The 57,671-nt window shown below is 44.7% G+C and carries 47 protein-coding genes, 1 tRNA gene and 1 pseudogene (2 of these 49 cut by a window edge); 11 read left to right on the forward strand and 38 right to left on the reverse strand.

The window, feature by feature from the left end; all coding sequences use genetic code 11:
* Together recA and BCU12_RS16900 are read right to left on the reverse strand one after the other, a co-directional pair.
* Positions 1–115, reverse strand: the beginning of a protein-coding gene (gene recA / locus BCU12_RS16895; RefSeq protein WP_102405421.1) for a recombinase RecA. It extends 926 nt beyond the left edge of the window; 115 of the gene's 1,041 nt are visible here — the first part of the coding sequence; the start codon lies at positions 113–115; the stop codon falls past the left edge of the window.
* A 178-nt stretch (positions 116–293) separates the two neighbouring features.
* A complete protein-coding gene (locus BCU12_RS16900) occupies positions 294–788 on the reverse strand; it encodes a CinA family protein (RefSeq protein ID WP_102405476.1) in 495 nt (164 codons plus the stop codon).
* 106 nt (positions 789–894) lie between these two features.
* On the opposite strand from BCU12_RS16900, the gene mutS reads away from it, so the two are divergent.
* Positions 895–3,456 carry a DNA mismatch repair protein MutS gene (mutS, locus tag BCU12_RS16905; RefSeq protein WP_102405422.1) on the forward strand — a complete coding sequence of 854 codons (2,562 nt, stop codon included), beginning with the start codon at positions 895–897 and terminating at the stop codon, positions 3,454–3,456.
* A gap of 106 nt (positions 3,457–3,562) precedes the next feature.
* Here the strand turns inward: mutS and rpoS are convergent, their stop codons facing one another.
* The 11 genes from rpoS to folB form a co-directional block, all read right to left on the reverse strand.
* Positions 3,563–4,555, reverse strand: a complete 993-nt coding sequence (gene rpoS / locus BCU12_RS16910; protein WP_102405423.1) for an RNA polymerase sigma factor RpoS — start codon at positions 4,553–4,555, stop codon at positions 3,563–3,565.
* A 70-nt stretch (positions 4,556–4,625) separates the two neighbouring features.
* Positions 4,626–5,501 (reverse strand): peptidoglycan DD-metalloendopeptidase family protein, encoded by an 876-nt coding sequence (locus BCU12_RS16915; RefSeq protein ID WP_102405424.1) that lies wholly within the window; start codon positions 5,499–5,501, stop codon positions 4,626–4,628.
* Between the two features lie 2 nt (positions 5,502–5,503).
* Positions 5,504–6,130 carry a protein-L-isoaspartate(D-aspartate) O-methyltransferase gene (locus BCU12_RS16920; protein WP_102405425.1) on the reverse strand — a complete coding sequence of 209 codons (627 nt, stop codon included), beginning with the start codon at positions 6,128–6,130 and terminating at the stop codon, positions 5,504–5,506.
* Positions 6,127–6,888, reverse strand: coding sequence for a 5'/3'-nucleotidase SurE (gene surE / locus BCU12_RS16925; RefSeq protein ID WP_198599357.1), 762 nt, complete (start codon positions 6,886–6,888; stop codon positions 6,127–6,129). The genes BCU12_RS16920 and surE overlap by 4 nt, the downstream gene beginning before the upstream one ends.
* Positions 6,889–6,898: 10 nt before the next feature.
* The gene (gene truD, locus BCU12_RS16930; protein WP_102405426.1) at positions 6,899–7,939 is read right to left on the reverse strand and encodes a tRNA pseudouridine(13) synthase TruD; all 1,041 of its coding nucleotides are present in this window, start codon (positions 7,937–7,939) and stop codon (positions 6,899–6,901) included.
* Positions 7,940–8,081: 142 nt separating this feature from the next.
* The gene (ispF, locus tag BCU12_RS16935) at positions 8,082–8,555 is read right to left on the reverse strand and encodes a 2-C-methyl-D-erythritol 2,4-cyclodiphosphate synthase (RefSeq protein WP_102405427.1); all 474 of its coding nucleotides are present in this window, start codon (positions 8,553–8,555) and stop codon (positions 8,082–8,084) included.
* A 2-nt stretch (positions 8,556–8,557) separates the two neighbouring features.
* The gene (ispD, locus tag BCU12_RS16940; RefSeq protein ID WP_102405428.1) at positions 8,558–9,280 is read right to left on the reverse strand and encodes a 2-C-methyl-D-erythritol 4-phosphate cytidylyltransferase; all 723 of its coding nucleotides are present in this window, start codon (positions 9,278–9,280) and stop codon (positions 8,558–8,560) included.
* Between the two features lies 1 nt (position 9,281).
* A complete protein-coding gene (gene ftsB / locus BCU12_RS16945) occupies positions 9,282–9,563 on the reverse strand; it encodes a cell division protein FtsB (RefSeq protein WP_102405429.1) in 282 nt (93 codons plus the stop codon).
* A gap of 185 nt (positions 9,564–9,748) precedes the next feature.
* Positions 9,749–10,552, reverse strand: coding sequence for an undecaprenyl-diphosphate phosphatase (locus BCU12_RS16950; protein ID WP_102405430.1), 804 nt, complete (start codon positions 10,550–10,552; stop codon positions 9,749–9,751).
* Positions 10,553–10,568: 16 nt separating this feature from the next.
* Positions 10,569–11,057 carry a 2-amino-4-hydroxy-6-hydroxymethyldihydropteridine diphosphokinase gene (gene folK / locus BCU12_RS16955; RefSeq protein ID WP_102405431.1) on the reverse strand — a complete coding sequence of 163 codons (489 nt, stop codon included), beginning with the start codon at positions 11,055–11,057 and terminating at the stop codon, positions 10,569–10,571.
* Positions 11,054–11,407: a bifunctional dihydroneopterin aldolase/7,8-dihydroneopterin epimerase gene (gene folB, locus BCU12_RS16960; RefSeq protein WP_102405432.1), complete on the reverse strand. Its 354-nt coding sequence runs from the start codon at positions 11,405–11,407 to the stop codon at positions 11,054–11,056. Before folB ends, folK begins: the two co-directional genes overlap by 4 nt.
* A gap of 293 nt (positions 11,408–11,700) precedes the next feature.
* On the opposite strand from folB, the gene plsY reads away from it, so the two are divergent.
* Complete coding sequence (plsY, locus tag BCU12_RS16965) at positions 11,701–12,312, forward strand: glycerol-3-phosphate 1-O-acyltransferase PlsY (RefSeq protein WP_102405433.1); 612 nt, start codon at positions 11,701–11,703, stop codon at positions 12,310–12,312.
* Positions 12,313–12,371: 59 nt separating this feature from the next.
* Here plsY and tsaD read toward each other — a convergent pair whose 3' ends face one another.
* Positions 12,372–13,388, reverse strand: a complete 1,017-nt coding sequence (gene tsaD, locus BCU12_RS16970) for a tRNA (adenosine(37)-N6)-threonylcarbamoyltransferase complex transferase subunit TsaD (protein ID WP_102405434.1) — start codon at positions 13,386–13,388, stop codon at positions 12,372–12,374.
* A 257-nt stretch (positions 13,389–13,645) separates the two neighbouring features.
* Between tsaD and rpsU the strand changes: the two genes are divergently transcribed.
* From rpsU to BCU12_RS16995, 5 genes are all read left to right on the forward strand, one after another.
* Positions 13,646–13,861 carry a 30S ribosomal protein S21 gene (gene rpsU, locus BCU12_RS16975; RefSeq protein WP_004396009.1) on the forward strand — a complete coding sequence of 72 codons (216 nt, stop codon included), beginning with the start codon at positions 13,646–13,648 and terminating at the stop codon, positions 13,859–13,861.
* A gap of 25 nt (positions 13,862–13,886) precedes the next feature.
* On the forward strand, positions 13,887–14,330 hold the full coding sequence (locus tag BCU12_RS16980) for a GatB/YqeY domain-containing protein (protein ID WP_102405435.1): 444 nt from the start codon (positions 13,887–13,889) through the stop codon (positions 14,328–14,330).
* An 87-nt stretch (positions 14,331–14,417) separates the two neighbouring features.
* Positions 14,418–16,157, forward strand: a complete 1,740-nt coding sequence (dnaG, locus tag BCU12_RS16985) for a DNA primase (RefSeq protein WP_102405436.1) — start codon at positions 14,418–14,420, stop codon at positions 16,155–16,157.
* 97 nt (positions 16,158–16,254) lie between these two features.
* Positions 16,255–18,102 carry an RNA polymerase sigma factor RpoD gene (gene rpoD, locus BCU12_RS16990; protein WP_102405437.1) on the forward strand — a complete coding sequence of 616 codons (1,848 nt, stop codon included), beginning with the start codon at positions 16,255–16,257 and terminating at the stop codon, positions 18,100–18,102.
* Positions 18,103–18,245: 143 nt separating this feature from the next.
* Positions 18,246–18,321: transfer RNA gene (locus BCU12_RS16995), tRNA-Ile, on the forward strand.
* A 312-nt stretch (positions 18,322–18,633) separates the two neighbouring features.
* Here the strand turns inward: BCU12_RS16995 and BCU12_RS17000 are convergent.
* The 5 genes from BCU12_RS17000 to BCU12_RS17020 form a co-directional block, all read right to left on the reverse strand.
* Positions 18,634–19,326 carry a hypothetical protein gene (locus BCU12_RS17000; RefSeq protein WP_102405438.1) on the reverse strand — a complete coding sequence of 231 codons (693 nt, stop codon included), beginning with the start codon at positions 19,324–19,326 and terminating at the stop codon, positions 18,634–18,636.
* 33 nt (positions 19,327–19,359) lie between these two features.
* Positions 19,360–20,250: a hypothetical protein gene (locus tag BCU12_RS17005; RefSeq protein WP_102405439.1), complete on the reverse strand. Its 891-nt coding sequence runs from the start codon at positions 20,248–20,250 to the stop codon at positions 19,360–19,362.
* Positions 20,251–20,320: 70 nt separating this feature from the next.
* On the reverse strand, positions 20,321–21,067 hold the full coding sequence (locus BCU12_RS17010) for a hypothetical protein (protein ID WP_102405440.1): 747 nt from the start codon (positions 21,065–21,067) through the stop codon (positions 20,321–20,323).
* A 732-nt stretch (positions 21,068–21,799) separates the two neighbouring features.
* Complete coding sequence (glmS, locus tag BCU12_RS17015; protein ID WP_102405441.1) at positions 21,800–23,632, reverse strand: glutamine--fructose-6-phosphate transaminase (isomerizing); 1,833 nt, start codon at positions 23,630–23,632, stop codon at positions 21,800–21,802.
* 83 nt (positions 23,633–23,715) lie between these two features.
* Positions 23,716–24,480, reverse strand: coding sequence for a DeoR family transcriptional regulator (locus BCU12_RS17020; protein WP_102405442.1), 765 nt, complete (start codon positions 24,478–24,480; stop codon positions 23,716–23,718).
* Positions 24,481–24,898: 418 nt separating this feature from the next.
* On the opposite strand from BCU12_RS17020, the gene pykF reads away from it, so the two are divergent.
* The gene (gene pykF / locus BCU12_RS17025) at positions 24,899–26,311 is read left to right on the forward strand and encodes a pyruvate kinase PykF (RefSeq protein ID WP_102405443.1); all 1,413 of its coding nucleotides are present in this window, start codon (positions 24,899–24,901) and stop codon (positions 26,309–26,311) included.
* Between the two features lie 80 nt (positions 26,312–26,391).
* Here pykF and BCU12_RS17030 read toward each other — a convergent pair whose 3' ends face one another.
* From BCU12_RS17030 to epd, 6 genes are all read right to left on the reverse strand, one after another.
* Positions 26,392–28,269 carry a sensor domain-containing diguanylate cyclase gene (locus BCU12_RS17030; RefSeq protein WP_102405444.1) on the reverse strand — a complete coding sequence of 626 codons (1,878 nt, stop codon included), beginning with the start codon at positions 28,267–28,269 and terminating at the stop codon, positions 26,392–26,394.
* Positions 28,270–28,353: 84 nt separating this feature from the next.
* On the reverse strand, positions 28,354–29,049 hold the full coding sequence (locus BCU12_RS17035; RefSeq protein WP_102405445.1) for an oxidative stress defense protein: 696 nt from the start codon (positions 29,047–29,049) through the stop codon (positions 28,354–28,356).
* Between the two features lie 439 nt (positions 29,050–29,488).
* Complete coding sequence (gene mscS / locus BCU12_RS17040; protein ID WP_102405446.1) at positions 29,489–30,352, reverse strand: small-conductance mechanosensitive channel MscS; 864 nt, start codon at positions 30,350–30,352, stop codon at positions 29,489–29,491.
* A gap of 300 nt (positions 30,353–30,652) precedes the next feature.
* Positions 30,653–31,729, reverse strand: coding sequence for a class II fructose-bisphosphate aldolase (gene fbaA / locus BCU12_RS17045; RefSeq protein WP_102405447.1), 1,077 nt, complete (start codon positions 31,727–31,729; stop codon positions 30,653–30,655).
* Positions 31,730–31,870: 141 nt separating this feature from the next.
* Entirely contained in the window at positions 31,871–33,031 is a 1,161-nt protein-coding gene (locus tag BCU12_RS17050; RefSeq protein ID WP_102405448.1) for a phosphoglycerate kinase, read from the reverse strand.
* A gap of 151 nt (positions 33,032–33,182) precedes the next feature.
* Positions 33,183–34,217, reverse strand: a complete 1,035-nt coding sequence (epd, locus tag BCU12_RS17055; protein WP_102405449.1) for an erythrose-4-phosphate dehydrogenase — start codon at positions 34,215–34,217, stop codon at positions 33,183–33,185.
* Between the two features lie 30 nt (positions 34,218–34,247).
* Between epd and BCU12_RS23340 the strand changes: the two genes are divergently transcribed.
* The gene (locus BCU12_RS23340) at positions 34,248–34,409 is read left to right on the forward strand and encodes a hypothetical protein (RefSeq protein ID WP_157939886.1); all 162 of its coding nucleotides are present in this window, start codon (positions 34,248–34,250) and stop codon (positions 34,407–34,409) included.
* Here the strand turns inward: BCU12_RS23340 and BCU12_RS17060 are convergent.
* Positions 34,406–35,158 carry a lipid-binding SYLF domain-containing protein gene (locus BCU12_RS17060; RefSeq protein ID WP_102405450.1) on the reverse strand — a complete coding sequence of 251 codons (753 nt, stop codon included), beginning with the start codon at positions 35,156–35,158 and terminating at the stop codon, positions 34,406–34,408. The genes BCU12_RS23340 and BCU12_RS17060 overlap by 4 nt on opposite strands.
* Before the next feature lie 478 nt (positions 35,159–35,636).
* Here BCU12_RS17060 and BCU12_RS17065 point away from each other — a divergent pair, with 478 nt between their 5' ends.
* Entirely contained in the window at positions 35,637–35,870 is a 234-nt protein-coding gene (locus BCU12_RS17065) for a hypothetical protein (RefSeq protein WP_102405451.1), read from the forward strand.
* Between the two features lie 705 nt (positions 35,871–36,575).
* Here the strand turns inward: BCU12_RS17065 and BCU12_RS17070 are convergent.
* The 3 genes and pseudogenes from BCU12_RS17070 to rraB all read right to left on the reverse strand — a co-directional run bounded on the left by BCU12_RS17070 (position 36,576) and on the right by rraB (position 42,552).
* The gene (locus BCU12_RS17070; RefSeq protein ID WP_102405452.1) at positions 36,576–40,580 is read right to left on the reverse strand and encodes a thrombospondin type 3 repeat-containing protein; all 4,005 of its coding nucleotides are present in this window, start codon (positions 40,578–40,580) and stop codon (positions 36,576–36,578) included.
* Positions 40,581–41,002: 422 nt separating this feature from the next.
* Positions 41,003–41,161 (reverse strand): annotated as a pseudogene (locus BCU12_RS23640) (IS3 family transposase); the annotation flags it as partial.
* Positions 41,162–42,147: 986 nt separating this feature from the next.
* Complete coding sequence (gene rraB / locus BCU12_RS17075; RefSeq protein ID WP_102405453.1) at positions 42,148–42,552, reverse strand: ribonuclease E inhibitor RraB; 405 nt, start codon at positions 42,550–42,552, stop codon at positions 42,148–42,150.
* A gap of 559 nt (positions 42,553–43,111) precedes the next feature.
* Here rraB and arcA point away from each other — a divergent pair.
* Complete coding sequence (gene arcA / locus BCU12_RS17080; RefSeq protein WP_102405454.1) at positions 43,112–44,350, forward strand: arginine deiminase; 1,239 nt, start codon at positions 43,112–43,114, stop codon at positions 44,348–44,350.
* Between the two features lie 151 nt (positions 44,351–44,501).
* Here the strand turns inward: arcA and tldD are convergent, their stop codons facing one another.
* The 9 genes from tldD to BCU12_RS17125 form a co-directional block, all read right to left on the reverse strand.
* Positions 44,502–45,947, reverse strand: a complete 1,446-nt coding sequence (gene tldD / locus BCU12_RS17085) for a metalloprotease TldD (protein WP_102405455.1) — start codon at positions 45,945–45,947, stop codon at positions 44,502–44,504.
* A 9-nt stretch (positions 45,948–45,956) separates the two neighbouring features.
* Positions 45,957–46,781, reverse strand: coding sequence for a carbon-nitrogen hydrolase family protein (locus tag BCU12_RS17090; RefSeq protein ID WP_102405456.1), 825 nt, complete (start codon positions 46,779–46,781; stop codon positions 45,957–45,959).
* 4 nt (positions 46,782–46,785) lie between these two features.
* A complete protein-coding gene (locus BCU12_RS17095) occupies positions 46,786–50,661 on the reverse strand; it encodes a YhdP family protein (protein ID WP_102405457.1) in 3,876 nt (1,291 codons plus the stop codon).
* A 10-nt stretch (positions 50,662–50,671) separates the two neighbouring features.
* Positions 50,672–52,141, reverse strand: a complete 1,470-nt coding sequence (rng, locus tag BCU12_RS17100) for a ribonuclease G (protein WP_102405458.1) — start codon at positions 52,139–52,141, stop codon at positions 50,672–50,674.
* A gap of 21 nt (positions 52,142–52,162) precedes the next feature.
* Complete coding sequence (locus tag BCU12_RS17105; RefSeq protein WP_102405459.1) at positions 52,163–52,726, reverse strand: Maf family protein; 564 nt, start codon at positions 52,724–52,726, stop codon at positions 52,163–52,165.
* A complete protein-coding gene (mreD, locus tag BCU12_RS17110; RefSeq protein ID WP_102405460.1) occupies positions 52,726–53,214 on the reverse strand; it encodes a rod shape-determining protein MreD in 489 nt (162 codons plus the stop codon). Before mreD ends, BCU12_RS17105 begins: the two co-directional genes overlap by 1 nt.
* Complete coding sequence (gene mreC, locus BCU12_RS17115; RefSeq protein ID WP_102405461.1) at positions 53,204–54,091, reverse strand: rod shape-determining protein MreC; 888 nt, start codon at positions 54,089–54,091, stop codon at positions 53,204–53,206. The genes mreD and mreC overlap by 11 nt, the downstream gene beginning before the upstream one ends.
* A 78-nt stretch (positions 54,092–54,169) precedes the next feature.
* Positions 54,170–55,213 (reverse strand): rod shape-determining protein, encoded by a 1,044-nt coding sequence (locus BCU12_RS17120; RefSeq protein WP_102405462.1) that lies wholly within the window; start codon positions 55,211–55,213, stop codon positions 54,170–54,172.
* 150 nt (positions 55,214–55,363) lie between these two features.
* Positions 55,364–57,671, reverse strand: the 3' portion of a protein-coding gene (locus BCU12_RS17125; protein WP_133153891.1) for a DUF6701 domain-containing protein. Its footprint extends 2,021 nt past the window's final position; 2,308 of the gene's 4,329 nt are visible here — the last part of the coding sequence; its start codon lies beyond the right edge, outside the window; it ends in the stop codon at positions 55,364–55,366.

Consider the following 57,671-nt stretch of genomic DNA (forward strand, 5'->3'; position numbering starts at 1 on the left):
TGGTTTCAACATCCATAGTACGGTTATCACCAAGACGCATAATAGAACCTTTACCAAACTGCTTCTCAATTTGGCCAAGGGCTGCGGCTAGTGCTTTTTCTTTATTTGCGTCCATCTCTATCTCCATACGGTTCGTAACGTTGGATACGAACTTGACTATACTGATTACCCAAAAGGGTTTCTAATTGGTTTTTATTATACTGTTGATTCATACAGTGTCCATACCTGTATGAAAAAAATAATAGCGTAGTATTGTTTGTGCCACACGAAATGTTGTCAATTCTTTAGCACGATTATTGGATGCAATTACTCAAATGTTCACTAACAACTTGAAGTGCATGCTTTATTGCTTGTGAGCGGACTTCTGCTCGGTCACCTTTAAAACAGATAGTCTCTACCTTATGCCAATCCTTTAAATTAGCCCAAGCGAAGCAAACTGTGCCAACTGGCTTCCCTTCCGTTACACCACCAGGGCCTGCAATGCCACTGATCGATACCGCTATCGTTGCTCTAGAGTGAGCGAGTGCGCCGTTGACCATTTCGACTACCGTCGACTGACTCACTGCACCATGCAAAATCAGTGTCTGTTGAGAAACACCAAGCATTTCCATCTTAGCTTCATTGCTGTAAGTGACAAAAGCACGGTCAAACCAGGCTGAACTGCCCGCAATATCGGTTACGGCGGTTGCAACGCCGCCGCCAGTGCAAGACTCAGCCGTCGCCAAGATCTGATTGTTTTCGAATAGCTGCTGACCAACTTTTTGACTGAGTAACGTAAGTGCGTCCATGTCTGAAAAACCTCTCTGTAACTTCATCGCGTGAATTTGGATCTTTTCGCGTTGATCGTATTCACGTATCCTAAGCCGCAATAGTAAAAAACAAAAGAAATGAACTGTGAAAGCCGATCAAAAACACACCCCAATGATGAAACAATATCTCGGATTGAAAGCTGAGAATCCAGATATTCTCTTGTTCTATCGTATGGGGGACTTCTATGAACTGTTTTACGATGATGCCAAACGCGCTTCGCAGTTACTCGATATCTCGTTAACAAAACGCGGGGCTTCCGCAGGAGAGCCAATCCCAATGGCTGGCGTGCCTTATCACGCAGTCGAAGGCTATTTGGCTAAACTGGTTCAATTAGGAGAGTCTGTCGCCATCTGTGAACAGGTTGGCGATCCTGCCACATCTAAAGGCCCTGTCGAGCGAAAAGTCGTCCGTATTGTCACGCCTGGCACAGTGACCGACGAAGCACTGCTTTCTGAACGTGTCGATAACCTGATCGCCGCTATCTATCACCACGGTGATAAATTTGGTTACGCAACGCTAGATATGACGTCTGGTCGTTTTCAGTTAATTGAACCAGAAACAGAAGAAGCAATGGCGGCCGAACTTCAGAGAACCTCACCGAGAGAGTTGCTGTTCCCTGAGGACTTTGAGCCGGTTCATCTGATGACAAACCGAAATGGCAATCGTCGTCGTCCAGTGTGGGAGTTTGAACTCGATACTGCAAAGCAGCAATTGAACCAACAGTTTGGTACTCGTGATCTTGTGGGGTTTGGGGTTGAGCAGGCTGACTTAGGATTATGCGCTGCAGGTTGTTTGATTCAATACGTGAAAGACACCCAACGTACTACCCTGCCCCATATCCGTTCTTTGACTTATGATCGACAAGATCATTCCGTGATCTTAGATGCGGCAACCAGACGTAACCTAGAGATCACTCAAAACCTCTCTGGTGGTCTAGACAACACCTTGGCTGAAGTCCTTGATCATAGCTCAACAGCGATGGGTAGCCGGATGCTCAAACGCTGGCTTCATCAACCCATGCGTTGTATTGATACTTTGAATCAACGTCTTGATGCCATTGGTGAAATCAAAGAGCTCTCTTTATACAGCGACTTACAGCCGACTCTAAAACAAATCGGTGATATTGAACGAATCCTCGCGCGCTTAGCACTTCGGTCCGCGCGCCCAAGGGATTTGGCCCGTCTACGCCAAGCGTTAGCGCAACTGCCCGAGTTAGAAACGACGTTAGCCGAATTAAAGCAGCCTTATCTGACAAAACTCCGTCAATTCTCATCGCCATTCGAAGAAGTGCAACAGTTGCTTGAGCGCGCTATCAAAGAGAATCCGCCCGTTGTCATTCGTGATGGTGGCGTTATTGCCACAGGTTACAGTGCGGAATTAGACGAATGGCGAGATCTCGCTGACGGTGCCACTGAATTTTTGAATAAGCTTGAGGAAGAAGAGCGCGAGCGACACGGGATCGATACGCTAAAAGTGGGTTATAACGCTGTACATGGCTTCTTCATTCAGGTCAGTCGAGGTCAAAGTCACCTTGTTCCCGCTCACTACGTCAGACGCCAGACACTCAAAAATGCAGAACGCTATATCATTCCAGAGCTTAAAGAGCACGAAGATAAAGTGCTCAACTCAAAATCCAAGGCCCTAGCCATTGAAAAGAAACTTTGGGATGAACTCTTTGACCTTCTTTTACCGCATTTAGAAAGGCTGCAGAATATCGCTTCGGCCATCTCTCAAATCGATGTTCTACAAAATCTCGCCGAGCGTGCTGAAAGTTTAGATTATTGCCGACCGACATTGAGCAGCGATGTTGGTATTCATATACAAGCAGGTCGCCACCCAGTGGTGGAAACCGTCATGGATGCGCCGTTTATCGCGAACCCTATTGAGCTAAATGAACAACGTAAAATGCTCATTATCACCGGTCCTAACATGGGCGGTAAATCGACCTATATGCGTCAGGCAGCACTGATAGCATTGATGGCTCACATTGGCAGCTATGTTCCGGCAGAATCGGCACAAATAGGTACTATTGACCGTATATTCACTCGAATTGGCGCATCAGACGACCTAGCTTCGGGTCGCTCGACCTTCATGGTAGAGATGACGGAAACAGCAAATATTTTACACAACGCGACGGCTAAAAGCTTAGTGCTTATGGATGAAATCGGTCGAGGAACGAGCACGTATGATGGGCTATCTTTAGCATGGGCAAGTGCTGAGTGGTTAGCGAGTAATATTGGTTCAATGACGCTCTTTGCCACTCATTATTTTGAGCTTACTGAACTTCCAAATCTGCAGCCTAACTTGGCCAACGTACATCTTGATGCAGTGGAGCACGGTGACAGTATCGCTTTCATGCATGCCGTCCAAGAAGGTGCAGCGAGCAAATCTTATGGTTTAGCAGTTGCAGGCCTAGCGGGTGTACCGAAAAGTGTCATTAAAAATGCGCGCAATAAACTGACTCAGCTAGAACAACTAGGGAACACGACTGAGCAAGCTAAGTCTTCTGCGGTAGATATTGCAAATCAACTCAGTTTGATTCCAGAGCCAAGTGAAGTTGAATCGGCCTTGGCAGGAATTGATCCTGATGATCTAACACCGAGACAAGCATTAGAGGCGCTATATCGATTGAAGAAAATGATTTAGCCATTTTCCTAAGACTTGCTATGCGCTGATGCAAACCAATACAAAAAGCCCTGCTATTTTCACAAATAGCAGGGCTTTTTCATTGATACCTAAATTAGATAGTGAGTTACTCGTCTTCTACACAGAACAAGTTTTCCATGTTGAGACCTTGTTTAATAAGAACCTCACGAAGTCTACGTAATCCCTCAACTTGAATCTGACGAACTCTTTCACGCGTTAGATTAATTTCTCGTCCAACTTCTTCAAGGGTAGAAGGCTCATAGCCAAGTAACCCGAATCGACGTGCAAGCACCTCTTTTTGTTTAGGGTTTAGCTCATCAAGCCAATGAACCAATGAGGCCTTAATATCGTTATCTTGCGTTGATACTTCAGGATCTGAGTTGTTAATATCAGGGATGATATCGAGAAGTGCTTTTTCGCCGTCACCACCGATCGGTGTATCAACCGAGCTAACGCGCTCATTTAAGCGGAGCATTTTACTTACGTCTTCAACAGGTTTATCCAAAGTGGATGCGATCTCTTCTGCAGTAGGCTCGTGATCAAGCTTCTGAGAAAGTTCTCTCGCAGTGCGTAGGTAAATGTTTAACTCTTTTACGACATGAATAGGTAAGCGAATGGTACGAGTCTGGTTCATCAATGCACGTTCAATGGTTTGACGAATCCACCACGTTGCATAGGTCGAGAAACGGAACCCTCTTTCTGGATCAAACTTCTCTACGGCTCGAATCAAACCAAGGTTGCCCTCTTCAATCAAATCCAATAGAGCTAATCCGCGATTGCTGTAGCGACGAGAGATCTTCACGACAAGGCGCAAATTACTTTCAATCATTCGTTTACGTGCGGCTTCATCACCTCTAAGCGCTCGACGAGCAAAGAGAACTTCTTCTTCTGCAGTTAATAGTGGTGAGAAACCAATTTCGCCTAAATACAGTTGAGTGGCGTCTAAGCTTTTGCTTGAAACGTCAGTGTCTTCAGTGGCGACTGATTTTGCTTTAGCGGTTGTTTTTTTGGCTGGTTGTTTCTTAGGTTTAACGGCTTCCTTCGCGTTAGTGCCTAAATCAAACTCTTCAATTTTCGTTGCTGCATTGCTGATACCCATACTGCCTCCCCCTGGCGAGCTAGCAAGACATTACTACTTCTTAATGTCGCTAAATTACCCTTAAGTAAAATTACGGCAAGTAGCGGTTTGGATTCACTGACTTACCTTGATAGCGAATTTCAAAATGTAATCTTACGCTGCTGGTCCCTGAACTGCCCATTGTTGCTATTTTTTGACCTGCTTTTACATTCTGTCCTTCTTGTACAAGCAACCGATCATTATGAGCGTATGCACTGAGGTAATTATCGTTATGTTTTACAATCACTAGATTGCCGTAACCTCTTAACGCATTGCCCGAATAAACAACGGTTCCTCCTGCTGTAGAAACGATGGATTGACCTCGCTGTCCTGCAATATCAATGCCTTTATTTCCTTGTTCTCCAGCAGAAAACTTCTTAATTACCCTCCCTTTTGTTGGCCAAATCCAGCTGTTTACGTTGTTATTTTTAGGCTTTGCTGTGGCAGCTGGCTTGTTAACATTTTGTTTACTTGTTGATTTAACATACTCCTTTGATTTTGATTGATCAACCTTCTTAGGGGGATCTTTTTGTACGACTTTAGTTTTACTGGGAGAGTTGGTTGAATTAGAGTTTTTACTTGTTTTACTGGGAGTTGTAGCCGCAACTGCGCCAGCCCCCGTACCACCGAATGCGGGCGCAACATAGTTTCTACGCCATAAGTTTAGTTTCTGTCCTGGATGAATCGTATACGGGGGAGTGAGGCTGTTATACCGAATTATTTCTTTTACATCCTTGTCCGTTATATAGGAGATAAAGTACAGAGTATCGCCTTTTTTGACTTCATAGAAACTGCCTCGGTAGCTACCACGAGAAACATCATTGTAATTTTTGTTAAGCCCAGAAACCGGAGCAGGGGAACTTGCAGTACACCCCACGAGGATACTGACAACAACTATTGCAACTAGGGTTCTAGGTAGCTTGAACATGGCTAAGCAAGATCACCTGCAACTAACGGAACAAAACGAACCATTTCAATAGTCTCAGATTGGAACTCTCCATTTACACGAGTGATCTTAATGAGTGTTTGTTCTTCGTCACCCACCGGTATTATCATTCTTCCACCTTCCGCTAATTGATCCAGCAACGCCTGTGGAATACTCTCTGCCGCTGCGGTCACTATTATGGCGTCAAACGGGGCTTTGTTTAACCACCCCTTCCAACCGTCTCCATGTTTGGTTGAGACATTATATATGTCCAGTTGCTTCAAACGCCTCTTAGCATCCCATTGCAATGCCTTGATTCTTTCTATGGAGTTTACATGATCGACTAACTGGGCTAATACTGCGGTTTGGTAACCAGAACCTGTACCGACTTCCAATACATTCGACTGACGATCCAAGTTCAGCAGCTCTGTCATCTTTGCCACGATGTAAGGCTGAGAGATCGTTTGCCCCTGCCCTATTGGCAAAGCATTATTGTCGTAGGCTTGGTGCACCATCGCTTGGGACACAAAGCTTTCGCGAGGCAGGTTTCGAATAGCTTGTAAAACTTGTGGGTCTTGAATACCACTCGCGACAAGAAACTCTATCAGCTTGTCTGCATGTGGGTTGATCATAGTTTTTCTTCCTTAAACCAGTTTTCCATTGCTCGTAAAGATTCATGAGCCGTCAGATCCACTTGTAGTGGTGTGACAGACACATACCCTTTATCAATCGCATAAAAATCAGTGCCTTCACCAGCATCTTGCTCTTTTCCTGGAGGACCTAACCAAAAAATATCATGTCCACGAGGATCTTTCTGCTTGATCATATTCTCAGCGTGATGACGGGCACCTAAACGCGTAACTTTTACCGTTAACTCATCCAAATCATCTTTGTCTGGAATATTCACGTTAAGCAATCGATTCGTCGGGATTGGTTTCGCCATATGCTGCTCAACGACTTGTCTTGCCACTTGAGCCGCAACGTCAAAATTCACTTTTCCAACCAATGAAAAAGCGATCGACTGCACCCCAAGAAAGTGCCCCTCCATTGCCGCAGCAACAGTCCCAGAATAAAGAACATCATCGCCAAGGTTTGCGCCGTGATTGATGCCGGAGAGAACAAGGTCGGGAAAATCATCCTTCATCAATTCATTAAGTGCAAAGTGTACACAGTCAGTGGGCGTTCCCTGAACAGAGTAAACCGAAGGAGCAATTTCATTGACCCTTAGCGGCTGCTCTAGCGTTAACGAATTAGACGCGCCCGAGCGGTTTCTGTCTGGGGCAACAATAATGATCTCAGCGATCTCTTTTAAGGCATTAGCCAAGGCATGAATACCTTGGGCATGCACGCCGTCATCATTACTCAATAGTATTTTTAGCTTTGGGGTCATGTTCGATGCCTTAATATACGCGCTCAACGATTTCTTCTTCTATCAGCTCTCTAACAATTGAAGTCGCAAAGCTTCCCGCGTCTAAAGAAAACGTTAATGTCACTTGATCATCACTTTGTGACCATGAAAGATCTTTCGGTTTTAATAGAACCGCGCGGCGATCATGACGCATTCTGTTTCCACGAATAAGTGCCATTAAGTCAGGCTCATCATCAAGATGGGGTTGCTCTAATAAGAGTGCGTCAGCCTGAGTCGGTAACGCATTATCACCCGCCATTGCGGCTGTGATGCTAACCTCTTGATGGGCTAATGCTTCTCTCAATGAGTTAAGGTTTTCTTCATCAACAATCGTTGTCTCTCTTCCTTCAACAACGTCTCCAACTAACAGGCTGTCAAATACTCCCTGCTCTAATCGGGCAGACACGATCCGATTGAAGATCCAAGAGCGAGCAGAAGAAAGATACAAGCTGCGCTTATTCTGATTGCGAGTTCTCACGTTCTCTCGTCCCCATCGACGAGCTTCATCAAGGTTGTTTCCTTGGTTACCAAATCGCTGACTACCAAAATAGTTCGGTACGCCGTTAATGGCGAGCTTTTCAATGCGTGCAACAACGTCTTGAACATCAGTAACCTCTGACAGAGTTATCTCGAAATCATTTCCGGCAAGATCGCCTGGGCGAAGTTTTTTGTTATGACGAGTGATGTCAAGAATTTCAATGCTCGGATATTGCGCCAAAAACGGCCCAAAGTCTGGAGTTTCACCTTTTGGCAAATGGACGCTTAGCCATTGCTCTGTGACAGCGTGCCTGTCTTTCAACCCCGCCCAACTCACATCCTTAGTTTTCACCTTGCACGCTTTAGCCAGTTCATTGGCAACAAAGGAAGTGTTTTCACCGGTTTTACGAATTCGAATCATGAGGTGCTCACCTGCCCCAGCAAATTCATAGCCTAAATCTTCACTCACTTTGAAGTGTTCAGCCTTGGCCTTGAGTTTTGCTTTTGCGGTGGGTTTTCCGTAAAGGTAATGAAACTGAGATAAAACATCTGACATAATGGTATACCGTCACAAGGTGACTCTAAAATTGAATAGAAAAGGTTAAAATTTCACTTATCTCGACAATGTCGTTTTTAGTCTTTTTAACAGTCTAGTTAACGCTCTGATTTTTGATACGTTATCCTTCTTGTAAAGAACATTATTTTTTGAACAATAAAACGACCGCTTCACTGGCAATGCCTTCTTTACGCCCGGTAAAACCAAGACGTTCAGTCGTCGTTGCTTTTACATTGACATTACTAAGATCGGTTTCAAGATCCTCAGCAATCGCCGCGCACATAGCATCGATATACGGGGCCATTTTAGGAGCTTGAGCCATGATCGTGACGTCGGCATTTCCTAATACGTAGCCCTGCTCTTTCACTCGGCGATACACATCTTTTAGCAGTTCACGGCTGTCTGCCCCTTTCCATTTATCATCGGTATCAGGGAAATGACGACCGATATCTCCGGCAGCAATGGCGCCCAATAATGCATCGGTGAGAGCATGAAGTGCGACATCGCCATCTGAGTGCGCGACCAATCCTTGTTCATAAGGGATCGCCACGCCACCTATGATAACAGGCCCTTGACCGCCAAATTTATGAACATCAAAACCATGACCAATGCGCATGACTAACTTTCCTTATTTCGATTTAGGTAGAACTCAGCAAGTGCAAGATCTTCCGGCTGAGTTATTTTTATATTATCTGAGCGACCATTGACCAGCGCAGGCGATAAGCCCAATCGCTCCATCGCTGACGCTTCATCGGTAATGACCGCATTTTCTTCTAACGCTTGATTCAATGCATGATTTAGCGATTGAGTTGGAAACATTTGAGGCGTGAGAGCATGCCATAATGCCGTACGATCAACCGTCACGGAGATGTTTTGTTGTTCATCTGAACGCTTCATAGTATCGCGTACAGGGCACGCTAATATTGCCCCAACATCCTGCACCAATGCGGTATCAATTAGCTTATCGATATCGCTAAGCTGAACGCATGGCCTTGCTGCATCGTGAACCAATGCCCATGATGACAACGTATTCTCTTCTACGTATTGAAGAGCGGACAACACCGAATCAGCACGCTCTTTTCCCCCGGAGACACGAATGACATTCGCTTGTTTAGCGATAGACAGCGTTGGGAAATATGGATCACCTTCGCTAACAGCGATAACAACTTGGTCTATTTTGGGGTGAGATAATAGTAAAGCAACGGTGTGCTCTAGAATTGTCTTATCATTTATTGATAGATACTGCTTAGGACGATCGGCTTTCATTCTGCTACCCACACCAGCGGCAGGCACGATCGCGATGATCTCTTGTTGAGATTCTTTCGAATTTTTTATTGGCATTCTACTGTGATTCCTCTCCAACCAATCGGTAGAACGTTTCGCCATCTTTTACCATTCCAAGCTCGTGTCTTGCTCGTTCTTCAATTGCGTCTAGCCCTTGGCGTAAGTCATCAATCTCAGCAAACATTTCTGCATTTCGAGCTCGAAGATTGTCGTTGACTTGATGCTGAGCTTGAATATCACTATTGACCAAATTGAATTCAATTATGCCGTTTTTCCCGAACCACAATGTGTACTGCAGCCAGCCAAACAGAAGCGTTAATGTCAAAACAAAGATTCGCATAATCGTAACGTAATAATAAAGAGAAAGGCTAAAGAACTCATATATATCACAATGCGGCTTTTCAAGCGAGATAGAGGAAGTAAGGAAAGAGTAAGAAATGGCGCATGACTGCAGCGTCATTTTGATAAAAAGAAGGGCTAACTTTATCGTTAGCCCTTTATATCCATAATCACTAAAAAGGACTCTTAGTTAAGCAGCAAGAAAGCAAAGAGCCCACCACCAAGAATTAAGCGATAAATAACAAAGGGAGTCATACCCATTCTAGAAATAAGTTTTAAGAACAAGTAAATACAGATATACGCGCTAATGAATGACGTGATAACGCCCGTTGCTAACACGCCCAGTTGAACCGGTTCTCCACTCGCCACCAATTTCAATCCTAAGTAACCACCAGCGAGCAAAATGATAGGAATCGACATCAAAAACGAAAAGCGCGCTGCCGCTTCACGAGTAAAACCTAAATACAGTGCCGCGGTTATCGTAGCGCCAGAGCGAGATGTACCAGGGATCATGGCCATAGCTTGAGCCAAACCGATGAATACTGATTTTTTCCAATCCGCCTGATATTCATCATTCATCAATTCTGCATTCTTATCGACGTACCAAAGTAGCAGGCCGAAAACGATGGTCGTTGTTGCAATGACCCAAGCGCTGCGCAGGTAAATTTCGATAATATCTTTCATGAAAAGACCAAAAACACAGGCAGGAATCGTCGCCAATAGGATCATCCATGCAAGCTTTGATTCTTTGCTGCGTTCGCCTTTAAAAATGGAGCCAAAGAAGGAGCTTAAAAGAGTCACGACTTCTTTTCTAAAGTAGATGATAACAGCCGCTAACGTTCCCACGTGAACAGCGACATCAAACGCCAAGCCTTGATCTTCCCAGCCTAACACTGCAGAAGGTAAGATAAGGTGAGCAGAGCTCGAAATAGGTAAAAATTCCGTTAAACCCTGAATCAAGGCAAGGATGAATGCTTCTATATAACTCATTAAATTCTCGTTAATACTATAAATCAAACCAAGGTTCGATACGGGTTAAAGACCCTAATCCAGTCGACTGGCTCCACACTTGCTGGACCGTTCTTCCATCTGAAGGGATCACTAAATCAGGACAAAGCTCATAAAGCGGTTGAATCACAAAGGGATACTTGAAAATATCACTTCTTGGTAATTGAGGGTCACTTGAGCGAACTTCAGTACCAAACAAGATGACATCAAGATCTAACGTTCTATCTTGATACTTCTCAGCGAACTCTGAGCGCCCCCAGCGAACTTCTATACTACGCAGCAATTGTGAAAACTCGGTTAATGTTGAACTTGTTTTCATCTCGATGACAAGATTATAAAACGAGTCACTACTAAAACCGACGGGGTCGCACTCATAAATCGTCGATAGTTTTAGGTTTTCTCCTAAATGAGAGAGCTCTTTCACCGCCGCTTCAACGTGCTTCTGTTTTTCTACATTCGTTCCTACACCAATGTAAACGGTGATCATTGAGCGCCTCTTTCAATGATCACACCAACCCCTTTTGCTTGCGCCACAGCACCAGGCTTGGTTAAACGGATCTTGACCCAAGGCACACCAAATCGAGTCATAATGATCTCAGCAACTTCCTCAGCAACACGCTCAACCAGTAAGAATCGACCTTGCTCGATGTGTTTTAGAACCGCCTGACTGACTTCAAAGTAATCCAGAGCATCGGCTACATCATCACTTTTACCCGCAGGCTGATTGTTATGACCCATTTCAATATCTAGAACCAGCTTCTGTTTGATCTCTTGCTCCCAATCATAAACACCAATGGTTGTGATCACTTCGAGCTGTTCTATAAATACTTTATCCATGATGGAGATTGTCCTTTGTAGAGGTCGGATACCCAAACGGGTCAAAAAAAATTACTATCTAACGGTTCCATCTCACCAACTTAGCAAAGTGCCAGTAGTGTGATGAAATGAATCGCGATATGATAGCAAGTACTAGCTATTAGAGCATCTGTTTCATAACGTGCTCATTTCACACTATTTATCTTTACGTTCATGTGGCTAATTAAACCATTACCCATAACGGAGAGGTGAGTTATTTAGGCATAAAAACCACTAGCTTGAAGACGAAAAGACTTCTATACGAGTAACGCATCATGAGCCCACTTGTTCTCACATTGATCATATCAGCCTATTTACTTGGCTCGATCTCAAGTGCGGTACTGATCTGTCGTGTATTGCGTCTACCAGACCCCCGCAATATCGGTTCCCAAAACCCCGGTGCAACCAATGTGCTAAGAATTGGCGGCAAAAAAGCGGCGATTGCTGTTTTGCTGTGCGATATGCTGAAAGGGACAATTCCAGTGTGGGGTGGCTACTTTCTTAATATCGACTCTTTTCTTTTAGGTGTCGTTGCCATTGCGGCGTGTCTCGGTCATATGTACCCAATCTTTTTCCACTTTAAAGGCGGCAAAGGAGTCGCGACGGCATTAGGGGCTATAGCGCCCATTGGTCTAGGGCTAACAAGCATCATCGTCTTTACATGGCTTGTTGTCGCGATTGTATTTCGCTACTCATCTCTTGCTGCGCTCGTGAGTGTTCTTCTTGCTCCTTTTTATACGTGGCTGATCAAACCGCAATATACCCTGCCAGTTGCCATGCTTTGTTGCTTGATTGTCTTTCGTCATACCCAAAACATAAGACGCTTGCTTGAAGGAACGGAACCCAAAGTGGGTGAGAAAAAACGTGGATTAAAAAAGGCCTCATAACGAGACCTTTATTTCAATATTCCAGATTCAATAACAACGTTACTGATGAATTCTAAAAGCTAGTTGATCGGCTCAAGTTGATCGATCGGCCAGCGTGGCTTCGCTTGTACTGAAAGATCACTCGTCTCACCATTTTTAAGACGTTGCATTCCTGCATAAGCAATCATTGCACCGTTATCGGTACAAAATTCAGTGCGGGGATAATACACCTCGCCACCAACTTTCTTAGCCAGCTCACCTAGGGAAACGCGAAGCTGTGTATTCGCGCTCACACCACCGGCAATCACAATGCGCTTCATACCTGTTTGCGCCAATGCTCGCTTACATTTAATCACTAGCGTGTCACAAACGGCTTCTTGAAAAGCATAAGCAATATCAGCACGAGTCTGATCATCATTATCATTCGCGGCTATAGTATTGGCCGTAAATGTTTTCAAACCAGAAAAGCTCATATCTAGCCCAGGCCTATCCGTCATTGGGCGAGGAAATTTAAAACGTCCTGGCGTGCCATTTTCAGCCAGCTTAGCCAGCAATGGGCCACCTGGGTAATCCAGCCCCATCAACTTAGCCGTTTTATCAAACGCTTCACCGGCTGCGTCATCCACCGACTCACCAAGAATCTTGTACTCACCAACACCGTGAACTTCAACCATCATGCTGTGCCCACCTGAGACAAGTACAGCAACAAAAGGAAACGGTGGCGGGTTGTCTTCTAGCATAGGAGCAAGCAAGTGGCCTTCCATATGATGAACCGCAACGGCAGGAACGCCCCACGCGTAAGCAATACTGCGACCTATCGTCGCGCCAACCAAAAGAGCACCCACTAAACCCGGGCCAGCAGTATACGCAATGCCATCAATGTCCTTAGAGGTTAATTTAGCCTCTTTGAGCGCTGCTTTTATTAGTGGGATGGTTTTTTTTACATGATCACGAGAAGCGAGTTCAGGAACCACACCACCGTAATCAGCATGCAGCTTTACTTGACTGTATAGTTGATGGCTCAACAAGCCTTTTTCATCGTCATAAATCGCTATCCCCGTTTCATCACACGAGGTTTCAATACCAATAATGCGCATATTTTTCTCTGTATGCTTTTATCTATAGTAGGAATTTGCGGCAATCTTACCCTGCCTTGGCTTAGCAAACAAATTTTGTACAGACAATAATCGATAAAAGGCTTTACAAAGCCAAGGTGATCGGATTAAAATTCCGCACCATTTTTGATCAAGCTGGTTTAAGACCGAACGTTAATGAGAGTTAGCTCGATGGGTAACTTCTCTGATTCGGCTACGAGAAACCAGCGATAATGAATAACCCCTGAGGTGAAAGGCATATGCCAATAGTTAAAGTACGTGAAAACGAACCGTTCGACGTTGCACTACGTCGTTTCAAGCGCTCTTGTGAAAAAGCAGGTATCCTTTCTGAAGTGCGTCGTCGCGAGCACTATGAAAAACCAACTACAGTTCGCAAACGCGCTAAAGCAGCAGCTCAAAAGCGTCACGCTAAGAAGCTAGCTCGCGAAAACGCTCGTCGCGTTCGCCTGTACTAATAACTTAATCCATAAGGACTGAGTTATGGCTCTTATTGAACAACTCAAAGAAGAGCAGAAATTAGCGATGAAAGCCAAGGACAAACCGCGCCTTGGCACTATTCGTTTAGCCTTATCAGCAATTAAGCAACGTGAAGTCGACGAGCGGATTACTCTGAACGACGACGACATTACTGCGATTCTGGTAAAAATGGTTAAGCAACGTCGCGATTCTGTCGCTCAATTTGAAACAGCAGGTCGTCAAGATCTTGCTGATAATGAGAAAACTGAAATCACAGTGCTAGAGGAATTTATGCCTCAACCGCTTACTGAAGATGAAGTCGTTGCCTTGATTACAAGCGCAATTGAAGAATCTGGTGCTGCGGGCATGCAAGACATGGGCAAAGTGATGGGCGTTTTAAAACCTCAGATTCAAGGGCGTGCAGATATGGGTAAAGTCAGTGGTTTAGTTCGCTCTAAACTCGCTTAAATACTCAGATCAAATTGCAACAAGCCGTGCTATCCTTTGGACGCACGGCTTGTTTGTATCTAATATTTTCTTTTTTTCTTAGGTTTTATGGCTGGACACATCCCTAGAAGCTTTATCGATGACCTTCTCGCTCGACTAGATATAGTCGACATTGTCGACGCACGTGTGAAGCTTAAGAAAAAAGGAAAAAACTACGGCGCTTGCTGTCCGTTCCATAACGAGAAAACCCCCTCTTTTAGTGTTAGCCAAGAAAAACAGTTCTACCACTGTTTTGGGTGTGGCGCGCACGGCAATGCTATCGACTTCATGATGGAATACGAACGCCTAGAGTTCGTTGAAGCGATTGAAGAACTGGCCTCATTTCTCGGTTTAGACGTTCCACGTGAGCAGCGCGCTGGCGGTTCAAGTAATCAACCGACAGCCAATACGGAACAAAAACGCAACCTCTATGATTTGATGGGCAGTATCGCTCAGTTTTATCGTAATCAGCTCAAGCTCTCGAGCAGTAAAGTCGCCATCGATTACCTCAAAGAACGCGGGCTATCTGGTGAAATCGTTCAGAAATTTGGTATCGGCTTTGTTGCCGATGAGTGGGATTTAGTCCGTAAGAATTTTGGCCAGCAGCGTGCGACTCAAGACATGCTCGTGACTGGCGGCATGCTCATCGAAAATGACAAGGGCAACCGATACGATCGCTTCCGTGGCCGTGTCATGTTCCCAATACATGATCGACGTGGACGCGTCATTGGGTTTGGTGGGCGAGTCATCGGTGACGGTACACCGAAATACCTTAACTCGCCTGAAACTCCAATATTCCATAAAGGCAAAGAGCTTTATGGATTATACGAAGTACTCCAAGCTTATCGAGAGCCACCACAAATCTTAGTGGTTGAAGGCTATATGGATGTGGTCGCTCTGGCCCAGTATGGTGTTGATTATTCTGTTGCCTCACTAGGCACTTCAACAACTGGCGATCACCTACAAGTCTTGTTTCGTCAAACCAACACCGTCGTGTGTTGTTACGATGGTGATCGCGCTGGCCGCGAAGCCGCTTGGCGAGCACTAGAAAATGCACTGAGTTATTTAAAAAGCGGCAATATATTAAAATTCCTCTTTCTGCCTGATGGTGAAGACCCAGATAGCTTTATTCGCAAGCACGGTAAAGAAGCGTTTGAGCTAGAAGTTAAGCAGGCCGCACCGTTATCAAAATATCTGTTTGATCATTTGGTCTCTCAAGTTGACATGGGTAATAATGAAGGGAAAGCAGCCTTAGAATCGCTTGCGATTCCGTTGATCAATAAAGTACCCGATGCCTCTCTTCAGGCTCAGTTATTAAAGATCTTAGGTCAAAAAACAGGCATCTATAAGAAACCGCTACTACCAAAAGATTCAGAATCTCGACCTCAACCACATAAAGAGATCAAGCGCACGCCAATGCGAGAAGTTATCGCTTTGCTTATTCAGAATCCGAGCTATGCTGAAATGGTGCCCGATTTATCATCGGTGAGAGAATTATCACTACCGGGATTAACTTTATTAGTCGAAGTCCTTGAATATTGTCGGGCGAATCCCCATATCAACACGGGCCAATTGTTAGAACAATGGCGCAATAGCAAAAATGAGGCACTTCTGTCTCGTCTCGCCGGCTGGGAAATCCCTGCAAATGAAGACAATCAAGAAGAACTATTTTTAGACTCATTGGATAAAATTTTAGCCCAATGCGTTGAAAAACAAATTGAAAACCTGCAAGCCAAAGCAAGAAGTATCGGTTTATCAGCCGACGAAAAAAGGGAGCTACTAGCGCTAATGCTAGATTTAAAAGCGTAACCCTATTGATTTGGCCTCAAAGGAAAGATTTGTTATTACTCGTGGTTTGCAATTCGCATACTAAATCCGTCACCAGATACGAAGTTGGATACCGTCTATGGATCAAAATCCGCAGTCACAGCTAAAACTACTTGTTATTAAAGGCAAGGAGCAAGGCTATCTGACGTACGCCGAAGTAAATGATCACCTGCCTGCAGAAATCGTCGATTCTGAACAGGTAGAAGATATCATTCAGATGATTAACGACATGGGCATTAAAGTAGTTGAAACTGCTCCTGATGCCGATGATCTCGCTCTAAATGATGACAACACAGTAACAGATGAAGATGCAGCTGAAGCTGCAGCCGCTGCGCTATCAAGTGTAGAAAACGAAATTGGTCGTACAACCGATCCTGTCCGCATGTATATGCGAGAGATGGGTACCGTTGAACTTCTAACTCGTGAAGGTGAAATCGATATTGCGAAGCGCATTGAAGATGGTATTAACCAAGTTCAAAGTGCCGTTGCCGAATACCCAGGTACAATCCCATACGTACTTGAACAGTTTGATCGTGTACTTGCTGAAGAGCTTCGCTTAACTGACCTTATTAATGGGTTTGTCGATCCAAATGATGATGGAACGACAGCACCAACAGCAACACACATTGGTTCAGAACTAGCAACCAACGATCTTGCGGACGAAGACGGCGATAAAAACGAAGAAGACGATGAGGAAGAGGAAGAGGAAGATACAGGTATCGACCCTGAACTTGCTTTAGAAAAGTTCACCTCACTTCGTAATACTTATCAAAACCTTCAGCTTGCTATCAATGAGCATGGTGCCGGCAGTGAGAAAGCATCGAAAGCAACGTCACTTCTACAAGAAGTCTTTGCTGAATTCCGCTTAACGCCAAAACAGTTCGATTACCTAGTGAACGAACTGCGCACTTCAATGGATCGTGTACGTACTCAAGAGCGTTTGATCATTCGTCAAACGGTTGAATACGGAAAAATGCCTAAGAAATCGTTTGTTGCGGTATTCACTGGTAACGAATCAACTGAAGCATGGTTAGATGAAGCACTGGCTTCTGACAAACCTTACGCGGAAAAAATCAAGCGCAGTGAAGAAGACATTCGTCGCTCTATTCTCAAACTTTCTATTATTGAAAGAGAGACCAACTTAACTGTTCAAAGCATTAAAGACATCAGCCGACGCATGTCGATTGGTGAAGCGAAAGCTCGCCGTGCTAAGAAAGAGATGGTTGAAGCGAACTTACGTCTTGTTATCTCAATCGCTAAGAAATACACCAACCGTGGCCTTCAATTCTTGGACCTTATCCAAGAAGGTAACATCGGCCTGATGAAAGCGGTTGATAAGTTTGAATACCGTCGTGGTTATAAGTTCTCAACTTATGCTACATGGTGGATCCGTCAAGCAATCACTCGTTCAATTGCTGACCAAGCTCGTACGATCCGTATTCCGGTTCATATGATCGAAACGATCAACAAGCTAAACCGTATTTCTCGTCAGATGCTACAAGAGATGGGTCGCGAACCATTACCAGAAGAACTTGCTGAGCGCATGCAAATGCCTGAAGACAAGATCCGTAAGGTATTGAAGATTGCTAAAGAGCCAATCTCAATGGAAACGCCAATTGGTGATGATGAAGATTCTCACCTAGGTGACTTCATTGAAGATACGACACTTGAACTACCACTAGACTCAGCGACATCTACCAGTCTACGTGGCGCGACCAAAGACGTACTTGCGGGCTTAACACCTCGTGAAGCTAAAGTACTTCGTATGCGCTTTGGTATTGACATGAACACTGACCACACACTTGAAGAAGTGGGTAAGCAGTTTGATGTTACACGTGAACGTATCCGTCAGATTGAAGCGAAAGCACTGCGTAAACTTCGTCACCCTAGCCGCTCAGAAACCCTGCGTAGCTTCTTAGACGAGTAAAAATCAGTCAAATATTTAAAAGGTGAGCAAAAGCTCACCTTTTTTGTATCTGATTGGTTTAAGTGGATAAAAACTAAGCGCAATTGCCCCCTACGGTGGGTAGACATGCTTGTGTCCTTCCCCTATAATCGTTCACCTAATTCGGCCCCTTAGCTCAGTGGTTAGAGCGCACGACTCATAATCGTTCGGTCCCCAGTTCAAATCTGGGAGGGGCCACCAAATACAAAAAGGCCTGAGAGCATTTACGCTTCTCAGGCCTTTTGCTTTTCTGCTCGCTGCGTAGCAAATATGTAGTCACTCAAACACCTCAATCCTTTGCATTCCACCTCAATCATTGACTGAATTTCAATCGGCCTACTTTCTAATACCGACCCAGCCCTATCCATCTAGACGCGAAAGCTAGGTGGGCGACTCTAGATTCAGGAAGCGCACAAACCAGAAATAAAGATTAAGCGGTACATGAGAGTCAATGAGAGAGATAGAAGGCTAGGACTAGCTACTAGTTAAGCAACACGAAGCCACTACTAATTCTTACTTAGAAGGTGCTTTTTTAGCCTTACTGCGAATCGTTCGGTAGCTAATAGCCGCAAAGTAGTCTTCCCTAAATTTATCAGATTCCAACATGAGTTTGGGCACGACTAAGCGTACAACAGTCCCTGCACGAGCAATCGATTTTGAGGTAGTGCCAACTATATAAGAGATATCGCCTTTCTTGAGTATTACACCCTTACTAAGAATGGGAGTGAAGTTAACATTCAACCCTTTCACCAATTCAAACCCAAATAGTGTCAAGTCTCTACCTGGCTGAGATATGGTTTCTTTAAATTCAGCTTCTACGGTTACTGGTTCAGAGTGCACAATCTGACGTAAGTTCTCCACCTGATCATTCACCGAACTAGAAAACACCCACTCACTAATAATCGGTTCCCACTTTCCACCTAAACGCACACACTCTCGATACGTTTTCTGATTATGCCTGCCAGCATTGAGTGTACAAATCTCGATAGAACCTTGTTCAGAGAATGGCAACGTCATACGAAAAACACTGTCCCTACCAAAGTGTTTGTAGATATCGGTGATCTCTTCGACATGAAGCTTGTGACAGCCAAGTGGTAGCTCGTCACTATTTTCGTCAATCACAATACGGCAATGTTTGCCCTTAACACCGTCGATATAACAACGGAAGTAATGCTCAGCACGTTCTATAACTTCAAAATCTCGCATTACTTTTCACTTTGCTCCGAATAAACAATCACATCAATTACGCTTGCTAAGGGAAGTAGCTTCTTCTTCACCAATATCTTCGATCTCCACAGCAGCACTTTTTTCTTGTAGCATCTTTTGAATACGTTGCCCAAGTGTATGATCAAAGGCTTGTCCTTTCGCAATCAAATCATCTCGGCGCTTATCATTTTCGGTAGGATTATCTTCATTCAAGCTCGTGCTAATTTTCTGACTTTGCTCTTCAAGATAGATATCCATGTCATCCAAAATAACTTCACGAAACCATTGAGTGTATTTACGGTTAAACTCTGATTCAAAGTTACGTTCTGAAAAACTTCTCACCTCACGCATTTTGTACTTCTTAATGAATGCCTCTACTCGGTCAAGCTCAGCGTTCGGCACAGGGAAATGGAACAGACGTTGACGGGCTTTGTACATTGACTCTTTCGTTGGTGAGTTCGCTAATTGGCGAAGTCGAATAAGAGAAGGTGGCCACTCTCGATCCTCATCTAAACGTTCTAGCAGATTGGCCTCTAAACGTTTATACGATTCTGGAGTTAGCGTGGCGGCAAATTTCATAAAATGAATATCTGGCTCATCCCCAAAAAACTGCTTCATCTTGGAATCAAAAGCCTGCATCAGCATGAACCAGACTTTCAAAATCTGTTTGCTTTGGCCTTTTTCTTTGTACTCATCCAGTGCTTTTTGATCACGAGAGTTAGACATGCGATGTGATTCATGGGGCGTATTTTGTAGCCCTGACTGACGATGTTGATTTTGGGTTGGGTATCGATTTGATGCCACTGCCATTCCGCTTCCATCACTTCGAGACTGCTTAGACAGTTTCCCCAACTGGGCGAGGCGCTCTTCGAAAGAAACGCCTAGATCAGGAATGTTCTTAGGTCTGTTATGTTTATCGGTCATTCGCTAATCCATTTAAAATCAAAGAGGGTCACAAAGTCGTCATGGTCTTTATTTGTACTCACTAAATCGATCAAAACTCATCATCGTCGTGTAAATAATCTTGGAATTTCTCTTCAAAGGCACTGAGTGCTGATTGCCTTGTTGGGCGATTCTGAGCGGAGTCTTTCCTCAATCTACCGAAGGACTCATCTTTAGCACTGTCTATTTTCTGGTGAAGTCGATTAATCAATTGCGTCTGAGAAAAAATCTTTTCTCCGGTCTCGTGAACATCTGCGACAAAAGAGTCCCAAATGTCCTTTCTTCCATGTACGCCCTTCTTAAACATGACGCCTTCAGCCCAGTCATGGATTTTCTCAGTATAAATTTCTAATACGTTGTATTGCTTTTCATCTTTGGAAACATGAAGAGGTTTTATCTGCGAACGTTGGCTCCGGTTAAGCTTACCTTTATTGTTCTTTTTATTCTGTTGCAAACGTTCATTTTGTTCCAATGCCATTTCCATCAAATTCATTTCGACGACGGGAATAGTATTGGTCACTTGGTTATCTAGGCACAACTTACCGAGAAATGTTTCTGCATTTCTCTCTTGTTCACGAGGAGGTAACCTTGAAAAATGAATATGGCCACTGGAATAGAAGTGTCGTAAAACCGTCCTGAGGATTCCTCCTCCCATGCTCGTCATCTCGGACAATTCATCAATTGACGTTGAGAAATTGCCTTTGTTGTCTGCCATGTCAGCAAGAGCAAGAAGAACCAACTTATCTTCATGTTTGATGGCTTTAAAGCTCCACGCTAGGTGAGTAAATTGAGAAGACATCTTTAAAACCTTAATCACAACAATCCGTTATTACTGGCTTTAATTATATAACTAAACGCAAGAGTTGTAACGATAGAATCGGCCGCCTCGTAGATTTCAGCAGACCGCCGTATCTAACGATTCCTGAAGTTCGATTATCACCTCAAGAATATAAACCAGTGGAAAATGGACATTTGCGAATAGGCGCCCCCCATCAGGCTAACATTCAAATCCGTGAGTAAAGCAAACCATTCAATACAAGGGTAAATAAGATTGAAAGAAGAGGCACTCCGGCACAGAAATGATATAAAACTCTAGGTTTCAGACTACTTACGGGGATTGCTCGTTAAACATCGAAGTGGTGAGGTGATCCTCGCTCTCCAGATACAACGACGGGAGCCATAAAGCTCCCGTCTATTCCAGAACAGCAAAAACGAAGTGTGTGTCATTATTTTTATAGCGTTAGAACGCTATTCCAACCTAGCAACAAACAACATGAATTCATATTACAAACGATCACTTTGTGAGCGATACTTTATTTGTCAGCTCAAAATTTATCAATGTTGCATACTGCGCCATTGCATCGATGAATGACTTGTATCACCTTTTTATTAAGCTAACTATCAATACATAAGAAAGCGTCAAATAAAAAATGGCAGTGACCTCATAGGATCACTGCCATCTTCATCTAATGCTTTAATACTCTCTATTAGAGGGAGTTCTCTCTAATGAAAGTAGACAACAAGACTACGTTTACTCTACCGTCACCGCTTTGGCTAGGTTTCTTGGCTGATCAACGTCCGTTCCTTTTATTAACGCAACGTAGTAAGAAAGCAACTGCATTGGAATCGTGTAATAAATTGGAGCGGTAATTTCGCTCACGTGCGGCATAGTAATGATCTTCATCGTATCATCACCTTCAAAGCCGGCATCTTCATCGGCAAATACATACAGCAGTCCACCGCGAGCACGTACTTCTTCAATATTCGACTTCAGCTTTTCAAGTAATTCATTGCTAGGGGCAACGACGACCACTGGCATGTCAGCATCAATCAGTGCTAATGGGCCATGCTTAAGCTCTCCAGCCGCATACGCTTCCGCGTGAATGTATGAGATTTCTTTAAGCTTGAGCGACGCTTCCATAGCGATAGGGTAGAACTCGCCACGGCCAAGAAACAGAGTATGGTGCTTATCAGCAAAATCTTCCGCCAACACTTCAATCTCTTTTTCAAACGACAACGCCGCATTAATTTGTTGTGGCAGAGCATGCAACGCCTGAACGATCTCTTTCTCTTTCTCGCTCGACACGCGATTCTGCTGTTTGCCTAACGCCGTAACCAACATCAGTAATGCTGAAAGCTGCGTGGTAAAAGCTTTCGTCGACGCCACGCCAATCTCAACACCAGCGCGAGTCATGAAGGCAAAGTCAGACTCACGAACCAGAGAGGAGCCCGCTACATTACAGATTGTCATCGCCGCCATGTAGCCTTTTTCTTTCGCAAGGCGAAGTGCAGCAAGCGTATCTGCGGTTTCGCCAGACTGAGAAAGCGTGATGAGTAGGCTGTTTGGACGAGTCACAAACTTACGGTAACGAAATTCAGAAGCGATTTCTACGTCACAGCTGACGCCTGCGATATCTTCAAACCAATAGCGAGCAGTCATACCCGCATTGTAGGACGTACCACAAGCGATGATTTGAACATGTTCCACCTTACTTAAGATATCAACCGCGTTCACACCGATCGCTTCAGTCACGATCGTATCATCGTTGATGCGGCCTTCCATTGTGTTGATCAACGCCGTTGGTTGTTCATAAATCTCTTTTTGCATAAAGTGGCGGTACTGGCCTTTATCGCCAGCATCATGCTCTGCATTCGATTCAATGATCTCACGCTTAACGGCTTTACCAGTCACATCAACAACGTTCACTTCGCGGCGAGTGATCTCAGCAACATCACCTTCTTCTAGATACATGAAGCGGCGTGTTACATTGAGTAGTGCTAGCTGATCGGAAGCAAGAAAATTCTCTCCGACGCCAAAACCGATCACAATTGGGCTGCCTGATCGAGCAACCACTATACGACTTGGATCTTTACGATCGACAGCCACCGTTCCGTAAGCGCCGTCTAACTGTTTGGCCGTTTTTTGCAATGCCTCAAGAAGCGAGTCACTGGTGCGACGTTCCCACTCAACAAGATGCGCAATAACTTCGGTATCAGTTTGAGATTCGAATACATAACCACGTTCACGCAGCACTTCACGTAACTCTTCATGGTTTTCAATAATGCCATTGTGTACAACCGCAATATCACCTGACATATGTGGGTGCGCGTTTGCTTCAGAAGGTTCACCGTGGGTAGCCCAGCGCGTGTGAGCAATGCCTGTACCGCCAAGTACATTTTCTTCATCGACTGCATCAGACAATTCTTGTACTTTACCAAGTCGACGAACACGGGTTAGATTGTTTTGCGCATCAACAACCGCGACGCCAGCGGAATCATATCCACGGTACTCAAGGCGACGAAGGCCTTCGACTAATATTTCTGCTACATCACGCTGCGCGACTGCGCCTACGATTCCACACATAGTGTTTTACTCCAATATATTTTTATTTTTACGTTCCTACGGCAGCAAGCAAAGGCCAATAAATGTAAGAACGTTGATTTCTTTTATATAGCTTGAATCACTTTTACATTATTCGATTCAATCTCTGATACGTATTCTGGGGAAAGGTCGCTATCCGTGACCAAGACATCGATACTGCTCCAACTCAATTCGAGGTTTGGGATTTTTCGACCTATTTTTTCTGACTCAACCATCACGACCACTTCTCGTGATACTTCAGCCATGACCTTGCTCAATCCAACTAACTCATTAAATGTAGTCGTTCCGCGGCTAAGATCGATACCATCTGCGCCAATAAATAACTGATCGAAATCGTAAGATCGCAAAACAGACTCGGCGACTTGTCCTTGAAAAGACTCAGAATGAGTATCCCACGTGCCCCCTGTCATTAATAATGTGGGTTCACTTTCTAATTCGTTTAATGCGTTTGCGACATTCAAAGAGTTTGTCATCACAACCAAACCACTTTTGTTCTCTAATTGTTGAATGAGCGCTGCAGTCGTGCTGCCGCTGTCGATAACGATTCGGTTATGGTCTCGAATGAGGCCGGCCGCAGCCGCAGCCAGTGAAACCTTTCGAGGTGAAACTTTAGGGCCTAACTCTTCATTGACCACTTCTTTGGGTAGTGCAATTGCACCACCATAGCGTCTCAAAAGTTGCCCATTTTTCTCCAATTCAGCAAGATCCTTTCTAATCGTGACTTCTGATGTTGTAAACTTACAAGATAGCTCTTCAACACTGACCTCCCCTAACTCTAGAATTAAGTTTGATATTGCGTGCCTTCTGAGCTGTGTGTTTCGTTTCGACATCTAAAATCTCACATTAAGTTTCAAACCGAAAGAAAGTATAGTTGAATCGAAAGATAATAGTCCATTTATTTCGATCTAAAAAATAAATATTTCATAACAAAACCTTGTCCTAAGACAACTCTAGACCGTGATATTGAAGTAATTCGGTGGTAGAATTGCGCCCGAAAAGTAAATTAATTACAGAATTAGCCATTTATTTTTGTAAAATTACCTATGTAAAGTGGGTTAAGTCACAGAAAGACAAGACATATAGGCTTTTGCCAAGTCATAAAATGACTAAAAATGGTGAAAGACTTACAGGATTGATGTAGTCATAAAAACCGCAAGTTTTGGCTAATTAAGAAGCGCCAAACACAGGTTCTACATCAAAAAGCAAACCAATTCGAATTGAAACAATACTTACCGGAGAGTATCTTCCATGAAAAAGACCAAAATCGTATGTACGATCGGCCCTAAAACAGAATCTGTAGAAAAACTAACTGAGCTAGTAGACGCAGGCATGAACGTTATGCGCCTTAACTTCTCTCACGGTGACTTCGCAGAGCACGGCACTCGTATTGCGAACTTCCGTTCAGTTATGGAAGCTAAAGGCGAGCAACTAGCTATCCTTCTAGACACTAAAGGTCCAGAAATCCGCACAATCAAACTAGAAGACGGCAACGACGTTGATCTAGTAGCGGGTCAAGAATTCACTTTCACAACTGATGCTTCAGTTGTAGGTAATAAAGACATCGTTGCTGTTACTTACCTAGGTTTCGCAGCAGACCTTACAGCAGGTAACACAATCCTAGTCGATGACGGCCTAATTGAAATGGAAGTTATCTCTACTTCTGAAACTGAAGTTAAGTGTAAAGTTCTTAACAACGGTGCTCTAGGCGAAAACAAAGGTGTTAACCTTCCTGGCGTATCTGTTCAGCTTCCAGCTCTTTCTGAGAAAGACAAAGCTGACCTTAAGTTTGGTTGTGAGCAAGGCGTTGATTTCGTTGCTGCTTCTTTCATCCGTAAAGAAGAAGATGTAAAAGAAATCCGTGCGCTTCTAAACGCTAACGGCGGCGAAAGCATCCACATCATCTCAAAAATTGAAAACCAAGAAGGTGTTGATAACTTCGATTCAATTCTTGAAGCTTCTGACGGCATCATGGTTGCTCGTGGCGACCTAGGTGTTGAAATCCCAGCTGAAGAAGTCATCTTCGCTCAGAAAATGATGATCGAGAAATGTAACCGTGCACGTAAAATGGTTATCACAGCAACTCAAATGCTAGATTCAATGATCAGCAACCCACGTCCTACTCGTGCTGAAGCGGGTGACGTTGCGAACGCAATCATGGATGGTACTGATGCTGTTATGCTTTCTGGTGAGACTGCGAAAGGTAAGTACCCAGTTGAAGCGGTAACTATCATGGCTCAAATCTCTAACCGTACTGACAGCGCTCTTAAAGCTGAGCTAGGTTCTCGTTTAGACAGCCCACGTCTTCGCATTACTGAAGCAGTATGTAAAGGCGCAGTAGACACAGCTGAAAAACTTGCAGCTCCACTAATCGTTGTTGCAACTGAAGGCGGTAAATCTGCACGTTCAGTACGTAAGTACTTCCCAACTGCAAACATTCTTGCTCTTACTACAAACAAGAAAACAGCAGCTCAGCTAGTACTAACGAAAGGTGTTAAGCCAGTTCTTGTTGATTCAATTGAAAGCACTGATGCTTTCTACATCAACGGTAAGAACATTGCTCTAGAATCTGGTCTAGGTAAGAAAGGCGACATCGTACTAATGGTTTCTGGTGCACTTGTAGCTTCAGGTACAACTAACACAGCTTCTGTTCACGTTCTATAAGAACTGCTTAGAATCTAGTGTTAAAAAAGAGAGCTTCGGCTCTCTTTTTTTTATGACGACACAAAATAACGATTTCACTGTTAGCTATCGCGACTTGATACCGCCGCTATCTTATCCCTGCCTTGATCTTTCGCTTTATACAACGCAATGTCCGCACGCTTATATGAGTCGGTACTGTTTTCAGTTAGGTCTGTATACCCACCACTGACCGTTACTGGCACGAGTTCACTCTCACTCACGGCGACACGCAATCTTTCAAGCACAGGTTCGGCTTCATCTCGATTCGTATTTGGCAAAATAATCGCAAACTCTTCACCACCAATTCGCGCAATGATATCCGTTTGCCTTAAGTTATCTTCAAGAATGGTCGCGACATTTCGAATCACTCGGTCCCCTTCATCATGGCCCTTTTCATCATTAACCATTTTGAAGAAATCAATATCAAACAAAGCAATACACACGGGAGAGCGCTCTTGGTAACGCCCAACTATTTGGGCATGATTAGACAAAGCCTGTTCAAACTTCCTACGATTAAAAAGCCCGGTCAATTCATCTTTTTCACTCAATAGACGCAAACGATCTTCTAACTGCTTACGCTCACTGATATCAACAAACGTTGTAATGTAATAGTCCACCTCTGACCTTAAGGTGTGTATCGCTTGAATACGGGTAATCAAGGTTGAGACTCCGCCTTGGCGATTCTTGATCTCAAATTCTCCTTCCCACTGATCTTGTGTTTTCAACTGTTGAATGACCCATTTCATCTTTTCAATCGTCTTTTGGTCACTCAGCAAGTCAAACACGCTTTGCTTTAACACACGCCGAGAGGTAAGCCCCGTCATTCTATTGAACTCTTGATTTACCATCACTACACGATGCTGTTTGTCTGTGATGATCACGGCAGACATTCCATCGATCGCGGCTCTAGCCAGTTTGCTTTCAAGGTTACGACGGTTGAAATGTAAAAATACAAAGACGGCGGGTAATGAGAAGAGCAGTAAGACAAGAAAAACCAACGCCACTTCACGGTACAGTTCCTTGAGGTCAGCAGATAAGCGGGACGCCAATGTTTCCTTGCTCGCTTCAACAATGATATAGAACGATTGAGTGTCAGCAACATCAAATTTCTTGTACGCATACAATACGCCCTCATCAAACTCATAGCCTGATGATCTATTTTGTATGTTTGACCAAACCTTCGGCTTACTGTCGGCAAGACTCACTCCCGCTTCCAGTTCTTCGACATGACCTGGAAGGTTGGTTTTGTGCTTATCTATATACAGACCTTTATCTGAAACAAGTTCCGGACGAAATTCGCTCCCAATATTAAAGTTGAATCGTGAAGATAGGTAACCAATGTCAATGTCAAGGTTAAGGATGAGGTAGCCCACCGTCTTATCCATTGTGATGATTGGGCTAATGATATGAAAAACGGGGGTACTCTCTGAAGAGGTCGAGTCAATTTCAAACTCAAGGTCAACTCCCCAAGAACCAACCTGATTAGAGGCCAATGACTGAGCCAAACGAATGAAATCTTCGTGACTATGATTTCCCAAAGCATCTGTCGTCGAAGTTCCCTCATTTAACGAGTCATAGGTGACGCCTACAAGCTCTTTGCCTAAATCATCGACATATCGAATGTGAGGAAACCACCTCTGGTGGATCATGGTCGATGACCATACTTTTTCCAACTGAGTTTTATTAAACAACGTCGGGGAAAGCACATAGTCATTCATGGCTTGATTGTTAGTCAGCAACTCAGCGATGGAGATCACCTGAGTTCGAATAAATCGATATTCCCGATAAGTATGGTTGACCTGATCCATAGCCTCTTCAATGCCTCGATCAAGGCTCTCTTGTTTAATCGTTTGGTATCGTTGAAAACCAAAGCTTAGAGAAACATAAGACAACACGAAGGTAGTGATGAGAAAAGGTAAGGCGGCGTTTAAGTACTTCATTTAGAGGCGAGTGGCTCCAACAGAAAACGGGGTGCTGAAAATAAAAAATGGCGCATGAAGCGCCACTTTCTCAAAAGTTGGAGGTTAGTTCCTTAACCTGTAAATCACATCCACTCTGTCTCGAATCACCAATGTTGAATCCTGATAACCGAGATTTTCAGTTTTTGCATCCATTGCCATCGAACGCATAAGAACAGGCTGAGAGTTCGGGACATTGTAGTCAATACGCCAAACGCTGCCAAGCTCTTGCCCAAACCCTTCGGCGAACGATTTAGCTTTCGCGTTCGCATCTTTAATTGCGGCCATTCGAGCTTGCTCTTGATACTTCGCTTCGTCTTTCACTTTCAAACGAATGGTATCAACCTGGTTAATTCCTTCACTTAAAGCAATGTCTAGGTACTTATTCAAATTAGCGAGATCATCAACTTTTACCGTCATAGTACGCGAGGCTCGATATCCGACTAGCTCTGGTTTGCCTTTTTTCGGGTAGTGGTATTGAGGGGTGAGATAAAGGTTTGAGCTGTTTATGCTTGCAGCGCTAACCCCCTCTTCTTTCAATTGCGTGATAAAGCCATTAACAACATTATCTACCATCTGCTTGGCTTGCTCAGCATTCATGGTTGATTCAACCACCTTCACTGTAAATTCAGCCATGTCAGGCGTTGCAGTCACTTCACCATAGCCTGTGGTAACCAAGTGTGGGAAATTTGGTGTATTGGCCAATGCCGAGAGGCTTACTAAGCTACTCAAAACGAGTGTTAAAATAGGTAACTTCATCATTTTACTCTACTACCCTGATAGAATTATCATCTACATAATAGGCAATGGGCAAAAATTGGCTACCTCTCCTACGATAACCTGACACAACTTTTACCTAAGCTTCTCTCTCACCTCTCATCGATCACTTATCTAAGTCTAAGATGGCCAAGCTTCTTTATCCAAAAGAGGAGGTAAAAAATTGACCGCAAATACTGATTTCACGGTTGAAAGCACGAGCTTTCATTACTCAATAAACAGCTTTGCTTAATGACACGATTAACTCTGAGTAAGTACCATCTATGATGTTATGAGGTATTGATAGAGAACGAACATTCAATCGAAGCTGGGGGGATTACTTAAAATTTGTTTTTATAGACACAAAAACGAGGCCCCCACCTTTAGTTAATAAAACTAAGACAGAAACCTCGTTAAGTTAAGATGTGCCTACAGTTAGAGTCGATTAGTCGACTTTATTTAAATGCACATCCATTTGAGGGAATGGGATTTCAATGTTGTTCTCATCCAGTGCAATCTTGATTGCTTTTAGAGAGTCAAAGTATACATCCCAGTACTCTGATGTTTTACACCATGGGCGCACAACGAAGTTTACAGAGGAATCAGCCAATGCACTCACACCCACTTGAATACCTGGTTCTTTAAGAATACGAGAGTCGGCTTCTAGTGTTTCACGAATCACCTTCTCTGTTTCTCTAAGGTCTGCGTTGTAAGACACACCAATCACGAAATCAATTCGACGAGTATCATGACGAGAATAGTTGGTAATTGGGCTTCCAATCACCGCACCGTTAGGAACAACGACCATTTTATTGTCTGGTGTCGTTAAGATAGTTTGGAAGATTTGAATAGAATCTACAGAGCCAGCTACGCCACCGATCTCAACGTAATCGCCTGACTTGAAAGGACGAAACGCAACAATCAACACACCCGCAGCAAAGTTTGACAGCGAGCCTTGAAGCGCAAGACCAACGGCTAAACCAGCGGCACCAATAACCGCTACCACAGAGGCCGTTTGAACACCCAATCGACCTAAAGCAGCAATTAGAACAATCACAAACAATAAGTAGCGAACCAAACCGTGAATAAACTCCACCACGGCTTTGTCCATTTTTTTCTTCTTCAGTACATTCGCCACGCTATTCGCGACGGCTTTCACGATAATGTTACCAATGAATAGAATGAGAAGGGCAGACAAAATGTTTACCCCATATTGAACAAACAGATCAGAGTTATTCGTAATCCATGTTTCAGCGTGTGCTATTCCATCAACCAAAGGCGTTTCAATGCCTGTTGAACCATCTGCCATAACTTAATCCTCTAAATTTACATCTAAAAATGCATCACCAATCTCAGCCATGTATCCCGAGTTCTGCTCATGGATTCACTTTGTCTGTGACTAGATCGCTAACTTAATTTTCTACGTACCGCAGTAAATACGCACAATGTCGTACGCTACTTAGCCAGGAACGCTTTATTTGATAACAACCTGTTACAGGTTACTCATGTTTATGATGTTTATCTAGATGAATTAATGCTTAAGATATGAATTTAGATATAAAAAAACCCGCCTAGAGACGGGTTTCTAAAACGATTAACGAAGACTAAATTATAGTACGTCGATAGCGTTAAGGTCAGCGAACGCTTTTTCTAGGCGAGTAACCATTGAAGATTGACCTGCACGTAGCCATACGCGTGGATCGTAGAACTTCTTGTTTGGTTGATCTTCGCCTTTAGGGTTACCAATTTGGCCCTGTAGGTAATCAAAGTTTTCAGCTGAGTAAGTACGGATACCGTCCCAAGTTGCCCACTGTGTATCAGTATCGATGTTCATTTTGATAACACCGTAGCCGATAGACTCTTGGATTTCTGCTTCAGAAGAACCAGAACCACCGTGGAATACGAAGTTTAGAGCGTTAGGTGCAATACCGAACTTCTCTGCACAGTAAGCTTGAGAATCACGTAGGATAGTTGGAGTCAGTACAACGTTACCAGCTTGGTAAACACCGTGTACGTTACCGAAAGAAGCCGCGATAGTGAAACGAGGGCTAACTGCATTTAGAACTTCGTAAGCGTAAGCAACGTCTTCAGGAGAAGTGTAAAGCTCAGATGCGTCCATATCAGAGTTATCAACGCCGTCTTCTTCACCACCAGTACAACCTAGTTCGATTTCTAGAGTCATGTTCATTTTAGCCATGCGCTCTAGGTATTTAGCACATGTTTCGATGTTCTCTTCTAGAGACTCTTCAGAAAGGTCAATCATGTGAGAAGAGAATAGAGGCTTACCAGTTTGTGCGAAGAACTCTTCACCAGCGTCTAGTAGACCGTCGATCCATGGAAGAAGTTTCTTAGCAGCGTGGTCAGTGTGCAGGATAACTGGAACACCGTAAGTCGCAGCAACAGCGTGTACGTATTTTGCACCCGCTACAGCGCCAAGGATTTGTGCACCTTGACCTTCAAGTTTTACGCCTTTACCAGCGAAGAAACCAGCACCACCGTTAGAGAACTGAACAACTACTGGCGCTTTTACTTTAGCAGCAGCTTCTAGAACACCGTTGATTGAATCAGTGTTAACTACGTTTACAGCAGGAAGTGCAAATTTGTTTTCTTTTGCTACTTCAAATACTTTCTGTACGTCATCACCAGAAATTACACCAGGTTTTACGAAATCGAAGATCTTAGACATGGGAAAAAGTCCTATTTATTCTGTCGTTTTAAAATTAAAAAACTAAAGTTTAAAAACTTGCAAACGTTTGCTCACAACGCGCGCATTGTATCAAACAAAGATAAAAAAAGCGGAAATATTTATTTCCGCTTTAAATGGTAATTACTTAGCACGCTCTTCAAGCATTGCTACAGCTGGAAGTACTTTTCCTTCAACAAACTCAAGGAAAGCGCCGCCGCCAGTAGAGATGTAAGAAACGTCAGCTTTAATACCGAACTTGTCGATAGCTGCTAGCGTGTCACCACCGCCGGCTACAGAGAAACCTGCAGATTCAGCGATTGCTTTAGAAATGCCCGCAGTACCCGCTTCAAAGTTTTTGAATTCGAATACGCCTACAGGGCCGTTCCAAAGGATAGTTTTTGCGTTGCCAATGATTTCAGCCAATGCCGCTGTTGAATCAGGACCAAGGTCGAAAATCATGTCATCGTCTTGAACTTCAGAAACGTGCTTGATTTCAGCTTCTGCGTTTTCGTCGAATGCTTTAGCACACGCAACGTCAGTCGCGACTGGAATTGCACACTCTTTCATTAGCTTTTTCGCCGTTTCAACTAGGTCTGCTTCGTAAAGAGACTTACCTACGTTGTGACCTTCAGCTGCGATGAATGTGTTCGCGATACCACCGCCAACAACCAGTTGGTCAGCGATTTTAGAAAGAGATTCTAGAACAGTCAGTTTAGTCGATACTTTTGAACCACCAACGATTGCAACTAATGGACGAGCTGGGTTGTCCATTGCTTTGCCAAGCGCTTCAAGCTCAGCAGCAAGAAGAGGACCAGCACACGCTACAGGAGCGTGAGTACCTACGCCGTGTGTAGAAGCTTGAGCACGGTGAGCAGTACCGAATGCGTCCATCACGAAAATGTCACATAGGGCAGCGTACTTTTTAGAAAGTGCTTCTTCGTTCTTCTTTTCGCCTTTGTTAAAACGAACGTTTTCAAGAACAACAAGCTCACCAGCGTTTAGCTCTAGGCCGTCTAGGTAATCTTTAGCCAGTTTAACGTCGCAATCTAGTGCATCGTTTAGGTAGTTAACAACAGGAGCTAGAGAGAACTCTTCGTTGTATTCGCCTTCAGTCGGACGACCCAGGTGAGAAGTAACCATTACTTTAGCGCCAGCTTCTAGGCAGCGCTTGATTGTAGGTAATGATGCAAGAATACGTGCATCTGAAGTTACTTTACCGTCTTTTACTGGCACGTTAAGGTCAGCACGGATGAAAATGCGTTTACCTGCAAGTTCCAGGTCAGTCATCTTGATTACAGACATGTTTGTCCTCTCAAATTATTTAATAAATAAGTTTTTGGAAACCCGGCAACCCTGCCGAGCCTAATAATTCTTCAAACTGGTACTTATATGGAGATACTACCTATTTATTTCAAGCTTAGAAATAAAGTTTCTCCAAGGCATCCTTACCATCCTATTGATCGAACTTAGATGCCTGCATTGCGAGCGCGGTATCCAGCATGCGGTTCGCAAAGCCCCATTCGTTGTCGCACCACACCAGCATCTTAACGAGATGCCCATTGCTCACTCGAGTTTGAGAACCATCGACAATCGCGCTATGAGGATCGTGATTAAAATCGATAGAAACGAGCGGCGCTTCAGTATAGTCAACAATGCCATCTAATGTACACTGAGATGCGTCTAAAATGGATTGATTTACGTCATTAACTTTCACATTTGTAGTAATTGTGACACTTAAGTCCATTGCTGTAACGTTTACTGTGGGAACTCTTACAGAAATCGCCTCAAATTTGTTAGAAAATTTCGGGAAAATACGTTCGATACCTTTATGCAATTTCGTATCGACAGGAATGATCGACTGACTTGCCGAGCGTGTTCTGCGTAAGTCACTATGATAGGCGTCGATCACTTGTTGATCGTTCATGGAAGAGTGAATGGTCGTGATCGTGCCAGACTCAATGCCGAAGTGTTCATCTAGGACTTTGATGATCGGGACGATGCAATTGGTGGTGCAGGATCCATTCGATACGATTCGATCACTCTGCTTGAGAGTTTCATGGTTCACGCCATAAATGATCGTGTTATCAAGATCGTTATCTCCAGGGTGAGAAAACAGCACCTTTTTTGCACCCGCTGCAATGTGCGCTTCGCCATCCGCGCGGCAACCAAAAACCCCTGTACAATCAAGAACAAGATCAACATCAAGATCGCGCCATGGTAGCAATTCAATGTCTGCAAGATGAAGGATTCGGATTGAATCCATCGTCTTATCACTATGATGGATATAGATATGTTCTTGATCATTACTGACCTTTTTGCCAAATCGACCGTGACTAGTATCGTATTGAAGCAAATGTGCCATCGCATCTGGCTGAGCTAACTCATTAACGGCAACAATCTTTATTTGTTGATTTTTATTGCTTTCATACAGTGCTCGTAGGACATTGCGACCGATTCGGCCAAATCCATTGATCGCTACTTTTAACATACCCAGACTCACGTGATTGGTGGACTTTGCATGTTAACCAAGGCAATGGATCGACGCAACGATCTCGTCGTTTATCGCCCATTTAATTCATCGCTGCCAGCTTGGCAACAACAAGAAAAGAGTGGTGCGCATCCAGTGCAAATAAATCCATTGAATCAACGCGCTATTCAATGGATCCAGAATATAAACTAGGGAGTGACGTTACTACCATAGACAGCGTTATAGGCTTCGTCTTCTAATTGCTTGCGTACGATGCTACCCAATTCTGATGCAGCACCACTCCCGCCTTCCAGAAACTCAGCCATGTTAAAATCTTCACCATAAGCCATCACGTTCAGCTTATCATCCAGCTTCAATTGAGAGCCTTCTAGTGAACCTCCGATGTATAAACCTTTGTTTGCCGATACCATCAGTTGTTGAATGCCTTTGGCTCCACCAATCGCTTTGCCACTGACGCCCAAACCAATTGTTGTATCCGCAGAGCCTCCCACTCCAATCCGACCTTCGAAGACCTTTGTTAATGCATCTTGGCTCAGTACCGCACCAATGCCGTTGAATGACTGGATACCCGCTAGCAATCCAAACTGAACACTGCTCATTTTGACAAAAACAGGAGCACTCCATCGGTGATCAGTGCGTAAAAACATCACGCCTTTGCCCCATTGTGCCCCCAGTAGAAAGCCAGCCTGGTATCCTTTGGGAATAATGACAACGGCTCTCGCAACACCCGATAAACCGCGGACGGCTTCCCAATGCTCTTTAGTAAGAAACTCATCCACATTCAATTCAACGTGGTCTACGAGCTGTTCTGCTTTATTCAATTGAGTGTCTGACGCGTTGGCTTGGTGAGAAAATACAGTGAAGATAATCGCGATTAGCGCGCTCAAAGCGTAATACACCGCTTGTCGCTTATGTTGTGGGATGTAAGATAACGAATTCATAGACAGTTCCTAGCATTGAGGTTAAATCCATTCTGTCATCAAGATTTCGATAGGTTAAATTAGGAACTATTCATAATTTGAATAAATGAGATTTCAATGAGAGAAACTATCGATTAAATGTGGCAACACTCATCATGGGTGCCATTTGAAAACATCACCACAACTATCACCCAACAGGCACTGTTTAGCCCAATATAAAGAGGCAAGCGTTGTGTCTTTTTCATAAAGCAATGTTCATAAAGCAATGTTCATAAAGCGTTTTTCATAAATCCTGCAGTCGTTTCACTGAAAACCACTCATACGCACTTGATAGTTAGGGATATTCTTCAATCTCGTGATCTGCCTCGACTAATATCGACACGCCATTTGAGCCACGGCAATAACATATTGCATAGTGATACCAGTGATGCTGATACATTGACGAAATCCATCTTTGGCTGTTTCTAACCTATTTTTTCAACCAGAGAAGGACTGCACTATGTCATACCCAGCAACTCACTTTTGTAAACAATGCGATCAAGAAACTAAGCACGGTGAAGTCCTCGTACGCAAGCCTAGCAGCTACGATACGCAGACGACTATGCGAGGTCGAATCTTACTTTTCTTGAGAGAGTTCATTAACGGCGGGCATTACTACAACATGGATCGTTACGTGACATGTAAAACGTGTGGTCATCGAGAACTCGACAACAAAGGGAATGAATTCGCATAATGAACGCATTAAAAAACCGAGCTTAGTGCTCGGTTTTTCTTTTGATTGCTAAAGCTTTACTCTTCGCTTTCATCATCTTCTTCATCAACCAGAGCATCTTCACCCATATCCCCCTTACACTCGAGTTACTGTTGAATATTGTGATAGCGTTTGTAAAGCAGTGGATTGGAGCGAGCACCGAGAAGCTTAGCTACTTTCGAGTGAGTCACTATATCCACTAATTCTTTAATTTGGGTCGTTTAGCTTGAATAGGTTTTTGAAGAGCGCGGTGATACTTAAGCAAGCCACGCCGGGAGACTTGACTGTTGCCGATGGGTCGACATGGGTGGTGCAATTGACCGTTTAATGAACTTACATTTCAGCGATACCAAGTCACCCTTTGACAACATGGGGTGGTCATACGCCGCGAATGCCCAGTTCAACTAAACCTGGTAAGCCAGTCACTTTTCACAGCGTTAAACCCTCGATATTTCGTGTAAAGCCGTAGGTCAAGCTAACGCAATTTAGTCGAGATCTCAATAAGCTAGGGAGTAAACACTTTTACGCAAATCGAACCCAAGCAAAGGCACATGGCCGTCTTCTACAGAGGCGCCTTTTTCCCTTACTATATTACTATCCGAACCCAAGAAACCTTGATACGTTGAAGTCCACACGATGTAAGACTAGCCTCCCCGCTCATCATGAGATAAGTGGGGAGGTTATCATTTAGTAGACGTAGACTGCACCTGACTGATTATTCGCTCCGCCTTCAAGATTCGCCCCAACCGCTAGAGTTTTGCCATCCTCCGACAGTCCCACTGAAACACCATAAAAACCTCCTTCTAGCTCATCACCATCAGGATTCGTGGGTTTAGTATATGCCTTCTGCGTCCACTCACCTTCATCCTCATTAAAGCGGAACAGATACGCCGCACCACTATTCCCATTATCATCATTGTTCTGGTCACCATTAATACCTCTAGCACTGGAATCTTCTTGGTGCGCCCCCACCGCTAGGGTATTGCCATCCGCCGACAACGCCACTGACTGCCCAAAATAATCGCCATGGTGTTGATTTGAGGCGTTTATCATCGCCTCTTCCCACCACAAATTGTTAGTGTGGCGGTATACATACGCTGCACCACCGTTGCTTTCCCCGATAGCCCCGACCGCTAAGGTATTCCCATCCGCCGACAACGCCAATATCCGACCAAAGTAATCATTGTTACTTGAGGTTGAGGATGGGATATACGCCTCCTCCACCCAAGTGTCGGTGGCAAAGCGGAACACATACGCCGCTCCACTGCTGTTGTTCTTAGCATGCGCACCAACCGCCAAGGTACTACCATCATCCGCCAATGACACTGCACGACCAAATGAATCATCAGCAGCTGAATTTGAGGATTTGATATACGCCTCCTCCGCCCAAGTGTCGTTGGCAAAGCGGAACACATACGCTGCACCGCTATCAGCTACACCTCCGTTTGACCCATCGCCATCAATCCCCCTAGCATTGGAGTCTTCATTAACCGACCCAACGGCTAAAGTATTACCATCTTCGGATAGAGCCACTGAAAAACCAAAGTGATCCGTGCTCGTCGGATTGGACGCTTTCACGTACGCCTCCTCCACCCAAGTGTCGTTGGCAAAGCGGAACACATACGCCGCTCCACTGTCAGATAAATGTTGGCGTGACCCATCGCCATTAATTCCCGACGCATCGGAGTCTTCATAAATCGCCCCAACCACTAAGGTACGACCATCACCGGATAGTGCCACTGAATAACCAAACTCATCGACAGCCTCCGCATTGGACGCCTTCAAGTGCTGTATACTCCCATTAAGAGATTGTAAATCCGTAAAGGTCACTGCCTCGGTTTGCTGGGTATCCACGCTGCCCTGCAGACCCGCTATTACGAAGAAACGGGCATCCAAATATTGTAGTAACCCCCCTTGGCTTATGTCTATTACATCCGCCACGTATTCAGTAGTTTGTCCCTCTATCGTCGCCAGTACCTGACAGTTGTTCGTCTGCGCCTCGTCCTCTCGGCATGCCGTGTAAACCACATTCGAATGCTCAATGCTTGCTGTCCACGCCAAACGTTGTGGCGCCACCTCTGTCAGCTCAAACGCCCCCAACTGACGCGTCGCATCCAACGCCCAACCATCGACCTCATCCAAATACCCGTCGTCATCGTCGTCCGTATCAACATTATTACCACTCCCATCTCCGTCGGTATCGAGCCACTCGGTACTATCCAACGGGAATGCATCTACAACATCTCCGTAACCATCGCCATCGTCATCCGCATCGCGGTTGTCACCAATGCCATCACTATCTAGATCGGACCACTCACTGTCGTCTTCCGGGAACGCATCCACGTCATCGTTGAACGAGTCGTTATCGTCATTCTCATCGGCCACATCGCCAGTGCCATCTCCATCGGTATCTTTCGACTCCGCTGGGTCATTTGGGAAAACATCGATGTTATCCCCCGCCCCATCCCGGTCACTGTCCTTCGACTCCGTTGGGTCACTTGGGAAATCATCATCCTCATTCCGCACATAATCCCCATCAATGTCCGGGTCATCCTTATCACTTATCCCATCGCCATCGGTATCTTTAGACCGCTCGATATCATCTGGGAACTTATCGCTGTTGTCCCCCACGCCGTCGCCATCGCGATCTGATGACTCATTCGGATCATCGTCAAACACATCCGTATTATCGCCCACCCCATCATTGTCGCTGTCCGCCGACTCTGTTGGGTCGCTCGGGAACTTATCGTCCACATTCGGCACGCTATCGCCATCAATGTCATCGTCGCTGTTATCCCCGGTGCCATCCCCATCGGTGTCAGCCCACTCATTCGAGTTATTGGGGAATAAATCTTTGTTATTTCCCACACCATCCTTGTCAGTGTCGATAGACTCATAGGAGTCATCGGGCAATGCATCACTGTTATCACCTACACCATCCTTGTCACTGTCCAATGTTTCCGTTGGGTCATCGTCAAACGCATCCGCGTTGTCGCCCACCCCATCTTCATCTCTGTCAATCCACTCACTGGCATCTTCCGGAAACCTGTCATTAACATTGAGGTATCCATCCCCATCAATATCATCGTCAATACTGTTGCCTATGCCATCACCATCAGTATCTGCTGAATCTTTCGGATCATCTGGGAATGCATCGCTGTTATCACCAACCCCATCACCATCAAAGTCGAAACGTTCATTTGGGTCATTAGGGAACTGATCAGCGTTATCCCCGGCGCCATCGCCATCACTGTCTACACTCTCTAGAGGGTTCTGCGGGAATGCATCGCTGTTATCACCAACCCCATCTTTATCTCTGTCAACCGATTCGTTAGGATCGGCATCGAATGCATCCGCATTGTCACCCACACCATCGCCATCACGGTCATCCCACTCACTGACATCCAGTGGGAACCTGTCCGAGAAATCTTCCACTCCATCGTTATCATCATCCAAATCGGCGTGGTTGCCCATACCATCACCATCGGTGTCAAACTGCTCATTGCGGTTGTAAGGGAACACATCGGTGTTATCCCCGACCCCATCCTCATCTCTGTCAACGGACTCCTCCGGGTTCAACGGGAACATATCGTCGCCGTCCAACACGCCGTCGTTGTCGTCATCGTTGTCGTGCATATCGCCAATAAAATCCCCGTCACTGTCCAGGGAATCGGTCTCATCTAACGGAAACGCATCACGAACGTCCGGCACTCCATCGTTATCATCGTCCGTATCGTCATAATCCACAATGCCATCGCCATCGGTATCCACCACACACACACCTGACAACGGCTTGTACCCTGAGTCACACTCCAAAAAGCCATTCACATCCAGCTCAGGCGCCTCAAACAACGGCGGTAGACTCGCTGCCTCCACGTCCGTCACCTGCAAACTCCCCGCTATCATTTGCGACACCACCTCATACTGCGTTTCATACGCCTGAGTGTCCTCATGACCGATGTTCAGTAGGGCCTGCAACTCTTCATGCATCGCCGGCAACACGCCCGACGCCACCAACGACTCGGCCGCAAACAACGCCTTAGTATCGCCCTGCGCCACAAAATCCGAGCCAACCGCCTCAGGGGAAATGCCCAACTCCGTCGCTATCTGGGTCACCACCTGCTCAAGACGTGTTTGCAATACCTCTCTTTCTTCCTCTGTGGCGGGTTGGCTTTGTGCCAACCCAAGGCCTTGCAAGGTTCTAACCCAAGCCAGCGTGGTTAATGGCGTCACGTGCTCTGACCCCGGCGTCGCTGCCAACACAAAATCTCGCTTCACAAACGTTCCCGACTGCTCATCCAAGGTCACCCCTCGCTCCGCTTGAACGTACACATGATAGTCCTCAGGGTTGGACACCTCCGTCACGTCCAACGACACGCGGCCTTGATTTAAGGTCAGCCCATTGGGCTCCCCCGCATCCAGCTGACCGTTGTGGTTGGTATCAAGAAACACTCGAGCGTTTTGCAAATAGCCATCAATAGCTGTGACATCATAATAAGCCGCTGAAGAAGGCGCTGGCACTGCTGGCACTGACGTCGTCGGGGCTGCATTATCGCCATCGCCATCGCCATCGCCACCGCCACAACCAGCTAGAATCGATACAGTTAATAGAGAGAGACTAAATACGCTCCCTGAAGACCCAGAGCGGCGGTAAAAAGTGGATGAAACACTACCTTCTTTATTTTTCTTCATAATTTTGCTTCCTGCTGTATGTGCATGCGTGTATGTCTAGAAATAGAGAGCCAACAAATAAAACAGACCTGCTATCCAAGATTACGACCTTAAATACAACGAGAAACACTGTGAATAACGAATGATTTTTATTATTCATTAATTATAATTAACGGATTAATTTACTTATTAATTACAACAAAACCCCAGCACAAATAGAAGATGACAGGCATGGATTACGTGGACAGGCAATAGGAATGGCCAGGCTAAATCAAGGGAAAAGACGGTGTTAATGGCTCGGTTGTAATGGCTTTAGAAAGCTCGCATACACGGTTCTTAGGAGAGTAGTGGTCAGGAACGGCCACCATTTATCCGATTCAAATGCCCTTGCAAATCCAACCTGCTGACCAATGATGGATACGGACACAATTTGCCCAATGCCGCTTCTTTCGATTCTTCGTTCTGATTTGTAGCACTACATCTGTGTAGAGGCGATAGGTATGCTTCCTATTCAAAACAAAGCCCTCAGCTTTTAATAAGCGGTGAAGCATCAGATAGTCATAGCCATTATGGGTGTGTTGAACGACAAGCGATTTTAAACGCTCTATTAAGAGCATTATCCGAAGGACTCTATTTATATCGACACAGAGCAACTCAAACACACTAGCTTACAGGCCCCGTTCTTTCACTTAGTTGATGAGCATCTATTAGTCGAGAACTGTGAGCTTTCAAGTTGAAGGTTATAAATCAATTGATTGAATCTGAGGTCCGGATTGTACACCCAAGGCTCAATCAAAAGAAAAAGAGTACCCTCTATTCGTTTCGGGTTGCGCATCAAGCCTACTCATATTAGGCATGAGGAATTGAGGTGGGTACGTATGACAGCAATGGCGTCTTTTGTCATTCTAGGGTTCTGCGCAGCGATAAGCGTGCCACTACAACGAGAGGGATACTCGAACAATGAATATGTGGTGTAACAGCATATGGCTGGTCGGTAAATCAAGACAGACAAACTTGAACTTATTTTAGTTCTGCATTTCCTTCAATTTGAACCAACTTTCTTTATAGAGATGAGATAGACTATCGTTATGTCAAAGAAGGTCACATCTCCAGCCTCTCTCTTGGCTTTACTTAACTCATCAAATTTCAGCAAGACTCACTAATTGTTCTAACCATGTAAACTCTTAATAGCCCTTTTGGTCTGCGTTAAAATACGCTCAACCTCTTGCCATTCTACATTTATCAAAGGCTTCAGAGCTCGTCTAGCGCTAGGTAAACTACCTCCATTGTTTTCTTAGGTTTTGCAAAGGTAATACGCTTGATATGTACATCACTAGACTTGTCCTTTGAAAAAGCTACCCGTAGCTCCCCCATTTTCATCACACTCGACTAATGGAATTTTGTAACTAAAGCCTTTAATTTCTATTAATTTAATCTCGTAGATCATACCTGACATACCAAATATTTCCGCTTGAATCCTTTACTGAATCTATCACATCACACATTCACAATTTTAAAATGTGTATAGTTAAAAAATAAAACTACAAGCGAAAAAAAACCTTGCTATAACAGCAAGGTTTTCTCAACTTTACTCATCTTCTTCATCAACCAGAGCATCTTCACCTTCGTAGTAAGTGCCCCACCCGTCATAAATGATGTCGTATTTCTCTGCGAGGTGAACCAATTTTTCAACTTGTGCATCAATCGCTTCTGCATTTAAGGCCGATTGCATCGTCGCATCACAACAAAGTAGTTTGTTGCCTTCTTCGTCTTCAGTCTCTTCAGCTTCTAGTACTTCAAAGCCCATCTTAAACGCTTCAACGACTGCTTTCTCAAGCGTAGCAAAGTCTTCTGCAAACAAGTGGTGTTCAATTTCATACAGCGAATCGGGTTCACTACCATCTTCCAATAAAGCTTGAATGATATCGCGAGTCTCTTCCTTTTGAATCTCAATGAGGTCTTCTACTGATAGATAATCATCTTGTTGAGACATACTTTGTGCTCCGGATCGTGTTGATAAAATCGAAAAATAATTGCGAAGGAATATCGCATGGATCGCATGAAAATGCCACTGGCAAAGCGATCCAAGCAGGATCTTTATTGTCTCGCCATCAAATAATAGGTTGTTCAGCTCATTTAGTTACAAAATTCTAACAAATATCACTGTTTTACAAAATCAGAGTTTTATGTGTCTCTAGAGAAACCTAGGCTCCTTTAATAAGTGCGTGAATATGGGCAAACAATGAATAGCCTGATTCAAAGAGATTTGAATAAACATTTACGCATTCCTCCATTACTCCAGAAACGTGAATATCTATTCGCCTTTTTTCTCTTTTCTTTCTCTCACCTTAAACGGCCAAACGCATAGCCACGCAGTTTTTTAACTTCGTATAAAACAGATATAAATAGCATTTATTGCCAACTTGGTATCAATAAAAAGAGATATTCGCTCAATAAGAGACCATACTTAGTTGATATCAGCAAAAATGCCGCTTGCATCTTTATAACAAGCTTGTCATAAATAACGGCTGGAAAATTAGTAAGGATACGAAATGAGTAAGTTGTACGTTGGATCTGAAGTCGGTCAGTTAAGACGAGTATTATTAAATCGACCTGAGCGCGCGCTCACTCACCTCACCCCATCAAATTGTCACGAGCTACTCTTCGATGATGTACTCGCTGTTGAAGCAGCAGGGGAAGAGCATGATGCCTTTGCTAATACGTTAACCAACCAGGGTGTTGAAGTCTTATTACTGCATGATCTATTAGTAGAAACCCTTGCAATAGAAGATGCTAAGCAATGGCTTCTCACAACTCAAATCTCAGATTTCCGCTATGGCCCTACTTTCGCCAAGGATCTTAGACATTACCTCAGTGATATGACCAATGATCATCTCGCGACGGTTCTTCTTGGTGGTTTAGCCTATTCAGAGCTGAAACTACAATCTTCTTCAATGCTTCCTAAGATGCATCGCCCACTCGACTTTGTAATTGAACCATTACCCAATCACCTATTTACCCGAGATACATCTTGCTGGGTTTATGGCGGGGTGTCATTAAACCCAATGATGAAAGCGGCACGTCAACGCGAAACCAATCATTTACGCGCCATCTATCGCTGGCACCCAGTTTTTGCAGGCCAAGATTTCATCCAGTACTTTGGCAATGAAGATCTTCATTACGACAATGCCAATATCGAGGGCGGTGATGTTCTTGTGATCGGTAATGGAGCGGTTCTGATTGGTATTTCAGAACGTACGACGCCACAAGGCGTTGAGAACCTGGCAGCGAATCTATTTAAGCATGGTCAAGCGAAAGAAGTGATCGCAGTTGATCTGCCTAAACACCGCTCCTGTATGCACCTTGATACGGTGATGACCCACATGGACGTCGATACCTTCTCGGTTTACCCAGAAATCATGCGCAAAGATCTCGATACTTGGCGTCTGACCCCTAAGGGCGATGAACATTCAGGATCAACCGATGAGATGAAAGTTGAGAAAGTGCCAAGCTACATTCACGCAATAGAAAATGCGCTTGAGTTAGATTACTTAAAAATCATTACGACGGGCGGTGACAGCTACGAAGCTGAACGTGAACAATGGAACGACGCGAATAACGTCCTCACGGTGAAACCTGGTGTCGTGATTGGTTATGAACGTAATGTTTATACTAATGAAAAATACGACAAAGCTGGCATTGAAGTACTCACGATTCCTGGCAATGAACTAGGACGCGGACGCGGTGGCGCTCGATGTATGAGCTGTCCAATTGAGCGTGATGGTATCTAGTCGTTATAAAGCTTACCAATAGCAGTAGGTATTTAATTCCTAAGCAAGATAAAATACCGACTATAGTAAGCAGCCAAATATCAAAAAAGCAGCGGTGATTCAATCCGCTGCTTTTTTATTGTCTGCTCTATAGAGTAATCAAACGATTCGGTTATTCAGTACCACCAACCGTGAGCATATCGAGTTTAAGAGTCGGTTGACCTACGCCAACAGGAACGCTTTGACCTGCCTTTCCGCAAACTCCAACACCGCGATCCAAACTCAGGTCATTACCCACCATAGAGACTTGTTGCATCGCTTCAATTCCAGAGCCAATCAATGTCGCCCCTTTTACTGGGTGCGTAATTTTTCCATCTTCAATCATGTAAGCTTCAGAGGCAGAAAAAACAAACTTTCCTGAAGTGATGTCCACTTGACCACCACCAAAGTTAGGTGCATAAAGGCCTTTCTTAACCGTTGAGATAATCTCTTCTGGGGAATGCTCACCAGGCAACATGTAAGTGTTGGTCATACGAGGCATTGGAAGGTGAGCATAAGATTCACGACGACCATTCCCCGTAGGCGCAACATTCATCAAACGAGCATTCAGCTTGTCTTGCATGTAACCTTTCAGTTTTCCATTCTCAATCAAGGTATTGTACTGGCCGCTGACGCCTTCATCATCAACGTTCAATGATCCGCGCAGATCTTTCAATGTACCATCATCCACAATCGTACAATGCTTTGAGGTCACCATCTCACCTATTTTTCCAGAGAAGACTGACGACTCTTTGCGATTAAAGTCCCCTTCAAGACCATGGCCAACCGCTTCATGCAACAGTACACCCGGCCAACCAGAGCCTAAAACTACAGGCATCGCGCCCGCTGGAGCGGCAACCGCTTCCAAATTCACCAGTGCTTGACGAATCGCTTCATCCGCAAATTGATACGCGATCTGAGCGCCTTCACTGCCTGACAAAAAGAAATCATAGCCAAATCGGCCACCACCACCTGAGCTACCACGCTCTCGGCGATCTCCTTTTTGTGCAAGTACGCTGATTGATAGACGAACTAAAGGTCGAATATCACCTGCGTACGTTCCATCCGTAGCCGCAACAAGTACATTCTCATGAACGCCACTGAGACTTACTGACACCTCTTGAATGAGTGGCTCTTTGGTGCGGATATACGCATCAAGCTCTTTCAATAATTCGGTCTTCTGCTGCTTTTTCCAACTCTCTAATGGGTTCACTGCAGCGTAGTAGGCTTGATTGTCATGACGACTGAATGTCTTAACTTTTGCACTTTGTCCCTGCTGTGCAATACCGCGAGCAGCAATCGCACTCTGATTAAGTCCATCCAACTGGATTTGATCCGAGTAAGCGAACCCCGTCTTCTCACCAGATACTGCACGAACACCGACACCGCAGTCGATGTTAAACGAGCCATCTTTGATGATGCTGTCTTCAAGTACGAGTGACTCATGCCAGCTAGATTGAAAGTAGATATCGGCATAATCAATTTGACGCGTTGCAATACTCGCTAACGTATCTGAAATATTCTGTTCTGTTAAACCCGTTGGCGCTAACAATGCATCTTCGATTTGGTTTAGGCTCATAATCTGCTCTTAATTATTTTTGAATTGGTTATCAAACCGAGTGTGTGATGCCACTGGCATAGTATTTCGAACTTCATCAACCTGATTCAACTGGATATCAACGATACCACTGCTCAGGTTATCTTTTAAATCTAAGACCACCTCACCCCAGGGATTAATCACCATAGAGTGCCCCCATGTTTCTCTGCCACATGGATGACGACCAACCTGGTTAACCGCGATCACCCAAGACTGAGTTTCAATCGCTCGTGATCGCAATAAGACTTCCCAGTGGGCCTGCCCCGTCACTGCCGTAAATGCAGCGGGAACAAGTAGAATTTTAGCCCCACGTTTGACGAGTTCAGAGTATAAGTGAGGAAAACGTACATCATAACAGATAGAAAGACCCACTTTCCCAAATGGTGTATCCGCGACGACAATATCTTTTCCTGGACAAAAGGTTTCGGATTCGCGATAGCGTTGGTGCGTGTCTTGTACATCAACATCAAACATGTGCAGCTTATCGTAGTGAGAAACGATGTCTCCATCACTATTGATCACAAGACTCGTCGTGCTGACTTCGCCTTGCTCTGTACGAATAGGCATGCTGCCGACAACTAACCAAACCTTGTTATCACGGGCAATATGACGTAACTCTCGTTGCATTGGACCCGTCGCTAAAGCCTCTGCATGTTGGTGATAGTCTTTACGGCTACCAAAGACGAGAGCATTTTCTGGTGTTACAACCCAGGCAGCTCCCTGACCAGCAAGACTCTTCACCTCACGCCGAATGTACGCTAAGTTCTCAAGCGGATCGGGGGATGAGGTCATTTGTATAATACCGACACATTCCATGTGATTACTCCGACTTTGCCTCTTCTCTCAGCTTCTCTGGCAGTTCAAATTCACCTTTACGCCTAGAAAGCTCGCTAACCGTTGGCGAATCTAACGGTCCTTTGACTGAATAATTCACCTGTGTAAAGACCTCTACCACCGGTGAGATAACCGTCGTAATCGCCAATACGTAAATGGCAGTCTGTGGGGTCACCGCAAACGCCGTGAGAACCGGTATTCCAGAGGTAATATCAGGAACAAAATTGACCTCTGCATCGACCGTTCTATCATTGAGATTCGCAAGGCCTTTTATGGTCATTTCACCGGCAACCGCATCCATCTTTATATCGTTGGTGACAAAAATACCATCTCGAACTTCCCCCGACCCAGTGATGGAGTTAAAGGCCATCCCTTTGTCAAAGACATCTGTAAAATCGAGCTGCATCTTACGAATAATCGAATCAAGACTGAACAAACCTAATAAGCGAGCGGCGCCGCTAACATCGGAAATCACGCCTTTGCCCAGTCGACTGTTAACCTTGCCTTCTAAGGAGTCCACCTGCATAGACCAAGGTGCACCATTCCATTTCATCTGCGCATTCAAATCAAACGGTGCTCGTTGTATGCCCGAGCTAATTCCGAAACGCTCCATGAGATCACTGTTATTTTCACCGCTGAGTTCCATATTGTACTCTGTAAAGCTTTCGGTCTCTGTCAGTGTCCATGCACCATTGATTGCAACTTTATTGGCGCCACTGGTCATAGAAATGTCTTTCCACTCGAGCTTGTTTCCTTGGCGAACCAAATCGACATTGACCGTACCAACCTTGTAGCCTTGCAACCAAAAGTCATCGATGGCTAATGTTAAGTTTGGCATGTTTTCATGGAATGTGCGATCAAAGCTAGAGATAAGCTCAACGGGCCCAGGCTCAACATTCAACAGCCCTTGTTCATTGTCTATCTCATCTAATGCTGGGATATAAATGTGTAATCGCTCAAGAGACACTGAAAGGTCGTACGGCTCTATATAGCTTGCTTCGCCTCTTGCTTCTTGGCTCTCTAAATCAAAATACCAGCCTAAGTTCTTCCGGCGAGCGGAAAAGTCGACATCGTGCCACTCAATACCAGCAAGAGTGAGATCGGCAACATTGATGTTCACGCGTTGAGGTGTAGGAATGGTGGGAGTATTAAGCTCATCGAGTATAGCTTTTTTCTCAGGCACAGGCCGATGAGAAATATTTAGCCATTTATCTAAATCAAACTTCTCCGTCCTAATTTGAGCGTGATGCCCGACAACAGGACTGATTTTGAAGCTGCCATTGCCTACAACCAGGTTAGTCGCCGTTATCACGGGCGTGTCAGGGCGTATATCGATTTCGGCCTGATATTTTGCCCGAGGTAGCAAGAGTCGAGCACTGATCGATTCTTGATTTCCTGAAGCCTGCAAGCGAGCTTGGCCTTTCGTTTTTAACGGTTTGTTTAACGGATAAGGGTAGTCACTTTTCACCATCTTCATGTCAGCATTCAGATCAATCTGATACGTAAAGCCGACATCGTTAAGCTGAATGTTAATCGCAGATTGCCAAGGCGCATGCCCTGAAATATCTTGAGTCCAACGCTCACCAATATAAGGGGCTAACGGTTCAATGTCCCAGTCACCCAACAGATCAATGCCCACGGCATAGCCTGAACCGGAGTTTTCACCAGAAAAGTCCAAAGATAAAGGCTGTTTCAACAAGTTGGCTGACAGGCCTGCGGCTTTCACCACATCATTATCAAACTCGATCCGCCCGGTGACATTTTCGAGTGTCATTGGTGGCGCTTCAATCTCAACATGATTATCGGCGAGCTCAGCAAAACCCCACGCTCTCGCTTCTTCACCATCATGAAACGGTATATAAAGCTCAAACTCGGAGGTCACCTCTCCATCTATCTGGATGGCGGTTAACGCTGCCCCCACTGAATCGACCAATGGTGAGGAGGTCATATAGTCGCGAACCGCATTGCCTTCTCCGACAGCGCTCGCTTCAATCTCGATGTGCCCCAGGCTCGCGAGCCGCGGAATTCGACCAGTGATGCGCTTTCCATGTACATCCATGAGAGTGGCATCACGTGAATCAAGATACATCGCATCATTTTCAAACAACAAATCAAGCTGCAAATCGGTAATGGGTGGCCAAGCCGTATCAAAGCTAAATTTGGCTTCTCTTAAACCCACAAGCGCCTGAAACATTCCGTTATTTTCTTGATACGGGAAGTTACCCAGCTCGCCATACCACAAAAGTTTAGAGGTACTGACCTTACCTGCTTGAATCGCGGTTGATAAATAATCGGTGAGGCTTTGCCCCAATGCTAGAGTCGGCAAATAACGCCATGTTTGACTCGCGTTATACAGATCAGCTTCGGCATAAAACGAGAGAAACGGGCTGCGCCCTTCTGGAAAATCTAAACGAAAAGCACCGAGCACTTGTAAGTCTGGCGTGGCCGCTGTGACTTTATCTGCCCAAAGTGACCAACCTTCCTCAGTATTCTGCCAAATGATATCCACTTGCCCTTGTCTGATATTCAAAGGCGCTTGGAATACATCACCATATGGGAGAGCATCATCAATCAGAGAGACGGACGCTTTGGCTTGTGCGGTATTGCCTGATACAGAAATGGATGCGTGATGCACTTCAGGAAGAAGTTCCCATTGAGCCATACCCACTTCCGTCAGATCGGCCGAATACTTAAGTGATTCAAGATCTTCGCCTTTCGATATTCTGATATCTTCCAGCTGGCCCGTAAAATCAAGCTCTTCAATCAGGGCGGCTGAATCACCAAAATCAGGCACCATGCCAGTCAATGGGCGAAGCGCAACAAGATCAAGGTGAGATAGGTTTAGTCGCCACTCACTAGGCTGCCATTTGAACGCGATATCCAGTTCAGGCCATTCAATTTCATCGGTCCTCATTTTGAGAGAGTGACCGTTCAATACCCAGCCTTGTTCACTCGGCAGTAATTTGATGATGCCAGACTCAAGCATTAAAATATGCTCTTCACCGTCATTCCAAACCAACTCTGAAGGATTAATGTCCACGTAAGCATCAACGGGGCGAGAGCGCTCAAGGGTAAGCCAACTACTAAAGCTAACCAGGCCTTTCTCTATGCCCGTTTTTTCCTGTATGTCGGCGGGAATCCAAGGGGTTACCCGAATATGTTCCGCCGCCACATAAAACTCGCCGGAGACATCTTGCAGTGACCCATGATCAAGAAAGTTAGCGCTCACTTGCAATGAGTTAAAAGCCGTATCAGCAACACTGATTGTCCCTTCGGCTTTATGCTGGTTTCCTTTGTTTAGCCAGCGAAGCCTATCAATGTCGAGCTGACGAGTACCACCATCAACGGATTGGTAAATGATCCATGAGTTGGTCATTGTAAAATCGTCAAGTTGGCGTAATAGCAGCCTATCGAGCTTTGAAATGACTGAGCTATCATGCTCTGGAACAGTCTCTAACGACTCGTCACTGGATTCGAAAAGGTCTACTGACCGTATATCCAGCTTGAATTGGTCAACGGTTAAATCTGTGACAATAGGCTGAAGTTGAAGTAAAGATTGAATCAAATCAAACTCGACCTCCAACGTGTTTGCTGAAAGGTGAATATTTGAATTATCGGGAAGATCAGCGGCGAGGCCTTCTAAGGCAATCGAAGGGTGAGTGTTGCGCCAAAAACCCGAGACACTGTCTATCTCAAAATCAATGCCAGCACTTTTACTTACCCAAGTCTGAATCGCGTCCTGAAAGTGATTTAATTTGGGCAGGGCAATGCGCAAACTCGTCACCAAGATTGCCAATGAGACAAGCAAGGTCACGAGTAAATATAGAGATAAGCGCAATAGTCGAACTAACACTGAATTCACAAGCGTTCCATTACATCATAACGACATCAAATTGCTCTTGAACGTACAGCGGTTCAACTTGAATGCGTACTTCTTTACCAATAAAGACTTCCAGTTCGGCCAATGCATGAGATTCATCATCTTCCAACGATGCAGCAACGGCTGGTGACGCATACACAACGAACTTATCAGCGTCGTAGGCACGATTAACTCGAGTGATCTCTCGTAGAATTTCGAAACAGACCGTAGCTACCGTTTTGACACTGCCTCGACCTTCACAGGCAGGACAGCTAGAACATAAAACATGCTCAATACTTTCACGCGTTCGCTTACGCGTCATTTCTACCAAACCAAGCTGTGTAAAACCATTGATGTTGGTTTTTACTCGATCTTTGCTTAATGCATTATCTAACGAGGTGAGCACTCGCTTACGGTGTTCTTCAGAGATCATATCAATGAAATCGATAATGATAATACCGCCTAGATTTCTTAATCTAAGCTGACGTGCAATGGCCTGAGTCGCTTCAATATTAGTGTTGAATATGGTCTCTTCTAGGTTTCGACGTCCAACAAAAGCACCCGTGTTAATGTCAACCGTAGTCATCGCTTCGGTCTGATCAATAATAAGATAACCGCCTGACTTCAACTCAACCTTACGATCCAATGAACGCTGAATCTCGTTCTCTGTGTCGTACATATCAAAGATCGGCTTCTCACCTTCATACAGCTCGACCTTATCCGTCAGCTCAGGGACATATTCCCCTGTGAACTCCAGCATGCCTTCATATTCAAGACGAGAATCGATCATGATGTTATCCAGTTCAGTGCCTACGAAATCACGTATGATTCGCTGTGCAAGACCAAGCTCACCGTATAGAGTGCTTCGCGTTTTGTATTTAGCTCGCCTCTCTGAAATCTTCGACCATAAGCGTTTTAAGAAAGCCGCATCTTGAGAAAGCTCTTTCTCATCCGCCCCTTCAGCAGCGGTACGAATGATAAAGCCGCCATGTTCATCACAGTAATCCGCAACCACTTTCTTTAAACGGTTGCGTTCTTTTTCACTTTCTATGCGCTGAGAGACACCCACATGACTCGCACCGGGCATGAAGACAAGATAACGAGATGGGAGAGTGATATCGGTCGTGAGTCGCGCACCTTTTGTGCCAAGTGGGTCTTTCACCACCTGAACCACAATATCTTGGCCTTGGCGAACCAGCTCTGAGATATCTCGAACTTGGAATTGCTGTTTCTCATTTTCAGCAACACATTCAGTGTGAGGCACGATATCAGAGGCATGTAAAAACGCGGCTTTATCCAAGCCGATATCAACGAAAGCGGCTTGCATACCAGGTAAAACACGGCTGACCTTACCTTTATAGATATTGCCAACAATGCCGCGCTTTGCTTCACGCTCTATGTGGATCTCTTGGAGTATTCCACCTTCGATCATCGCCACACGTGTTTCACTTGGCGTGATGTTTAACAGTAACTCTGCACTCATGAGCGCACCTCAAAATTATAATTATAAGAATTCGTGCAGCAGTTGGTCAGTTTCATAAAGTGGCAGTCCAACCACGGCAAAATAGCTTCCTTCAATTCGTGTGACGAATCGACCTCCAAGCCCTTGAATGCCATAGCTGCCTGCTTTATCGCAGGGTTCACCCGTTTGCCAATATTCTTCTATTTCTTTTTCTGACAAAGGCTTAAACCATACATTAGTCGACACAACCACCGACTTGTGTTTTTGTTCTGATATGACCGTCACCGCGGTTAAAACTTGATGGCAGCTATCTGAGAGCTTCATTAACATCTGCTTCGAGTCTGATAAATCATCGGGCTTTTCAAGTACAGTATCACCAATAACCACAATGGTATCAGAACCTAACACAATACTTTTACTGCCAAGGCTTGAAAGCCCAGCACTGGCCTTATCAAATGAGAGGCGCTTAACATATTGCTCTGGTGATTCTCCAGCTAAGCGATTCTCCTCTACATCAGTGACGATGACTTGAAAATCATAGCCCAGTTGAGACAACAACTCTTTGCGTCTTGGGGAGCCAGACGCTAATACTAATGGTGACTTCATTATTTTATCTGCCAGTGACGTCGTACTCGACGCATCAATAAGAACATCCATGGCCACAAGATGCAGTTGATCAAACCACTCCAAAGAGATAGAGGGTTAAATGCAATATCTTGTATCAAAAATTCACCAAAGAAGATCAAACCTTCAAGGCCTATGGATAACAATGCAATGATGATGGCTTGTTGCCACAGTGCCATGTTCCTAAGTACCAGGAAGTTAATCGCTACAACGTAGATGACGATTGAGAGCATCATTCCACGAATACCCAGTGTCGACCCAAGCAGTAGGTCCCAGAGTAACCCTAGAATTAAAGCTGTTCCTACATTCACTCGATGAGGCAATGCAAGCACCCAGTAGCACAGAACCAACAACAACCAAGCAGGTCGAACTAGGTCCAACATGCCAGGCCATGGAATCGTTTGTAGAATAAGGGCAATCAAAAATGAAGCCATGATCACCAAGCGACTTGAGAGCACTCTATTGCGCATCATCCAACTCCTCTTCCAACACATCAGGGTCGGGTTGCATTGCTTTATCAACTCTCGACTCATTCGGCCAGATCAACAATAGATATCGGAGTCGGTCAAATTCAACGACAAGTTCAGCACTAATGGCTGCGAACTCTCTTTGAGTATCACGATCTACACTAGAAACATGAGCAACTGGGTAACCTTCAGGGTACACACCGCCTAAACCGGAAGTCACCAGCAGGTCGCCTTCTACGATGTCGGTACTTGTCGGAATGTGTTCAAGTTGAATTTGGTCAATGTCATTCGTACCCGACGCAATAACGCGAATATCATTACGGATCACCTGAACAGGGATTGCACTATTACTATCAGTGAGGAGCAGCACTCGGCTGTTATGAGCGGCAACGAAGGTGACCTGACCAACAATACCAAACTCATTGGTCACGGGTTGACCAACGTACACGCCATCAATTCGGCCTTTATCAATAACGACTTGCCGGCGATAAGGTGTGGTATCTACAGCCATAACCTCTGTCACGACCTTTCGTTCATCACGAACAAATGAGGAATCTAACAATTTACGTAACCTATTGTTTTCTTCTTTATATTGATCAAGAAGTAACAGGTCGTTTTTAAGCTTAAGTACTTCTCGCTTTAGAACACGACTTGACTCGAGCAGGTCTGAGCGAGTGTTAAAGTTGTCATAGAAGCCGTCAAACATGACGCGAGGCATATCCGCCGCATACTGGATCGGAGCGACTAAGCTATTCAAAAAATATCGGACGCTTGAAAATGCACCTAAACGACTATCAGCCAGCATAAGGCTGGCTGATAAAGTAACCGCTAAAAATAGGCGAAATTGAAGTGAAGGCCCTCTGCCAAATATCGGCTTCATGATATAGAGATCCTAATTTTCGCTTTACTGACCCTAGTGATAAAAAAACAAATCCTAAACTAAGACCAAATAAACGTATTACTCTTCGCTAAATAGGTCGCCACCGTGCATGTCGATCATCTCAAGGGCTTTACCGCCGCCAAGTGCTACACATGTCAATGGGTTTTCAGCAACAACGACAGGGATACCTGTTTCTTCTGTCAGTAAACGGTCCAGGTCTTTAAGTAGCGCGCCGCCACCCGTCAGAACCATGCCGTTTTCAGAAATGTCAGAAGCAAGTTCAGGTGGACACTGTTCTAGTGCAACCATCACTGCGGAAACGATGCCTGTTAGCGGCTCTTGTAGCGCTTCCAGTATTTCGTTTGAATTTAGACTAAAGCTACGAGGTACACCTTCTGCAAGGTTACGACCGCGTACTTCAATCTCTTCAACTTCATCGCCAGGGTACGCAGAGCCGATCTCATGTTTGATCTTTTCAGCCGTCGCTTCACCAATTAAGCTGCCGTAATTACGACGAACATAGTTGATGATGGCTTCATCAAAACGGTCACCGCCGATACGGACAGAAGACGAATAAACCACACCATTTAGTGAGATAACCGCCACTTCCGTTGTACCACCACCGATATCAACAACCATTGAACCTGTTGGCTCAGAAACGCGCAGGCCAGCACCAATTGCTGCGGCCATTGGCTCATCGATAAGGTAAACCTCACGAGCACCCGCACCTAATGCTGACTCACGAATCGCACGACGTTCAACCTGCGTTGAACCACAAGGTACACAAACCAAAACGCGAGGACTTGGTTTAAGCACACTGTTGTCGTGAACTTGCTTAATGAAGTGCTGTAACATTTTTTCAGTTACATAGAAGTCTGCAATCACACCATCTTTCATTGGTCGAATAGCAGAAATGTTGCCAGGTGTACGACCTAGCATTTGCTTTGCGGCGTGACCGACTGCTGCAACACTTTTTCCTGAGCGTGCGCGGTCTTGACGAATAGCAACAACAGAAGGCTCGTCTAGAACGATCCCTTGTCCTTTAACATATATAAGTGTGTTGGCTGTACCTAAATCGATAGATAGGTCGTTAGAAAACATGCCACGAAGTTTTTTAAACATATTCTTCGTTCGTCCTGCGAGAATTAGAAGATAAAAATTGCACTAAATGTACCAATGCCTTGCCACATCGGCAAGGCATTGAGGTATAAACATGGACTAAAATCCGCTATTTCTAACAGTTTCCTTACTTAACGCATGAAATCATGATAATTACTGCCCTGTTAAACCTGATTCACCTCGATAAATGACCCGATCATTACCACGATGAATTCCAAAGGTTACAACTGTTGATGGGTCTTCTTCATCTGAGTCTTTCCCATCCCAATTGTAACGAAGCCATGACAATCCATTATCACCTCCACTACAATTGTCACTCTCACCATTTTCACCATCAGTGCTATGAAGCGTTAACCAAAATCGTATCTGTTCACGAGCAGATGTTGTTTGGCTGGCAACAAGCGCTCTTGACTCACCAAACTCAACGTTTTTACTTCCAGCCAGACTGGCATTATCGGTTAAATCTGACCAAATCACTTGATGGCAGTAATTAGCGCCATCGAAGTCGGTGAAGCTATCATCGGTATTGGTGATAAAGCGAGTACCATTCCAGTATTCGACGGTCAGTGGGATCGTAATATCTGTATTTTGATTACCACCCACATCTTTCAAGTTTATTCGGCCGAAGCGGATGTCTGGCTGATCCGTTAGAACCGCTCCATCTGTGGTAAAGGCGATGGGATCGATATTTGTGACCGAGGCCGTTCCATCAAGAGTGATGTTGGAATCTTCAATGGCCTCTGCGGCATTAAAAGGGCCATCTTGATCGAAGTTCGCCGACTTATTCCAACAAATACTATCCGTACAATCATTAGCGATAGTATTAGTGAAAGTCCCTATTGAACTTCCAGCAATTAATGCCCAAGCGTAGTCAGTGAAATCTGGAGAGACAAAACGCGTTGAAAACCCACTATTTTCAAACAAATTGAATTGAGCCTGTAAGCTATCTGAATAATTAACATGACTATAATTCTCAACCGCTTCATTCGAACCATTTAACGCTTGAACATCAAACTCTAACCCATCAAATGGCTGCCCCATGTAGACATGAGGTAGTGAGTTAGGGTAGTCCCAACGTGTATCAGTAACCTTGAAAAACGCAGGATAGAAACGGCCAACATTACGATAGCCTTGGTTAATATCCATGCCTAAGTAAGTTGCTTGCGTATCCATCAATAGGCGAATGCTACCGACTTCATCCCAACTTAAAGCCGCATAATCATAGTAATCACCACCAGCAGACTTATCGGAGTGGTTTTTTATCAACGTTCCGGTTAAATCGCCATCAACACCTCCGGAAGGCGTATCAACTTGATACGTCATTTCGAGCGTGGCACTTGGCGCAGTGGAAACAAAGAAGTTTTGCGTGACGGTTGCATTACAATATCCTGATGTTTCAATCGGATCGGTTGCGCTTACGTCTTGCCAAACTATCGGCTTCACCTTCATCGCAAAAGGAGTTCCTGCGGCTTGATAACTCGTGCTTGTCGAATCGGTAGCATTGCCGCTGATATCATCATCTGAGCATATTGCAAACGTCCACGGCCTAGATTGAACGGTTTGGCTACCACTGAAGGTTTTACAAATCAGTTCGTCATTCTCATCTTCAATACATTGCTCACCAGAAAGAGAATAAGAGACTTCCCCTGCCTCAGGATAAATAAGCTCAGACGACGCAACCACTTGGTTGCTAATTACATTGAAGTTAGCCGTAAAATCAAGGGTTCCGGTTGTTGGCGTGTTTACCCATTCATCACTGGCATTCAACAGGGAAATAGCGGCGCTGTTTGTTGGTGAACTCGGAGAGTCGTAACTCACGACGGATAAGTCGAGTGTCTTAACACCTTTGTAATCTATTGAGCTAATAGGTGTTCCACCAGAGCTGCACTCCATTGGGCGAATCTCAAATGATTGTGACTTTCCAGCGATGACTTGTAGAGGATCTGCGCTGAGTTCATAAAGGTATGGAACAAATTCATAACTACCCGAATCTTCGTACTCCTCGCCTTCTATCGTCGTACTCACCGTAGCAGTCACATTGCTCACTTGGGTGTAGGATAAATCGAAGTTGGCAACGCCTGAACTAGCCGCTTCGATCACATCACTTTGCCCCGTAACCGATAAGGTAATATTCCCAGAATATGAGTTATGCACTGCACCATCTTTGTACACGGTAGCAGTCAGTGGAATATCATCACAGGTGAGGGCTATGTCTATCGATGGGGTTAAGACAATTTCGTATGAGGAAGAAGGCGGAGGAGTCAAACAAGCACCTTCACCAATAATCTTAGAGCCAGACACATTAAAAATAAGCTCATTGGACGTAATAGCCCCACGAATAATACTTAGGTTAGTAAATTCAACTTCGTCAGCTAAGATTTGCGCAATAACATCACTACCGTCTTGTGTCCTAAATGTAAGCTCAGCATCGGGGCCATAAAAAATCAGATCACGAGTTCCA

The organism is Vibrio sp. 10N.261.55.A7, assembly GCF_002877365.1.
In the GTDB taxonomy this organism is placed as follows: Bacteria; Pseudomonadota; Gammaproteobacteria; order Enterobacterales; family Vibrionaceae; genus Vibrio.

Coding starts and splice junctions, on each gene's coding strand:
- BCU12_RS16900 (WP_102405476.1), bottom strand. CDS start 788: ATGGACGCACTTACGTTACTCAGTCAAAAAGTTGGTCAGCAGCTATTC.
- rpoS (WP_102405423.1), bottom strand. CDS start 4,555: ATGGGTATCAGCAATGCAGCAACGAAAATTGAAGAGTTTGATTTAGGC.
- BCU12_RS16915 (WP_102405424.1), bottom strand. CDS start 5,501: ATGTTCAAGCTACCTAGAACCCTAGTTGCAATAGTTGTTGTCAGTATC.
- BCU12_RS16920 (WP_102405425.1), bottom strand. CDS start 6,130: ATGATCAACCCACATGCAGACAAGCTGATAGAGTTTCTTGTCGCGAGT.
- surE (WP_198599357.1), bottom strand. CDS start 6,888: ATGACCCCAAAGCTAAAAATACTATTGAGTAATGATGACGGCGTGCAT.
- truD (WP_102405426.1), bottom strand. CDS start 7,939: ATGTCAGATGTTTTATCTCAGTTTCATTACCTTTACGGAAAACCCACC.
- ispF (WP_102405427.1), bottom strand. CDS start 8,555: ATGCGCATTGGTCATGGTTTTGATGTTCATAAATTTGGCGGTCAAGGG.
- ispD (WP_102405428.1), bottom strand. CDS start 9,280: ATGCCAATAAAAAATTCGAAAGAATCTCAACAAGAGATCATCGCGATC.
- ftsB (WP_102405429.1), bottom strand. CDS start 9,563: ATGCGAATCTTTGTTTTGACATTAACGCTTCTGTTTGGCTGGCTGCAG.
- BCU12_RS16950 (WP_102405430.1), bottom strand. CDS start 10,552: ATGAGTTATATAGAAGCATTCATCCTTGCCTTGATTCAGGGTTTAACG.
- folK (WP_102405431.1), bottom strand. CDS start 11,057: ATGATCACCGTTTACATTGGTGTAGGAACGAATGTAGAAAAACAGAAG.
- folB (WP_102405432.1), bottom strand. CDS start 11,407: ATGGATAAAGTATTTATAGAACAGCTCGAAGTGATCACAACCATTGGT.
- plsY (WP_102405433.1), top strand. CDS start 11,701: ATGAGCCCACTTGTTCTCACATTGATCATATCAGCCTATTTACTTGGC.
- tsaD (WP_102405434.1), bottom strand. CDS start 13,388: ATGCGCATTATTGGTATTGAAACCTCGTGTGATGAAACGGGGATAGCG.
- rpsU (WP_004396009.1), top strand. CDS start 13,646: ATGCCAATAGTTAAAGTACGTGAAAACGAACCGTTCGACGTTGCACTA.
- BCU12_RS16980 (WP_102405435.1), top strand. CDS start 13,887: ATGGCTCTTATTGAACAACTCAAAGAAGAGCAGAAATTAGCGATGAAA.
- dnaG (WP_102405436.1), top strand. CDS start 14,418: ATGGCTGGACACATCCCTAGAAGCTTTATCGATGACCTTCTCGCTCGA.
- rpoD (WP_102405437.1), top strand. CDS start 16,255: ATGGATCAAAATCCGCAGTCACAGCTAAAACTACTTGTTATTAAAGGC.
- BCU12_RS17000 (WP_102405438.1), bottom strand. CDS start 19,326: ATGCGAGATTTTGAAGTTATAGAACGTGCTGAGCATTACTTCCGTTGT.
- BCU12_RS17005 (WP_102405439.1), bottom strand. CDS start 20,250: ATGACCGATAAACATAACAGACCTAAGAACATTCCTGATCTAGGCGTT.
- BCU12_RS17010 (WP_102405440.1), bottom strand. CDS start 21,067: ATGTCTTCTCAATTTACTCACCTAGCGTGGAGCTTTAAAGCCATCAAA.
- glmS (WP_102405441.1), bottom strand. CDS start 23,632: ATGTGTGGAATCGTAGGCGCAGTCGCGCAGCGTGATGTAGCAGAAATA.
- BCU12_RS17020 (WP_102405442.1), bottom strand. CDS start 24,480: ATGTCGAAACGAAACACACAGCTCAGAAGGCACGCAATATCAAACTTA.
- pykF (WP_102405443.1), top strand. CDS start 24,899: ATGAAAAAGACCAAAATCGTATGTACGATCGGCCCTAAAACAGAATCT.
- BCU12_RS17030 (WP_102405444.1), bottom strand. CDS start 28,269: ATGAAGTACTTAAACGCCGCCTTACCTTTTCTCATCACTACCTTCGTG.
- BCU12_RS17035 (WP_102405445.1), bottom strand. CDS start 29,049: ATGATGAAGTTACCTATTTTAACACTCGTTTTGAGTAGCTTAGTAAGC.
- mscS (WP_102405446.1), bottom strand. CDS start 30,352: ATGGCAGATGGTTCAACAGGCATTGAAACGCCTTTGGTTGATGGAATA.
- fbaA (WP_102405447.1), bottom strand. CDS start 31,729: ATGTCTAAGATCTTCGATTTCGTAAAACCTGGTGTAATTTCTGGTGAT.
- BCU12_RS17050 (WP_102405448.1), bottom strand. CDS start 33,031: ATGTCTGTAATCAAGATGACTGACCTGGAACTTGCAGGTAAACGCATT.
- epd (WP_102405449.1), bottom strand. CDS start 34,217: ATGTTAAAAGTAGCGATCAATGGATTTGGCCGAATCGGTCGCAATGTC.
- BCU12_RS23340 (WP_157939886.1), top strand. CDS start 34,248: ATGTTAACCAAGGCAATGGATCGACGCAACGATCTCGTCGTTTATCGC.
- BCU12_RS17060 (WP_102405450.1), bottom strand. CDS start 35,158: ATGAATTCGTTATCTTACATCCCACAACATAAGCGACAAGCGGTGTAT.
- BCU12_RS17065 (WP_102405451.1), top strand. CDS start 35,637: ATGTCATACCCAGCAACTCACTTTTGTAAACAATGCGATCAAGAAACT.
- BCU12_RS17070 (WP_102405452.1), bottom strand. CDS start 40,580: ATGAAGAAAAATAAAGAAGGTAGTGTTTCATCCACTTTTTACCGCCGC.
- rraB (WP_102405453.1), bottom strand. CDS start 42,552: ATGTCTCAACAAGATGATTATCTATCAGTAGAAGACCTCATTGAGATT.
- arcA (WP_102405454.1), top strand. CDS start 43,112: ATGAGTAAGTTGTACGTTGGATCTGAAGTCGGTCAGTTAAGACGAGTA.
- tldD (WP_102405455.1), bottom strand. CDS start 45,947: ATGAGCCTAAACCAAATCGAAGATGCATTGTTAGCGCCAACGGGTTTA.
- BCU12_RS17090 (WP_102405456.1), bottom strand. CDS start 46,781: ATGGAATGTGTCGGTATTATACAAATGACCTCATCCCCCGATCCGCTT.
- rng (WP_102405458.1), bottom strand. CDS start 52,141: ATGAGTGCAGAGTTACTGTTAAACATCACGCCAAGTGAAACACGTGTG.
- BCU12_RS17105 (WP_102405459.1), bottom strand. CDS start 52,726: ATGAAGTCACCATTAGTATTAGCGTCTGGCTCCCCAAGACGCAAAGAG.
- mreD (WP_102405460.1), bottom strand. CDS start 53,214: ATGCGCAATAGAGTGCTCTCAAGTCGCTTGGTGATCATGGCTTCATTT.
- mreC (WP_102405461.1), bottom strand. CDS start 54,091: ATGAAGCCGATATTTGGCAGAGGGCCTTCACTTCAATTTCGCCTATTT.
- BCU12_RS17120 (WP_102405462.1), bottom strand. CDS start 55,213: ATGTTTAAAAAACTTCGTGGCATGTTTTCTAACGACCTATCTATCGAT.